This window comes from Pseudomonas sp. TH39(2020) (genome assembly GCF_016650715.1).
Taxonomy (GTDB): Bacteria; Pseudomonadota; Gammaproteobacteria; order Pseudomonadales; family Pseudomonadaceae; genus Aquipseudomonas; species Aquipseudomonas mandelii_C.
Genome location: NZ_JAEKFF010000007.1, coordinates 400,616 through 456,468 on the forward strand (window position 1 = coordinate 400,616; position 55,853 = coordinate 456,468).

General features: G+C 59.1%; 53 protein-coding genes, 1 other RNA gene, 1 pseudogene and 1 riboswitch (2 of these 56 running past the window's edge). Of the genes and pseudogenes, 35 read left to right on the forward strand and 20 right to left on the reverse strand.

The genetic code is table 11. The features are described from left to right. A protein-coding gene (gene dauA, locus JFU47_RS22270) for a C4-dicarboxylic acid transporter DauA (protein WP_201185726.1) crosses the window boundary here: on the reverse strand, positions 1 to 1,036 show its 5' portion. The gene continues 686 nt to the left of window position 1, outside the view; 1,036 of the gene's 1,722 nt are visible here — the first part of the coding sequence; it begins with the start codon at positions 1,034 to 1,036; its stop codon lies off the left edge, out of view. A 151-nt stretch (positions 1,037 to 1,187) separates the two neighbouring features. On the opposite strand from dauA, the gene JFU47_RS22275 reads away from it, so the two are divergent. Both JFU47_RS22275 and JFU47_RS22280 read left to right on the forward strand, forming a co-directional pair. Next, on the forward strand, positions 1,188 to 1,673 hold the full coding sequence (locus JFU47_RS22275; RefSeq protein ID WP_201185728.1) for a hypothetical protein: 486 nt from the start codon (positions 1,188 to 1,190) through the stop codon (positions 1,671 to 1,673). A 63-nt stretch (positions 1,674 to 1,736) separates the two neighbouring features. Beyond that, positions 1,737 to 2,024: a PA4642 family protein gene (locus JFU47_RS22280; protein ID WP_201185730.1), complete on the forward strand. Its 288-nt coding sequence runs from the start codon at positions 1,737 to 1,739 to the stop codon at positions 2,022 to 2,024. A 208-nt stretch (positions 2,025 to 2,232) separates the two neighbouring features. On the opposite strand, the gene mqo is transcribed toward JFU47_RS22280, so the two are convergent. Further along, positions 2,233 to 3,741, reverse strand: a complete 1,509-nt coding sequence (gene mqo / locus JFU47_RS22285) for a malate dehydrogenase (quinone) (RefSeq protein WP_123365652.1) — start codon at positions 3,739 to 3,741, stop codon at positions 2,233 to 2,235. Positions 3,742 to 4,477: 736 nt separating this feature from the next. Beyond that, positions 4,478 to 4,711 carry a hypothetical protein gene (locus JFU47_RS22290; protein ID WP_123365653.1) on the reverse strand — a complete coding sequence of 78 codons (234 nt, stop codon included), beginning with the start codon at positions 4,709 to 4,711 and terminating at the stop codon, positions 4,478 to 4,480. A gap of 205 nt (positions 4,712 to 4,916) precedes the next feature. Between JFU47_RS22290 and JFU47_RS22295 the strand changes: the two genes are divergently transcribed. After that, positions 4,917 to 5,501 carry a YajG family lipoprotein gene (locus JFU47_RS22295; protein ID WP_033061281.1) on the forward strand — a complete coding sequence of 195 codons (585 nt, stop codon included), beginning with the start codon at positions 4,917 to 4,919 and terminating at the stop codon, positions 5,499 to 5,501. A 451-nt stretch (positions 5,502 to 5,952) separates the two neighbouring features. After that, on the forward strand, positions 5,953 to 6,237 hold the full coding sequence (locus JFU47_RS22300; RefSeq protein ID WP_140677880.1) for a hypothetical protein: 285 nt from the start codon (positions 5,953 to 5,955) through the stop codon (positions 6,235 to 6,237). Between the two features lie 64 nt (positions 6,238 to 6,301). Here the strand turns inward: JFU47_RS22300 and JFU47_RS22305 are convergent, their stop codons facing one another. Continuing rightward, positions 6,302 to 7,465: a 1-acyl-sn-glycerol-3-phosphate acyltransferase gene (locus tag JFU47_RS22305; RefSeq protein WP_201185732.1), complete on the reverse strand. Its 1,164-nt coding sequence runs from the start codon at positions 7,463 to 7,465 to the stop codon at positions 6,302 to 6,304. 142 nt (positions 7,466 to 7,607) lie between these two features. On the opposite strand from JFU47_RS22305, the gene JFU47_RS22310 reads away from it, so the two are divergent. Genes JFU47_RS22310 through JFU47_RS22320 form a run of 3 tightly spaced genes read left to right on the forward strand, consistent with a single transcriptional unit; the run spans position 7,608 to position 8,719 of the window. Beyond that, positions 7,608 to 7,790: a CPXCG motif-containing cysteine-rich protein gene (locus tag JFU47_RS22310; protein WP_123365657.1), complete on the forward strand. Its 183-nt coding sequence runs from the start codon at positions 7,608 to 7,610 to the stop codon at positions 7,788 to 7,790. A gap of 9 nt (positions 7,791 to 7,799) precedes the next feature. Further along, positions 7,800 to 8,060 carry a putative signal transducing protein gene (locus tag JFU47_RS22315; RefSeq protein ID WP_140677877.1) on the forward strand — a complete coding sequence of 87 codons (261 nt, stop codon included), beginning with the start codon at positions 7,800 to 7,802 and terminating at the stop codon, positions 8,058 to 8,060. A gap of 35 nt (positions 8,061 to 8,095) precedes the next feature. Next, entirely contained in the window at positions 8,096 to 8,719 is a 624-nt protein-coding gene (locus tag JFU47_RS22320) for an SOS response-associated peptidase (protein WP_201185734.1), read from the forward strand. A gap of 188 nt (positions 8,720 to 8,907) precedes the next feature. Here JFU47_RS22320 and JFU47_RS33670 read toward each other — a convergent pair whose 3' ends face one another. Beyond that, positions 8,908 to 9,750 (reverse strand): methyl-accepting chemotaxis protein, encoded by an 843-nt coding sequence (locus JFU47_RS33670; protein WP_446739647.1) that lies wholly within the window; start codon positions 9,748 to 9,750, stop codon positions 8,908 to 8,910. Between the two features lie 15 nt (positions 9,751 to 9,765). Then, positions 9,766 to 11,166: pseudogene (locus JFU47_RS33675) on the reverse strand (HAMP domain-containing protein); the annotation flags it as partial. A gap of 155 nt (positions 11,167 to 11,321) precedes the next feature. On the opposite strand from JFU47_RS33675, the gene JFU47_RS22330 reads away from it, so the two are divergent. After that, positions 11,322 to 12,140 (forward strand): M48 family metallopeptidase, encoded by an 819-nt coding sequence (locus JFU47_RS22330; protein ID WP_201185736.1) that lies wholly within the window; start codon positions 11,322 to 11,324, stop codon positions 12,138 to 12,140. A gap of 166 nt (positions 12,141 to 12,306) precedes the next feature. Here JFU47_RS22330 and JFU47_RS22335 read toward each other — a convergent pair whose 3' ends face one another. The 3 genes from JFU47_RS22335 to JFU47_RS22345 all read right to left on the reverse strand — a co-directional run bounded on the left by JFU47_RS22335 (position 12,307) and on the right by JFU47_RS22345 (position 15,152). Further along, complete coding sequence (locus JFU47_RS22335; RefSeq protein WP_008155932.1) at positions 12,307 to 12,891, reverse strand: TMEM165/GDT1 family protein; 585 nt, start codon at positions 12,889 to 12,891, stop codon at positions 12,307 to 12,309. 88 nt (positions 12,892 to 12,979) lie between these two features. Continuing rightward, positions 12,980 to 13,104, reverse strand: a riboswitch (yybP-ykoY riboswitch). A gap of 50 nt (positions 13,105 to 13,154) precedes the next feature. Then, entirely contained in the window at positions 13,155 to 14,153 is a 999-nt protein-coding gene (locus JFU47_RS22340; RefSeq protein ID WP_201185738.1) for a class I SAM-dependent methyltransferase, read from the reverse strand. A gap of 33 nt (positions 14,154 to 14,186) precedes the next feature. Beyond that, positions 14,187 to 15,152: a 2-hydroxyacid dehydrogenase gene (locus JFU47_RS22345; RefSeq protein WP_201185740.1), complete on the reverse strand. Its 966-nt coding sequence runs from the start codon at positions 15,150 to 15,152 to the stop codon at positions 14,187 to 14,189. A gap of 91 nt (positions 15,153 to 15,243) precedes the next feature. Between JFU47_RS22345 and JFU47_RS22350 the strand changes: the two genes are divergently transcribed. Then, positions 15,244 to 15,873 (forward strand): LysE family translocator, encoded by a 630-nt coding sequence (locus JFU47_RS22350; protein ID WP_201185742.1) that lies wholly within the window; start codon positions 15,244 to 15,246, stop codon positions 15,871 to 15,873. 15 nt (positions 15,874 to 15,888) lie between these two features. Here the strand turns inward: JFU47_RS22350 and JFU47_RS22355 are convergent, their stop codons facing one another. Continuing rightward, positions 15,889 to 16,782 (reverse strand): glycosyltransferase family 2 protein, encoded by an 894-nt coding sequence (locus JFU47_RS22355; protein ID WP_201185744.1) that lies wholly within the window; start codon positions 16,780 to 16,782, stop codon positions 15,889 to 15,891. Between the two features lie 344 nt (positions 16,783 to 17,126). On the opposite strand from JFU47_RS22355, the gene JFU47_RS22360 reads away from it, so the two are divergent. The 4 genes from JFU47_RS22360 to JFU47_RS22375 all read left to right on the forward strand — a co-directional run bounded on the left by JFU47_RS22360 (position 17,127) and on the right by JFU47_RS22375 (position 25,592). Next, positions 17,127 to 18,809, forward strand: coding sequence for a fatty acid--CoA ligase (locus JFU47_RS22360; RefSeq protein WP_201185746.1), 1,683 nt, complete (start codon positions 17,127 to 17,129; stop codon positions 18,807 to 18,809). A 337-nt stretch (positions 18,810 to 19,146) separates the two neighbouring features. Next, complete coding sequence (locus JFU47_RS22365) at positions 19,147 to 21,084, forward strand: DUF1302 domain-containing protein (RefSeq protein ID WP_056740851.1); 1,938 nt, start codon at positions 19,147 to 19,149, stop codon at positions 21,082 to 21,084. Between the two features lie 28 nt (positions 21,085 to 21,112). Then, positions 21,113 to 22,477 carry a DUF1329 domain-containing protein gene (locus JFU47_RS22370; protein WP_201185748.1) on the forward strand — a complete coding sequence of 455 codons (1,365 nt, stop codon included), beginning with the start codon at positions 21,113 to 21,115 and terminating at the stop codon, positions 22,475 to 22,477. 376 nt (positions 22,478 to 22,853) lie between these two features. Next, positions 22,854 to 25,592 (forward strand): LuxR C-terminal-related transcriptional regulator, encoded by a 2,739-nt coding sequence (locus JFU47_RS22375; protein ID WP_201185751.1) that lies wholly within the window; start codon positions 22,854 to 22,856, stop codon positions 25,590 to 25,592. Between the two features lie 40 nt (positions 25,593 to 25,632). On the opposite strand, the gene JFU47_RS22380 is transcribed toward JFU47_RS22375, so the two are convergent. The 3 genes from JFU47_RS22380 to JFU47_RS22390 are packed head-to-tail and all read right to left on the reverse strand — an operon-like array spanning position 25,633 to position 29,150. Next, positions 25,633 to 26,424: a PP2C family serine/threonine-protein phosphatase gene (locus tag JFU47_RS22380; protein ID WP_201185753.1), complete on the reverse strand. Its 792-nt coding sequence runs from the start codon at positions 26,422 to 26,424 to the stop codon at positions 25,633 to 25,635. Between the two features lie 2 nt (positions 26,425 to 26,426). Next, positions 26,427 to 27,101, reverse strand: a complete 675-nt coding sequence (locus JFU47_RS22385) for a vWA domain-containing protein (protein ID WP_201185755.1) — start codon at positions 27,099 to 27,101, stop codon at positions 26,427 to 26,429. Between the two features lie 24 nt (positions 27,102 to 27,125). Then, entirely contained in the window at positions 27,126 to 29,150 is a 2,025-nt protein-coding gene (locus tag JFU47_RS22390) for a protein kinase domain-containing protein (protein ID WP_201185757.1), read from the reverse strand. Between the two features lie 115 nt (positions 29,151 to 29,265). Between JFU47_RS22390 and JFU47_RS22395 the strand changes: the two genes are divergently transcribed. After that, positions 29,266 to 29,910: an MBL fold metallo-hydrolase gene (locus JFU47_RS22395; RefSeq protein WP_046048274.1), complete on the forward strand. Its 645-nt coding sequence runs from the start codon at positions 29,266 to 29,268 to the stop codon at positions 29,908 to 29,910. A 101-nt stretch (positions 29,911 to 30,011) separates the two neighbouring features. Then, entirely contained in the window at positions 30,012 to 30,731 is a 720-nt protein-coding gene (locus tag JFU47_RS22400; protein WP_140677860.1) for an OmpA family protein, read from the forward strand. Between the two features lie 259 nt (positions 30,732 to 30,990). On the opposite strand, the gene JFU47_RS22405 is transcribed toward JFU47_RS22400, so the two are convergent. Then, the gene (locus JFU47_RS22405; protein WP_123365671.1) at positions 30,991 to 31,425 is read right to left on the reverse strand and encodes a YhcB family protein; all 435 of its coding nucleotides are present in this window, start codon (positions 31,423 to 31,425) and stop codon (positions 30,991 to 30,993) included. Between the two features lie 144 nt (positions 31,426 to 31,569). Here JFU47_RS22405 and JFU47_RS22410 point away from each other — a divergent pair, with 144 nt between their 5' ends. From JFU47_RS22410 to zapE, 3 genes are all read left to right on the forward strand, one after another. Then, positions 31,570 to 32,199 (forward strand): alpha/beta hydrolase, encoded by a 630-nt coding sequence (locus JFU47_RS22410; protein ID WP_201185759.1) that lies wholly within the window; start codon positions 31,570 to 31,572, stop codon positions 32,197 to 32,199. A gap of 24 nt (positions 32,200 to 32,223) precedes the next feature. After that, on the forward strand, positions 32,224 to 33,579 hold the full coding sequence (locus tag JFU47_RS22415; RefSeq protein ID WP_140677856.1) for a tryptophan--tRNA ligase: 1,356 nt from the start codon (positions 32,224 to 32,226) through the stop codon (positions 33,577 to 33,579). A 91-nt stretch (positions 33,580 to 33,670) separates the two neighbouring features. Next, a complete protein-coding gene (gene zapE / locus JFU47_RS22420) occupies positions 33,671 to 34,765 on the forward strand; it encodes a cell division protein ZapE (RefSeq protein ID WP_123365674.1) in 1,095 nt (364 codons plus the stop codon). A 183-nt stretch (positions 34,766 to 34,948) separates the two neighbouring features. Here the strand turns inward: zapE and JFU47_RS22425 are convergent, their stop codons facing one another. Next, positions 34,949 to 35,845 (reverse strand): GlxA family transcriptional regulator, encoded by an 897-nt coding sequence (locus JFU47_RS22425; protein WP_173860460.1) that lies wholly within the window; start codon positions 35,843 to 35,845, stop codon positions 34,949 to 34,951. Between the two features lie 244 nt (positions 35,846 to 36,089). Between JFU47_RS22425 and JFU47_RS22430 the strand changes: the two genes are divergently transcribed. Further along, entirely contained in the window at positions 36,090 to 37,226 is a 1,137-nt protein-coding gene (locus JFU47_RS22430; RefSeq protein ID WP_201185761.1) for an acyl-CoA dehydrogenase family protein, read from the forward strand. 103 nt (positions 37,227 to 37,329) lie between these two features. Here JFU47_RS22430 and JFU47_RS22435 read toward each other — a convergent pair whose 3' ends face one another. Then, a complete protein-coding gene (locus tag JFU47_RS22435) occupies positions 37,330 to 38,370 on the reverse strand; it encodes an NADP(H)-dependent aldo-keto reductase (protein WP_056740897.1) in 1,041 nt (346 codons plus the stop codon). A 245-nt stretch (positions 38,371 to 38,615) separates the two neighbouring features. Here JFU47_RS22435 and rplM point away from each other — a divergent pair, with 245 nt between their 5' ends. The 7 genes from rplM (at position 38,616) to JFU47_RS22470 (ending at position 43,501) form a co-directional block, all read left to right on the forward strand. Then, on the forward strand, positions 38,616 to 39,044 hold the full coding sequence (gene rplM, locus JFU47_RS22440; RefSeq protein WP_007905295.1) for a 50S ribosomal protein L13: 429 nt from the start codon (positions 38,616 to 38,618) through the stop codon (positions 39,042 to 39,044). A gap of 14 nt (positions 39,045 to 39,058) precedes the next feature. Beyond that, a complete protein-coding gene (gene rpsI, locus JFU47_RS22445) occupies positions 39,059 to 39,451 on the forward strand; it encodes a 30S ribosomal protein S9 (protein WP_003216038.1) in 393 nt (130 codons plus the stop codon). Between the two features lie 267 nt (positions 39,452 to 39,718). Beyond that, the gene (gene petA / locus JFU47_RS22450; RefSeq protein WP_123365677.1) at positions 39,719 to 40,312 is read left to right on the forward strand and encodes a ubiquinol-cytochrome c reductase iron-sulfur subunit; all 594 of its coding nucleotides are present in this window, start codon (positions 39,719 to 39,721) and stop codon (positions 40,310 to 40,312) included. Further along, positions 40,312 to 41,523: a cytochrome b gene (locus tag JFU47_RS22455; protein WP_201185763.1), complete on the forward strand. Its 1,212-nt coding sequence runs from the start codon at positions 40,312 to 40,314 to the stop codon at positions 41,521 to 41,523. The genes petA and JFU47_RS22455 overlap by 1 nt, the downstream gene beginning before the upstream one ends. Next, on the forward strand, positions 41,523 to 42,305 hold the full coding sequence (locus tag JFU47_RS22460; protein ID WP_123365678.1) for a cytochrome c1: 783 nt from the start codon (positions 41,523 to 41,525) through the stop codon (positions 42,303 to 42,305). Before JFU47_RS22455 ends, JFU47_RS22460 begins: the two co-directional genes overlap by 1 nt. A gap of 148 nt (positions 42,306 to 42,453) precedes the next feature. After that, positions 42,454 to 43,071, forward strand: a complete 618-nt coding sequence (locus tag JFU47_RS22465; RefSeq protein ID WP_008155978.1) for a glutathione S-transferase N-terminal domain-containing protein — start codon at positions 42,454 to 42,456, stop codon at positions 43,069 to 43,071. A 16-nt stretch (positions 43,072 to 43,087) separates the two neighbouring features. Continuing rightward, on the forward strand, positions 43,088 to 43,501 hold the full coding sequence (locus tag JFU47_RS22470; RefSeq protein ID WP_008155980.1) for a ClpXP protease specificity-enhancing factor: 414 nt from the start codon (positions 43,088 to 43,090) through the stop codon (positions 43,499 to 43,501). Between the two features lie 163 nt (positions 43,502 to 43,664). On the opposite strand, the gene JFU47_RS22475 is transcribed toward JFU47_RS22470, so the two are convergent. From JFU47_RS22475 to JFU47_RS22490, 4 genes are all read right to left on the reverse strand, one after another. Further along, positions 43,665 to 44,243: a BON domain-containing protein gene (locus JFU47_RS22475; protein WP_008147477.1), complete on the reverse strand. Its 579-nt coding sequence runs from the start codon at positions 44,241 to 44,243 to the stop codon at positions 43,665 to 43,667. Further along, positions 44,240 to 44,833 (reverse strand): phosphoheptose isomerase, encoded by a 594-nt coding sequence (locus tag JFU47_RS22480; RefSeq protein ID WP_123365680.1) that lies wholly within the window; start codon positions 44,831 to 44,833, stop codon positions 44,240 to 44,242. Before JFU47_RS22480 ends, JFU47_RS22475 begins: the two co-directional genes overlap by 4 nt. Before the next feature lie 104 nt (positions 44,834 to 44,937). After that, positions 44,938 to 45,300, reverse strand: coding sequence for a YraN family protein (locus JFU47_RS22485; protein WP_201185765.1), 363 nt, complete (start codon positions 45,298 to 45,300; stop codon positions 44,938 to 44,940). Then, positions 45,300 to 47,111: a penicillin-binding protein activator gene (locus tag JFU47_RS22490; RefSeq protein ID WP_201185767.1), complete on the reverse strand. Its 1,812-nt coding sequence runs from the start codon at positions 47,109 to 47,111 to the stop codon at positions 45,300 to 45,302. Before JFU47_RS22490 ends, JFU47_RS22485 begins: the two co-directional genes overlap by 1 nt. 176 nt (positions 47,112 to 47,287) lie before the next feature. Between JFU47_RS22490 and rsmI the strand changes: the two genes are divergently transcribed. From rsmI to mraY, 9 genes are all read left to right on the forward strand, one after another. After that, positions 47,288 to 48,193, forward strand: a complete 906-nt coding sequence (gene rsmI, locus JFU47_RS22495) for a 16S rRNA (cytidine(1402)-2'-O)-methyltransferase (RefSeq protein ID WP_201185769.1) — start codon at positions 47,288 to 47,290, stop codon at positions 48,191 to 48,193. Between the two features lie 75 nt (positions 48,194 to 48,268). Then, an RNA gene (gene rnpB / locus JFU47_RS22500) (RNase P RNA component class A) lies at positions 48,269 to 48,622 on the forward strand. A gap of 356 nt (positions 48,623 to 48,978) precedes the next feature. Next, positions 48,979 to 49,434, forward strand: a complete 456-nt coding sequence (gene mraZ, locus JFU47_RS22505; protein WP_008147486.1) for a division/cell wall cluster transcriptional repressor MraZ — start codon at positions 48,979 to 48,981, stop codon at positions 49,432 to 49,434. Next, complete coding sequence (gene rsmH / locus JFU47_RS22510; protein WP_008147489.1) at positions 49,431 to 50,378, forward strand: 16S rRNA (cytosine(1402)-N(4))-methyltransferase RsmH; 948 nt, start codon at positions 49,431 to 49,433, stop codon at positions 50,376 to 50,378. The genes mraZ and rsmH overlap by 4 nt, the downstream gene beginning before the upstream one ends. Then, entirely contained in the window at positions 50,375 to 50,668 is a 294-nt protein-coding gene (gene ftsL / locus JFU47_RS22515) for a cell division protein FtsL (RefSeq protein WP_033053422.1), read from the forward strand. Before rsmH ends, ftsL begins: the two co-directional genes overlap by 4 nt. Further along, on the forward strand, positions 50,668 to 52,407 hold the full coding sequence (locus tag JFU47_RS22520) for a peptidoglycan D,D-transpeptidase FtsI family protein (RefSeq protein ID WP_185049251.1): 1,740 nt from the start codon (positions 50,668 to 50,670) through the stop codon (positions 52,405 to 52,407). Before ftsL ends, JFU47_RS22520 begins: the two co-directional genes overlap by 1 nt. Continuing rightward, positions 52,407 to 53,870 (forward strand): UDP-N-acetylmuramoyl-L-alanyl-D-glutamate--2,6-diaminopimelate ligase, encoded by a 1,464-nt coding sequence (locus JFU47_RS22525; RefSeq protein WP_201185771.1) that lies wholly within the window; start codon positions 52,407 to 52,409, stop codon positions 53,868 to 53,870. The genes JFU47_RS22520 and JFU47_RS22525 overlap by 1 nt, the downstream gene beginning before the upstream one ends. Then, the gene (locus JFU47_RS22530; RefSeq protein ID WP_140677844.1) at positions 53,863 to 55,230 is read left to right on the forward strand and encodes a UDP-N-acetylmuramoyl-tripeptide--D-alanyl-D-alanine ligase; all 1,368 of its coding nucleotides are present in this window, start codon (positions 53,863 to 53,865) and stop codon (positions 55,228 to 55,230) included. The genes JFU47_RS22525 and JFU47_RS22530 overlap by 8 nt, the downstream gene beginning before the upstream one ends. After that, positions 55,230 to 55,853, forward strand: the 5' portion of a protein-coding gene (gene mraY, locus JFU47_RS22535; RefSeq protein WP_123365686.1) for a phospho-N-acetylmuramoyl-pentapeptide-transferase. 459 nt of this gene lie beyond the right edge of the window; the window shows 624 of its 1,083 coding nt (coding positions 1-624); it begins with the start codon at positions 55,230 to 55,232; its stop codon lies beyond the right edge, outside the window. Before JFU47_RS22530 ends, mraY begins: the two co-directional genes overlap by 1 nt.

Genomic DNA, 55,853 nt, shown 5'->3' on the forward strand with positions numbered 1-55,853 from the left:
AGGCTCCGCTGCGTACGTTGGTGGCACTACGGGCAATCGCCGCCGTGGCGGTAATGCCGCCGAACAACGGTGCGATCAGATTACCCAGGCCTTGGCCCAGCAGTTCTGCGTTGGGGTCGTGTTTGCTGCCGGTCATGCCATCCGCCACCACCGCACACAACAAGGATTCGATGGCGCCTAGCATGGCAATGGCGAACGCCGGCGCCATTAATTGACGGATCAAGTCGTAAGACAGGTGCAGCGGCTGGCCGTCGGGACCGGGTAGATTCCACGGCCAGTCGAAGCTTGGCAGGAACGGCGGAATGCCGGGATGGCTGACGCCCTCGACCATATAGCTGAAACGCTCACCCAATGTCGCCACCGACAGCCCGCCGTGCTCCAGCACCAACCCCAGGAGCGCGCCGATGGTCAGCGCCACCAGATGCCCCGGAATCCTCGGCACCCACTGTGGCCAGACAATCAGAACAGCCAGGCATGTGATGCCGATGATCCCGTCCCCTAGCCGGGCGCTGGGCAGCGCCAGAATCAGTACGCCCAGCTGTTCGATGTAATGTTCTGCCTGGCCGGCGGTGTTCAGGCCCAGCAAATCCTTCAATTGCAGGGTGGCAATGACAATGCCGATCCCGGCGGTAAAGCCCAGGGTGACCGGATACGGAATGTACTGAATCAACCGCCCGGCTCGAATCAGCCCCAGGGCAATGAGGATGGCGCCGGCAAGCATGGTGCAGAGCAGCAGGCCGCCCAGGCCGTATTGTTGGGTGATGGGCAGCAGAATGACCACGAACGCAGCGGTCGGCCCACTGACATTAAAACGCGAACCTCCTGTCAGGGCGATCAGGGGCGCGGCGATCAGTACCGTATACAACCCTTGCTGGGGCGGTACACCCACGGCAATCGCCAGGGCCATGGCCAGCGGGATGGCGATAATCCCTACGGTCACCCCGGCACTGATGTCGCCGCGTAAGCGTCTGAGGGTGTAGCCGGCGCGCCAGGTCTGACGCCAGGCGGCGAACAACGGGGGAACGGAGAACGACATAAGCACTCCACGGTAGACGGCGCACCGTTGAACGACGGCTGAAAGCTCTTCCAGTATGGCCAGCCTGGTACTGCGAAGTATTGACCCATATCGCTAATTCGCGCGGTTGATCCTCATGCTAGAGTGCTCGGCTTCGCCCTGGGAGCCCGTCATGAGCCTTTTGATCCGCAGCTGCGCCGCCCTGTTGCTGACCGTCAGCCTGCCTCTGGCTGCCGCCCCGGCGCCGATGCACGCGCAGTTCCTGCCCCCGGATGACCTGACCCTGCGTGACGCGGAGCCCGAGCAGCAACAGCTGTTGCAGGTCACTGAGTATTCGGTGGTGATCGGCAGCCAGCGCCAGTCCAGCCAGCAGCCAATTCCGGTGACCTCACCGTTGCTGATCCGCCTCAAGGGCAAATCCTTGAACAAGGGCGCGACCATCAACCAGGTGCTGGTCAATTTCGATGGCGAAAGCAAAAGCCTGAAAAAGCCGATCTACGACGACAAAAGCAAAACCCTGACGCTGTTTTACCCGATGGCCCAGTACCGGGTGGTGATCGACTTGTTGCGCAACGACACGGTGTATTGCCAGTTCCTCAGCTACGCCAACGGCCATATCTGGGCTGATCTGCACACGGGCGCTGTTCGTCCGCGTTGAGCCCGGTGGCAAGGGAGGGGTAAACTGCCCGCCCCGTGAAATGTCTGCGAGCTGGAGTCGGCAATGCGTAAAGATAAGAAGCAAGTGATTGGTGACGAGATCGGCGATGAGCAGATCAAGCTGTTCCTCGATTTCGAACCGGTCGACGCCACGTCGCCGTCGCTCCACAAACTGATCAAGGCTTACCGTGGCCTGCGCATCGATGACTTCGGGCGTTTTCTGACGTTCTTCGTCGAAGCCGGTCTGGATCTGGACGGCAAGGATGAGCACGGCAATGACTTCGTCGCCCTGATCAAGGATCAGCGCAACGCGGCCGAGTACATCGAGTTGATCGCCAAGGCGCGCGGTTAACGTCAGGCATACCGGTTGTTGCCCTGACTTGTTTGGTGTTTGTGCTGGCTTCTTCGCGAGCAGGCTCGCTCCCACATAGATCGCTGTCTAATGTGGGAGCGAGCCTGCTCGCGATAGCTGACACCGAAGAACTTAAGGCCATCTGTTTCGCCGGCCAAAAAAAACGCCCCGCTCTCAATGAGAACGGGGCGTTTTTTATGCGGCCGAATCAAGCGTAGCTTTCGGTCTCGTTGCTGGCTTCAACCAGTTCCAGCGCGACGTTGTTCTGCACATTGATCTTGCGATACAGCGCAGCGTCGGTTTCCAGAACCTTTTCCCGAGCCGGGAAGATTTCCGCGAGCTTGGCAGCCCATTCACCAGAAGTTTTGTTCGGGAAGCATTTCTCGATCAGCTCAAGCATGATCGAAACAGTCACCGACGCGCCTGGCGAAGCGCCGAGCAGGGCAGCAAGCGTACCGTCCTTGGACGCGACCAGTTCGGTACCGAACTGCAGAACGCCGCCCTTTTTCGGGTCTTTCTTGATGATCTGCACCCGTTGGCCGGCCACTTCCAGGCGCCAGTCTTCGGCTTTCGCTTCAGGGTAGAAGCGACGCAGGGAGTCCAGGCGCTGCTCCATCGACTGCATCACTTCGCTGACCAGGTATTTGGTCAGGTCCATGTTGTTTTTGGCCACAGCCAGCATCGGGCCGATGTTGCCGGCGCGAACCGACATCGGCAGGTCCATGAAGGAGCCGTGCTTGAGGAACTTGGTGGTGAAACCGGCGTAAGGTCCGAACAGCAGGGACTTCTTGCCATCGACTACGCGGGTGTCCAGGTGCGGCACCGACATCGGCGGCGAACCCACGGCCGCCTGGCTGTAAACCTTGGCCTGGTGGTGTTTGACTACTTCCGGGTTGTCGCAACGCAGCCACTGGCCACTGATCGGGAAGCCGCCGAAGCCTTTGCTTTCTTCGATGCCCGACGCTTGCAGCAGCGGCAGTGCCGCGCCACCGGCGCCGAGGAACACGAATTTCGCGTCGACGTCACGGGAGTTGCCGCTGTTGACGTCCTTGATGCTGACGGTCCAGCCGCTGCCGTTACGCTTGAGGCCAGTCACGCGCTTGCAGTACTTGACCTGGGCATCGGGTGCGCTGGTCAGGTGCTTGAGCAGTTGATTGGTCAGGGCGCCGAAGTTGACGTCGGTGCCGTTCATGACGCGGGTGGCGGCGACGACTTCGTCAGCCGGCCGGCCAGGCATCATCAACGGCATCCACTCGGCCATGGTGGCCTTGTCTTCGGTGTATTCCATGTCCGAGAAGGCGTGGTGCTTGCTCAGCGTCTTGAAGCGTTCCTTGAGGAAGGAAACGCCATCGTCGTTCTGGACGAAGCTCAGGTGCGGCACCGGGCTGATGAACGTCTTGCACGAGCCGAAGGTACTTTTCTTGGTCAGGTAGGACCAGAACTGCTTCGACACCTCGAACTGGGTGTTGATGTGCACGGCTTTCTTGATGTCGACGGTGCCGTCGGCGGCCTGCGGCGTGTAGTTGAGCTCACACAGCCCGGCGTGACCGGTACCGGCGTTGTTCCACGGGTTCGAACTCTCCGCGGCACCGGAATCCATCAGCTCGACGACTTCCAGCTTGATCGCGGGGTCGAGTTCTTTGAGCAGTACAGCGAGGGTGGCACTCATGATGCCGGCCCCAACCAGTACTACGTCGACTGCTTCGTTATGCGCCATTTAACGCGTCTCCAAAATCTGCAGCACCAAATTGTCGGCATGGCTGCCAGGCGTTCAGGGGCGTGTCAGTGATGCCCCAGGTACCCATGGCAGTATCGCCATGTCCGAATCTTCGCAATTTTTCGCAACTTCGACGGACGCTAGCCGGGTCTAAAAGAGTTACATGAACTCATTTCAACGCGCGGCTGGCAATTCGACTTATGGTCGATACATCCGTTTGTGCAACCAAATCCGTAGAGGACAGGCTTCAGGCTCCGGTGTTCGAGGTGTACTCGGTCCTGTGTCGTTGGGCTGTTTCAGACGCTAATGGTGCATATTCAGACGCAAAACTATTCATTTGCTCGCCACACTCTTGTGAAGTTGTGAAAACCCGTTTTTTTCACGCTCTTTTGAAGACGTGAACCTCAAAAAAGGGCTGCCCCAGCCTGGCACCGTGCCCGGATGGATTGCCGCCATGGGATACATGACAGGCAAAACGGGCAAACAGCTCAGTGACCGAGCGTAATGACAGCTCTGCAGATTCGCGAAAAGTGGGGTTTTTGCTCAAGGAACAGCAAGCGCGCCAGCTTCACTCGATCTGTGTGGGCGGCTCTCTGTGGGCGGTGCGGGGTGTCAATACAAGCGCATTGACGATGCTGCGAGGCCCGATCAGGAGACGTCCTTATAATCGGGGGGAGATTGTAGCGAAGAAACGCAGGGAAATGGTCGTGTTTAATGACTTTTATTAGGTGTTCGGTCAGGTGGTCAACAGGTGTTGAGCCCGCGCACGTGGTTGGCGCTGGCTGACACGGGCGCTGGGGGGCAGGGGATGGTGTAACCAGTTGAGACGGATTTCTTCGATTTCGACCCAGCCATCACCCATCGGCTGGAGGCTGCACTGTTTGAATGCCTGGCAGTGGCCGTTGCGGTCGAGCAGGGCGAAGCAGCGATGCAGGGGGCGTGGGTTGAACAGCGAGATGAGATAGCGCATGGCGAAGTACCTTGTGGGGTGACTGCTGTGAAGGTTGTCAGTGAGCCGTGACGAGCAAGTGTATGGGCGGTGACATATCTGTGACAGGAACCGCGGTCTGAAGGGTTTGTCAGAGATTTCAGTATTCACTGTGAGGAGCTAGTTACCCACAGTGGCCCACCGCTATACTGCGGGCCTGTTTGTGCCTGATTCTGGAGAGAAGAGCATGTTGCAACGCCTGTTGTTCGGTTTGATCACTGTGACCAGTTTGACCCTGGTTGGCTGCGCCCACAGCCCGCAACAACTGAATCCGGAACCCAAGCTGACGACTCAGCTGGCACCGGTCGGCCATGGTCAACCGGTGGTGGTGCGTGTGGTAGACGGTCGTCCGTCGCCAACGCTGGGCACCCGTGGTGGCCTGTACCCTGAGACCAGCGCGATCACCGTGCAGGGCGCGCAGATTCTGCCGAAATTGCAGGCTCAGGCCGAAGCGGCCGTGCGGTTGTTGGGCTTCACCCCAACCTCCAATGCGCTGAATGCTCCGCAGTTGACCGTGACGCTGGCCGAGCTGAAGTATCAGTCGCCTAAAGAAGGCATGTATGTAACTGAGGCCACCATTGGCGCGACGTTCCGCTCCGATGTGCAGAATGCCAATCGTCGCTATAGCGGTCGTTATGGTGCGTCCCTGGATCAGCGTTTTGGTATGGCGCCGAATCAGGAAACCAATACCAAGCTGGTCAGCGATGTGTTGAGCGATGCGTTGACGCGTCTGTTCAAGGATCCGACGATTGGTCAGATTCTCGGCGAATAACGGTTCGCTGGATGCAAAAAAAGCCCGGTGCCAGCAATGGTCCCGGGTTTTTTCATGCCTGTCGATTTCCCACTGACATGCACTCAACACCTGTGGGAGCGAGCCTGCTCGCGAAGGCATTCTGACATCCGGCATTAAAGGTGCCTGACACAGCGCTTTCGCGAGCAGGCTCGCTCCCACAAGGGATCTGCGGTGTCAGGCAGCCTGCGAATAAAAATCCAGAACGCTCACGCCCGTCAGCAAATCCGTCTCTGGCAAATCCGCATGCTGATGCCCGCCCAGCGCGCAATACACCAACCAGTGGCGGTCCTGGACGTTGAAGGCGAGGCTGCCGACAAGGTTTTGTTGTTCGTTATTTGTCGGAAAGCAAGGGCAGGTGGCGAGGCTTCCGGTAGAATTCGCGCCGCGGTCGTCGGTTCGGCGCCTGCCACCTGTTTTGCTGAGGTCCGTGATGTCGTTGCATTTGATTTCGCTGTTTACCAACCATCCCGCCAAGTTGATCAACCTGTTGGCCTTGTTGTTTGCCTTTCCGGGCGGCTGGTTGTTGCATGCCACTCGTCGCCGCGAACAGCGCGCGCAGGCCATTCTCGAAGCGCAAAGCCAGAGCCGTCGTATCAATGAGCCGACGTTGATGCTGGATGGGGCTACCTTGCGCATGAACCGGTTTTTCTATCGATTCGGTTTTGCCTGCCTGGGGTTGGCGCTGCTGGTGTCGTGGATCAGCACGCGGGTCTGACAGCAAAATACGCAGCAATGAAAACGGCGCCCGAGGGCGCCGTTGTCGTATCCAGCCAAAAACCTTACAGCGGCAAACCTGCTTTCACACGGTACTGATTGCGCACCGGCGTCGCGTATTGCAGGACCATGAACGGACGATGCTCCTCAGGGCAAGCGTCCAGACGCTGTTGCCATTGCTCCTGAGCCTTGGCCAATTCGTCGGCCGCAAACACCTCAGCGGCTTTCGGCACCTGCAATTGCGGGTCGGTGTCTTTCCACTGGGCGTAGGCCAGGTAGTGCACCGGGAACAGGCGGTAGCCGCCGAGGATCTGCCGGTCTATCTCGACCGCCAATTGCTTGGTGTCGTCGAACAGCTCGGTGATCGGCGAGGCGAAGTTCACATGCACCCGGCCCTTGTAGCCGGTGATGCCCTTGGCGATGCTCACATCGTCCTCGCCCGGCACTTTGGTGTAGCTGCCGGTGGTGGCGCGGATGAACAGTTCGCGAGCCTTGGCTTGATCGCACGGGTCGTATTCATAGCTGATCGACACCGGCGTGAGGTTCAACGACTGAATGACTTCGCCGAACGGCTCGTCCTTGCGGCTCATGTGGAACATCTTGAGGATGGCCGACTCGGTACGGTCATCGCCGTCCTTGGCCCGGCCTTCGGCCTGGGCGATCCAGATCGAGGCGCAATCGTTGCGGATCGAGTGGTTGATGTAGGCCGACAGCAGCTGATACGCCGCCATCTTCTCGCGTCGACCGGTGATCGAACGGTGCACGATAAAGCTCTTGTTCAGGCGCATCAGATCGCTGACGAAGGGCTTTTGCAGCAGGTTGTCGCCGATCGCGATGCGCGGTGTAGGCAGGCCGGCGTGGTACACGGCGTAATTGACGAAGGCCGGGTCCATCACGATGTCGCGGTGGTTGGCGATGAACAGGTAGGCGCTGCCGGACTTGAACTGCTCGACGCCGGTGTACGTCACACCGTCCGTGGCTCGCTCGATGGTGTGGTCGACGTACATCTCGACTTTATCCTGCAACGTGGCCACCGACGTAACATCAGCGAACTCACGGCGCAACCGATGAGCTATAAGAGGTTTGAGCATCCAGCCGAAGGCACCGGCAAAACGCGGGAAGCGGAAATGGATGAGGATATCTAGAAACGCCTTGTCGCCCAGCAGTCGGTCCAGCACCGCCGGGACTTCGCTGTCGTTGTAAGGTCGGATGGCATCGAATTCGCCCATCATGCTCTCTTGTTAGAAACGGCTAGGGTAAGTAAAGGTTTTGATCGAAAACCAACGGGGCACGGTCTGAAAAGTTAGCCAGACAAAAATAGCCCTGCAAATAGACCGGCGATTATACGCACAAGTCACCTGGGAGACCGCGATGCTGGAAACTGCGCTGTACGAATGTCCGTATTGTGGTGAAGAGGTTGAGACGTCTGTGGATCTGTCCGGGGGCGATCAGACCTATATCGAGGACTGTCAGGTGTGCTGTCGACCGATAACGTTTGTGTTGCAGGTTGATGGAGAGGAATGGCATCTCGAAGTGTTCAGCGAAAACGAGTAAGGGGCGTCTATGCAGCGAATCTACGAGCCGGAAAACCTGATGGAAGGTGAGTTGCTGCAAGGCATGCTGGCCAGCGAGGGCATCAAGGCGCATCTGGTGGGGCGCGATTTGCTCGGTGGCAGTGGCGAATTGCCGGTCTTTGGCCTGCTGGGCCTGTCGGTCGATAACGACGAGGCCGAGTACGCCCGGGAGTTGATCACCGCGTACAATGCCGCGCTGCCACTGCCCGGCGATGAACCGGACAGTTTTCCCGGCACGCTGGTCTGTTAGGCTGACGTTCGTTTTATCAAGAGTCGTGTTGCCCCATGTGTGGACGTTATGCCCTGTTTCGCTGGAACCCCGCCTTCGCGGCCCTGCCTGGCTTCCCCGCCGATCAGCAGGCCCAGTGGAATATTTCTCCCAACGATTCGGTGTTGATGCTGCGCGCGGGCGTTGACGGTCAGCGTGAGTTGGCCCGCGCGCGTTGGGGTTTGACGCCGCCATGGTTGACCGATCTGTCTCGCACTCCAGCCCATGCCCGGGCCGAAACCGTTGCCGAACAACCGATGTTTCGCCAGGCCCTGCGCGAACGCCGTTGCCTGCTGCCGGCCAATGGTTTTTACGAATGGCGCGGCACCACACGCAAGCGTCCGTATTGGCTGACTCCAGGGGAGGGCTCGACGCTGTTCTTTGCGGCGATTTGGGAAGCGTATCCGGTGCAGGAGCAGGTGTGGCTGAGCACGGCGGTAATCACGCAAGCGGCGGCGAGTCAGCGCCGGCCGTTGATTCTCGATGCGGCGGGGCAGGAGGCGTGGCTCAATCCAGAGACTCCGTTGCATGCCTTGCAAGCGTTGCTCGCCAGTGAACCCGCGGCGTTGCGCGAGCGGGTGTTGGCGAATCTGGTGAATGATCCGAAGCTGAATGGGCCGGAGTGTCTTACTCCGGGTTGAGATCTTGGTGTTGTTTAAAAGCCACCCCTCACCCCAGCCCTCTCCCCAGAGGGGAGAGGGGGAAAGGGAGCCGATCTTTTTCGCTTTCAAAACTTGAATTCGACTCGATATTTCAGGTCGATGGATAGCGCGATACGCCTCGGTCAGTCCCCTCTCCCTCCGGGAGAGGGTTAGGGTGAGGGGGCTCTTCAGACCTTGAACTGATTGATCAACCGCCGCTGCTGCTCAGCCAACTTGGTCAGATCCGCACTCGCCGCACTCGATTCATCCGCCCCGCCCGCCACTTCATTGGCCACTTGTCCGATGTTGATCACGTTACGGTTGATGTCGTCAGCCACCGCACTCTGTTCCTCAGCCGCACTGGCAATCTGGGTGTTCATGTCGTTGATCACCGACACGGCCTGCGTAATCGTCTCCAGCGCTTCGGCCGCTTTCGCCGCATGCTGCACGCTTTCATCGGTGCGGCTCTGACTGTCCTCCATCACCCGCACCACATCGCGCGTGCCTTGTTGCAGTTGCTGAATCATGGTCTGAATTTCTTCAGTGGCTTTCTGAGTTTTCTGCGCCAGGTTGCGCACTTCATCGGCTACCACCGCAAAACCGCGTCCCTGTTCGCCAGCCCGTGCCGCTTCGATGGCGGCGTTCAAGGCCAGCAGGTTGGTTTGTTCGGCGATCCCGCGAATGGCCGTCAGGATCGCATTGATGTTCTCGCTGTCCTTGGCCAAGGTTTGCACCACGCCGACAGCCTTGCCGATTTCTATCGCCAGCACGCCAATCGAGTTCGACGTATCGCGCACGATTTGCATGCCCTGCGCCGCGGCCTGATCGGCATGGCTGGCGGCTTGCGCAGCCTGGGTCGCGTTGCGCGCCACGTCCTGAGCGGTCGCTGTCATTTCATGCACCGCCGTGGCCACCTGATCAATCTCGGCCATTTGCTTGTGCACGCCGATGTTGGTGCGGATGGCGATGTCGGCGGTGTGTTCCGACGAATCACTGACGCTCTGCACCGAAGTCACCACTTGGGTGATCATCACCTGCAACTTGGCCAGGAAGGTGTTGAAGCCTTTGGCGATCGAGCCCAGTTCGTCGGCGCGGTCGCTGGTCAGGCGTCGAGTCAGGTCACCTTCGCCCTGAGCGATGTCGTCGAGCATGGCAACCATCTGCTTCAGCGGCCGGGCAATGCCGTGGCCCACCAGCCAGATCACCAGCAAACCGATACCGGCAATCAACAAGCCGACCATGGCCATGCCGAAGGTGTCGGACTTGCGCTGGGCGTCCAGATCGCCCTGAAGTTTTTGCAGATCGGCCATCACCGCGTTCAGTGGCAGTTGCAGCATGAGGGTCCAGCGAGCGTCGGTCTGGCCGATGCCGAACGGCAAGTACAACTCGATCCGGCCCTGGGCCTTGTCGACGGTGTAGGTGACTTCGCCGCGCTTGAGATTGGCCATGTTGGCGATCTGCTGGCTGTCGAGGATGTCGCTGACCTTCTCGCCGAATTTGCTCGGGTCCTTGGTGTAGGCAACGATCCGGCTGTTGCCGCCAATCAGGGCCATTTCACCCGCGCCGCTGTACAACTTCTGATTCGCGCCGAGGAGCATTTCCTGGATGAAGTTCACCGAGAGGTCGGCGCCGACGATGCCCTGGAAGGCCCCGTTGAGCATGATCGGTTCTATAAAGGAGGCGAGCATGACGATCTTGTCGCCGACCTTGTAGGGTGCCGGATCGATCACGCAGGATTTTTTGGTTTCTTTCGAGCACAGGTAGTACTCGCTGGCGCGTACGCCGGTGGACAGGGTTTTCTGGTCGTCGACGTCCACCAGTTTGTCCAGGCCCAGACTGCCGTCTTCGTTGCGGAACCACCACGGCAGGAAACGCCCGTTGCTGGCGTCGATGCCAACCACTTTGGTGTCGACGTAGGCCGCATCGTTGTGATCGAGGGCGTTTTTTTCCCAGCCGATGTAGGTGCCGAGAATTTTCGGGTTCTTGGTGACGTTTTCCTTGATCAGGCTGATCAATTGCTCACGGCTCAGGTTCAACTGTGGCTGGCCATCGGCGCCCGGGGTGCCGATCAATGCGTTGACTCGCACCAGTCCGCCGGCAATCAGCAGTGGCGCTTCGAGCTCGCGCTGGATCTGGCTGACCTGGGTTTGCGCCAGTGACGTCAGGCGTTGTTCGATGACTTGCTCGAATTGTGCCTGGGTCCGCTGCTGGACCATGTCTTGTGTCCGTGCGCCGGAAAACAGGGCGTACAGCACCAGGGCTGCCACGACACTGAGAACGATGGCGCCGGCGAGGGCCGCCACGGAAAACTGGATCGACTTGAATTTCATGGGTGCTCCGCATGCAAGAGGACGTCTGCGGTGCTGTATCGGCAGGGGGCTGGATGACCATGAGCGGGCGGTGGCGAATTGGCTGTTTTGAAGCGGTTGATGTCGCAAATGAATCATTACGGGACGGCACCGGCCGTGGCGGGTGAGGTTATGTGAGTTTTTTCCTGCGGCGACGGGAGCTTTGTCCGAAATGTGCGTCTGAATGTCTGATGTATCTGGCGTCGATACAACTCACCGCCTAGGATACGCCGCATGTTTCAGGGAGATTTTTGATGAGCAAGACATTGGTTGTGTGTGCACTGAGCGCAGGTTTGCTGCTCGCCGGTTGTCAGTCGGTCAATACCACCAGCGGTGGCGCGGTGGGCGTTGAGCGCAAGCAGTACATGTTCAGCATGTTGTCGACCGACGAGGTCAACCAGATGTACGCCCAGTCTTATCAAAAGACTGTCGGAGAGGCGAACACCAAAGGCGTGCTGGACAAGACCAGTAACGAGGCCAAACGTGTCCAGGCGATTGCCGACCGGCTGATTGCCCAGGCGCCGGTTTTCCGTCCGGATTCGGCCCAATGGAAATGGGAAGTCAACCTGATCAAGAGCGACGAGCTCAACGCCAACTGCGGGCCTGGCGGCAAGATCATTTTCTACACGGGGCTGATCGACAGCCTGCAACTGACCGACGATGAGATCGCCGCGATCATGGGCCACGAAATCGCCCACGCCCTGCGCGAGCATGGTCGTGAAGCGATGTCCAAGGCTTATGGCATTGAAATGGCCAAACAGGGCGCCGGTGCTTTGTTCGGTCTGGGCCAGGACAGCCTGGCGCTGGCGGATACTGTGGCCAACTACGGCATGACCTTGCCCAACAGTCGCGCCAATGAAAACGAGGCGGACCTGATCGGCCTGGAACTGGCCGCTCGCGCCGGTTACAACCCGAACGCCGCGATCACCCTGTGGAACAAGATGACCAAGGCCTCGGAAGGTTCACCGCCGGAGTTCATGAGTACTCACCCGGCGTCGTCGAGTCGTATTGCTTCTTTGCAGGCGGCGATCCCGAAAGTCATGCCGCTGTACGAGAAAGCCAGGAAATCCTGATAACCATGCGGTGAGGCCGCTGACGCCTTCGTCGGAACGCCGCCCGGAGCAGGCTCGCTCCCACATTTGATCTCCAGTGGACACAAAATTTGCAAACAATGGAGATCCAGTGTGGGAGCGAGCCTGCTCGCGAAGAACGATGACGCGGTGTGACTGACCTACCGAGTTACACCCAACCGCTGCTCTGCATCGCCTTGTACACCGCGACAATGGCGAGGATGAAGAATGCCGACGCCGCCAGGCGACGAATTAACGTCAACGGCAATTTATCCGCGGCAAAGTTACCCGCCAAAACCACCGGCACGTTGGCAATCAACATCCCGGCGGTGGTGCCGATGATCACCAGCCACAGTTCCGGGTATTGCGCAGCGAGCATCACCGTGGCGACTTGAGTCTTGTCACCCATCTCCGCAAGGAAAAACGCGATCAACGTCGTCAGGAACGGTCCGAACTTGCGGGCGGTGCTGGCTTCGTCGTCATCCATCTTGTCCGGTACCAGCGTCCACAGCGCAGTCGCGGTGAAGCTCGCGGCGAGGATCCAGTGCAGCGTCGCATTCGAGAAGAAACTACCGACCCAGGCGCCTACCGCACCGGCTGCTGCGTGGTTGGCCAGGGTTGCAGCGACGATACCGGCGATGATCGGCCAGGGTTTACGAAAGCGAGCGGCGAGAATGAGCGCGAGCAGTTGCGTCTTGTCGCCGATTTCGGCCAAGGCAACGATTGCGGTGGGAACGAGAAGTGAATCCAGCATCAGGGTTTTCCTAAGGGGCGGGTCGACACGGCTATGACACGTACAGCCTTCCCGCCCCGGGTAAGGTGTTCGTGTCATAGGTCTTGTCAAACCCTGCGATCCGTCTGATGCGGACGCTTGGGTCGCATACGCCATGGTCTGTTGACCAAGTATGTTGACGTATGCCGGACGAGCATGGCGCTCGTGGGAGACTACTCCCCTAGGACGGAGCGGATTCTGCCTAGGCAAATCCGATTGGGCAAGCCTCTTTTTTAAAAGAGGTTCTAGCCGCGTTTAGCCCGATAGATTCTGAAACCCTGTCCTTCAGCCTTGATCGCACAGATGCCCAGATGCTCTTCGATCAGTGGCTGGTACTTCAGGAAGCTGTTGGCTACCAAGCGCAGTTCGCCGCCGTTTTTCAGATGTTTGGCCGCTTTTCGCAGCAAGTTCTCGGTAGCGAAGTAGTCGGTGTGAACGCCGACATGGAACGGTGGGTTGCTCAGAATTGCACTCAAGCCCATCGGTGCTGCGTCGATACCGTCACCGGTAATCACGTCAGCTTCCAGACCGTTGGCAGCCAATGTCAGGCGACTACTGGCAGCCGCAAACGCATCCACATCAAGCAAGGTGACCTGGTTGTGTGGATAGCGACGTTTCACGGCTGCTCCCAACACACCGGCACCACAACCGAAGTCCAGCAAATGGCCGCTCGGCAATTTGTCCAGATGCTCCAGCAACAGCGCGCTGCCTCGATCCAGCCGACCGTGGCTGAACACGCCCGGCAGGCTGACGACTTTTAGCGGACCTTCGGCCAGCGGCAACTCATAAGTCTGGGCCAGGCTTTCCAGCGACTTGGCTTGCGGCGCAGTGGCCACGGTAACCTGCCACAGCTGGCAATGCCGCGCGCTGTCGAGCTTGCGCGGTTTGCCGAAGGGGTTCAGTTGCTTGGCTGCGCCTTCGATGCCGCTGCGTTTTTCACCCACCAGATACAGTTCACGACCGGCCAGTCTGGAGGCGAGAGCGTTGAGGATGTAGTCGGTCAGGTCCTTGGACTTGGGCAGAAACACCACCGCGGTGTCGAACGCGCGCTCCGTTACAGTCACACCAAAATGGCTGCGCTCGGCGAAACGGGCGTCCAGCGCTGCTTGATCGCCGGCATGCCAGCACCAGCCATGAGCGTCGGGCAGACGGCCCAGCAGGTCATCGGCGGGCAAACCGGCCAGCAGCACCGAACCCTGGAATAACTCGGCCTGACGAAGCAGTACTTCACTGCGCGGATCCATACTCTGCTCCTGTGAAAAAAGTGCCGCAGTCTATCAACTGACGACCCGCAGCGCTTTACCACTGAAGTATCCCTGAGCGTTTTCGGTCAACTGGCCCACGATTCGCTGGCGTGCCTCGCGACTGCCCCAAGCATTGTGCGGGGTGACAATCAACCGTGGAATGTCAGGGGCCAGCAGCGGATTGCCGGCGGTCGGTGGCTCGACGCTCAACACGTCGGTAGCCGCGCCACCCAGGTGACCGTTGCGCAAGGCATCGGCCAGGGCCTGTTCGTCGATCAGGCCGCCGCGTGCGGTGTTGACCACGAACGCACCGGGTTTCATCGAGGCCAGCTCACGGGCTCCGATGAAGTGGCGGGTGTGTTCGTTGAGCGGACAGTGCAGGGTCAGCGCGTCGATCTGCGGCAGCAGCTCATCCAGTGGCAAACGATCCGGCCGGGCAGGGCGCCCGGGAATCTGACCGAGCAGTACACGCATGCCAAAGGCTTCGGCCAGTCGTGCAACCGCGCCGCCCAGTTCGCCGTGACCGAGCAGGCCGAGGGTTTTGCCTTCCAGTTCGACAATCGGGTAATCCAGCAGGCAGAACTGTTTCGCCTGCTGCCAGCGACCTTCGCCGACAGCCTTTTGATAATCGGCCAGGCGCGTTGCCAGATTGAGCAGCAACATGATCGTGTGCTGCGCCACCGACGGTGTGCCGTAACCCTGGCAGTTGCAGACGGTAATCCCGTGGGCGCGGGCGGCGGCGAGGTCAACGTTGTTGGTGCCGGTGGCGGTGATCAGAATCAGCTTCAGCTCGGGGCTGGCAGCGATGGCGGCGGCGTCGATCAGGATTTTGTTGCTGATGGCAACGGTGGCGCCCTTGAGGCGTTCGATCACTTGGTCCTGCGTGGTCTGGGCGAAAAGCTGTAAGTCGCTGAAACACTCTTGCAGCGGGCTGAGGTCGAGGTCGCCCAGGTCCAGGGACGGGTGGTCGAGGAAAACGGCGCGGTGAGTGTTCGTCATCAACTGTACCTTTTGTGCAATGAACTGAAGGCGTAATCTGCCGAGCCTACCAGATGAAACAAACAGTTACGCTTGGCGAAAAGGATCCCCCATGTACTGGACAGAGTTTTTGACCGTTGCCCTGATTCACTTGCTGGCCGTGGCCAGCCCCGGCCCGGACTTTGCCGTGGTGGTGCGTGAAAGCGTGACCCATGGTCGTCAAGCGGGCACCTGGACGGCGCTGGGCGTCGGCACGGCGATTTTCCTGCACGTCGGCTATTCGTTGTTCGGCATTGGCCTGATCGTGTCCCAATCGATCGTGTTGTTTAATGCCCTGAAATGGGCGGCCGCCGCGTACTTGCTGTACATCGGCTTCAAGGCCTTGCGCGCGCAGCCGGCCCAACCGGCGGCTGACGATCTGCACAAGGAAGCGGGCGAGCGCACCGCTCGTGGCGCCTTCACTTCGGGTTTCGTGACCAACGGTCTGAACCCGAAAGCGACGCTGTTCTTCCTCTCGCTGTTCACCGTGGTGATCAATCCGCAAACGCCGCTGGCGGTACAGGCGGGCTACGGCATCTACCTCGCGGTGGCCACCGCAGTGTGGTTCTGCCTGGTGGCGATGCTGTTCAGCCAGCAGCGCGTACGCGCAGGTTTTGCCCGGATGGGCCACTGGTTCGATCGGACGATGGGCGCCGTGCTGATTGCCATCGGTGTGAAACTCGCGTTTACCGAGATGCACTGAGGCCTTGTGAGGCGGCTAGCGATGTAATACCAGCCGCTTGAAGCGTTTGAAGCTGGTTCGATTGAGGTGTCGCCAGGGGATCGAGCGCAATAGCTGCCAGGCGTCTTGCTTGTCTTCGACCACCGCATATTTGAGGGCCTTGTTCACCAGTTTGGTGCGGGCGCTCTGGTAGCCGGGATGGTTCACGTACGGCGCGATCGCCTCAAGGTCCGCCTGGAGCAGCATCCGGTATTTTCTCGACAGGTTGTTGGCATGGCGGCGATAGCGGGTCATGCAGATCGGCAATTCATGGATCTCATAACCCAGCCGGGCAATCCGCAACGTCATCTGGAAGTCCTGAACCCGCAGCTTCGGCGCGTAGAAGTCGGCACTTCGCATCGCTTTCATGCGATAGAGCGCAACAGGGGCGCCGACCACGACGGCACCTCTGAGGACCTGATCGAAGTTGTAGGTGTGTATCCGGTCGCGTTGTTGCTGCTTGATGGTGTTGCCATCGCTGTCCATGTAGCTGATCAGCGCACCTACGCAGCCGACATTCGGGTGCTTGCCCAGGTATTCGGCGCGAATGCGCACGGACTCCGGCAACATGATGTCATCCAGGTCCGGCGTCGACACATAGACGCCTCTGGCGTATCGCAAGCCGTGGTTGAGTGCCGCGCTCACGCCCCGGTTCGGTTGCGAATACAGCTGGAAGTCATAGGTGTGTTGTAAGCGCTTGAGTATGGCGAGGCTGTCGTCGCTGGAGCCATCGTCCACGATGATGACTTCGAAGTTCGGGTAGTTCTGGGCGAAGATGCTCTTGATGGCGTCTTCCAGAAATCTTTTCATGTTGAAGCAGGACGCCACGATGGAAACCAGGGGCGCTTGTGTCGATGGGGAGTTTTCGGGGGCGGTCAGTTCAATACTCATTGTTGTATGCGATACCGATGGCGTGTGACCAGACAGGTCTAGTGACAAGATCCTTCTCTTGAAGATGAGGTGGAGGGGTGGGCGACCTGGGCAACTGTTTGGCTGCCAACCGATCCGCTCATCGTGTCCGTATCGTACGTAGGGTCACAGACAAGTGTTGCGCGCATGCGTTTCAACATTTTACAGCGCAGATCCCGAATTCCCGATGAAACACGCCAGGTAGTGGCGCAAAGCTAGCATTTGTCCGGCTCTGCAAATCATTCCTTTGGCTGATTTGGCTGGCGTCCAAGGGCACTAAAGTGCTTACTTTCAGCCACGACCGTGCAGTCAGAAAAGGGACTCTTATGTTGCAGACTCGCGTTATTCCTCCAGCCGAAGGCGCTTACCAGTATCCGCTGCTGATTAAACGGCTGCTGATGTCCGGCGCTCGTTATGAAAAAACCCGCGAGATCATTTACCGCGACCAGTTGCGCTACAGCTATCCGACCCTGATCGAACGGGTCGCCAGGCTGGCCAACGTGCTGACGGCGGCCGGCGTCAAGGCCGGGGATACCGTGGCGGTGATGGACTGGGACAGCCATCGTTATCTGGAATGCATGTTCGCCATCCCGATGATTGGCGCGGTGATCCACACCATTAACGTGCGCCTGTCACCGGAACAGATCCTCTACACCATGAACCACGCCGAGGACCGCTTTGTGCTGGTCAACAGCGAGTTCGTCGGGTTGTACCAGGCCATTGCCGGGCACCTGACCACCGTGGAGAAAACCCTGCTGCTGACCGATCTGCCGGAAAAAACCGCCGATTTGCCGAACCTCATCGGCGAGTACGAGCAGTTGCTGGCCGCGGCGAGCACGCAGTACGACTTCCAGGATTTCGACGAAAACTCGGTCGCAACCACGTTCTACACCACCGGCACCACCGGTAATCCCAAAGGCGTGTACTTCACCCATCGGCAACTGGTGCTGCACACCATGGGTGTGTCGACCATCATGGGCGCCATCGACAGCGTGCGGTTGCTGGGCACCAACGACGTGTACATGCCGATCACCCCGATGTTCCATGTGCACGCCTGGGGCCTGCCGTATGTGGCGACCATGCTTGGGCTCAAGCAGGTCTATCCCGGACGCTATGACCCTGAGTACCTGGTGGAGCTGTGGCGCAAGGAGAAGGTCACCTTTTCCCATTGCGTGCCGACCATCCTGCAAATGGTCCTCAATTCCAAAGCGGCGCAAGGCACGGATTTCGGTGGCTGGAAAATCGTCATCGGCGGCAGTGCGCTGAACCGTGCGCTATACGACGCGGCCAAGGCCAAGGGCATTCAACTGACCGCCGCTTACGGCATGTCGGAAACCGGGCCGTTGGTGTCGTGCGCCCACCTCAACGATGAGTTGATGGCCGGCACCGAAGACGAACGCACCACGTACCGGATCAAGGCCGGTGTACCGGGGCCATTGGTGGAGGCGGCGATCGTCGACACCGACGGCAACTTCCTGCCCGCCGATGGCGAGACCCAAGGCGAACTGGTGCTGCGTGCGCCGTGGCTCACCGAGGGCTATTTCAACGAACCGCAAAAGGGCGCCGAGCTCTGGGCCGGGGGCTGGCTGCACACCGGTGACGTAGCGACCCTGGACAGCATGGGTGTGATCGACATTCGCGACCGCATCAAGGATGTGATCAAGACCGGCGGCGAGTGGATCTCCTCCCTGGACCTGGAAGACCTGATCAGTCGCCACGTGGCGGTACGCGAAGTAGCAGTGGTGGGGATTGCCGATCCGCAGTGGGGCGAGCGGCCGTTCGCGCTGCTGGTGGTCCGCGAAGGCCATGTGATCGGGGCTAAAGAACTGAAGGAACACCTCAAGCCATTCGTGGAGCAGGGGCATTTGAGCAAATGGGCCATCCCGAGTCAGATCGCCCTTGTTACTGAAATTCCCAAGACCAGTGTCGGCAAACTCGACAAGAAGCGTATTCGCGTCGACATCACCGAATGGCAAGCCAACAACAGCACCTTCCTCTCGACGCTTTAAGCGTCACCTGGCGTGCCCAAAAGGGCACGCCAGCCCCACCAAGCAAGCGCTTGGCTTGTCAAATCCGAATTTTCAGCCATCCTAGACGGGCCGACGGGCGTCGGCTTGGCAAAGGACTGTTCCAGAGTGGCTGGCAGCTGCAAATCACACTTTAGAGGGATCAAGCAGTACTACCTGCTGGCTATAGTCCGCTCAAGGATTTTTAAGAACGGAGCAAACGCACAAAACCGGGGCGATGCAACTTTGGAATGACTTAGGGACACCTTGGCTCCCAGTCATCCACAGCGTTTTTAGAAGTGCTCACTGCCATAACAATAATGCACATGGAGTAGCGTCGATGACATCAGTAAACCAGTTCTGGCGCCGGGCAAAACTGCCCCTGGCGGTCAGTCTTGCCTCTACGCTCGCCGGGCCAGCATTCGGCGTCAGTTTCAACGTTGGAGAAATCGAAGGTCAGTTCGACTCGTCCCTGTCGGTCGGTGCCAGTTGGTCTACTGAAAATGCCAACAAGAACCTCATCGGCGTCAACAACGGCGGCCGCGGCTTGTCCCAGACTTCCGACGACGGTCACCTGAACTTCAAGAGCGGCGAAACGTTCTCCAAAATCTTCAAGGGCATCCATGACCTTGAATTGAAATATGGCGATACCGGCGTTTTCGTCCGTGGCAAATACTGGTACGACTTTGAACTCAAGGACGAAAGCCGTCCGTTCAAGGACATCAGCGACAGCAACCGCAAGGAAGGCGCCAAGTCCTCCGGCGGCCAGATCCTCGACGCCTTCGTCTACCACAACTACTCCGTTGCCGATCAGCCGGGCTCCGTGCGTCTGGGCAAGCAAGTAGTGAGTTGGGGTGAAAGTACCTTCATCGGCGGCGGTATCAACTCGATCAACCCGATCGACGTGTCCGCGTTCCGTCGTCCCGGTGCCGAGATCAAGGAAGGCCTGATCCCGGTCAACATGTTCTACGTGTCCCAGAGCCTCACCGAGAACCTCTCGACTGAAGCCTTCTACCAGCTCGAATGGGACCAGACCGTTGTCGACAACTGCGGCACCTTTTTCTCGCAACCGGACGTGATTGCGGATGGCTGCGACAACAACCTGGCCGTACTGCGCACCCGTAACGGACTCAACAGCGCATTGACAGCTGCGGGGCTGCCGGCTTCGCTGCGTAATGCCAGCATCAACACCCTGGCTGCCAAAGGCGTTACCTGGGGCAACCCGGATGAAGGTGTAATCGTTCGTCGCGGTCCGGACCGCGATGCCCGTGACAGCGGTCAATTCGGCGTGTCCTTCAAATACATGTTCGATCCGCTGGACACCGAGTTCGGCGCCTACTTTATGAACTACCACAGCCGTGCGCCGATTTTCAGCGGCAAAGGTGCTCCGGCGAGCGCTTACAGCGCGGCGGGCCTGGTGGGTTCACTGAGGGCTGCGGGTGTTCCGGCCGGTGTCGCGGCAGGCCTGGCCCCGACCTTGTTGCCGTTGGTGGTGGCGGGTAACTCCAGCTACTACGTCGAGTACCCTGAAGATATTCGCCTGTATGGCTTGAGCTTCTCCACCACGTTACCTACGGGTACTGCGTGGAGTGGTGAAGTCAGCTACCGGCCGAATGCTCCGGTTCAGCTCAACACCACCGACATTCTCTTTTCTGGTCTGACGCCTCTGAACCCTAACGTTTCCGTGCTCCAGGGGACGCCAGGGCAGGATCAACAAGGTTATCGCCGCAAGGAAGTGACCCAGCTCCAGACGACCCTTACTCACTTCTTCGACCAGGTGATGGGCGCTGAGCGACTGACCCTGGTGGGTGAGGTCGGCTTTACTCACGTTGGCGGTCTGGAAAGCTCTTCCAAAGCGCGTTACGGCCGTGACCCGAGCTACGGCCCTGGTCCATTGCCAAGTGGTCAGTGCGTGGCATTGAACACCTCTACCCTGGCAGGCGGACCGCAAAACAACGTCAGTCGCTATTGCGAAAACGACGGGTTCACCACCGCAAACTCCTGGGGCTACCGTGGTCGTGCCATCTGGGAATACAACGACGTGTTCGCCGGTGTGAACCTCAAGCCGAACGTGGCCTGGTCTCATGACGTGGAAGGCTACTCGCCTGGCCCTGGCGGCAACTTCGAGGAAGGTCGCAAAGCGGTGAGCCTGGGCGTCGATGCCGAGTACCAGAACACCTACACCGCGAGCCTGGCTTACACCAACTTCTTTGATGGCAAGTACACCACCGTCGATGACCGCGATTTCGTTGCGCTCAGCTTCGGCGTGAACTTCTAAGCACTGCATTATCAGGACGAACACACCTATGAAAATAACAAAGAGTCTGTTCCACGTCGGTGTTCTGGGGCTTTCGCTGCTGGCGACCGGTGTCATGGCAGCGGTCCCTGCGGCCGAAGCGGACAAACTGGGCAAGAGCCTGACCCCGATGGGCGCCGAGATGGCGGGCAACGCTGACGGATCGATCCCGGCCTGGAAGCCGATGGCGAAAAACGCCGGCACCGCCGACAGCAAAGGTTTCCTGTCCGACCCGTACGCCAGTGAAAAACCGCTGTTCACCATCACGGCGCAGAACGTCGACCAGTACAAGGACAAACTCGCACCGGGCCAGTACGCGATGTTCAAGCGCTACCCGGAAACCTTCAAGATGCCGGTTTACCCGTCCCATCGCGGCGCCACCGTGCCGGATGCCGTGTTTGCCTCCATCAAGAAAAACGCCACCGCCACTAACCTGGTGTCCGGCGGCAACGGTCTGGAGAACTTCGAAACCGCCGTTCCATTCCCGATTCCGAAGACGGGTGTCGAAGTCATCTGGAACCACATCACCCGCTATCGCGGTGGCAGCGTGACCCGTCTGGTGACCCAGGCCACGCCGCAGCCGAACGGCTCGTACAGCCTGGTGTACTTCCAGGACCAGTTCGTGTTCCGCGACAAGATGAAGGATTACGATCCGGCGAACCCGGGCAACATCCTGTTCTACTTCAAGCAGAAAGTGACCGCGCCGGCACGTCTGGCCGGTGGTGTGCTGCTGGTGCATGAAACCCTCGACCAAGTGAAAGAGCCACGTTCGGCGTGGGTCTACAACGCCGGTCAGCGTCGTGTGCGTCGCGCACCACAAGTGTCCTATGACGGACCGGGTACCGCAGCCGACGGCCTGCGTACCTCCGACAACCTGGACATGTACAACGGTGCACCGGATCGTTACGACTGGAAGCTCGAAGGCAAGAAAGAGATGTACATCGCCTCCGACAGCTACAAACTCGACTCGCCGCAACTCAAGTACGACGACATCATCAAGGCCGGTCACATCAATCAGGACCTGGCTCGTTACGAGCTGCGCCGGGTCTGGCATGTGGTGGCTACCTTGAAGGAAGGTCAGCGTCACATCTATGCCAAGCGTGACTTCTACATCGACGAAGACACCTGGCAAGCGGCCGTGATCGACCACTACGACGGTCGTAATCAACTGTGGCGTGTGGCGGAAGCTCACTCCCAGAACTACTACAACGTTCAAGTGCCGTGGTACACCCTGGAAACCTTGTACGACCTGCAATCGGGCCGCTACCTGGCGCTGGGCATGAAGAACGAAGAGAAGTCGGCGTATGACTTCGGCTTCACCGCCACCACCAGCGACTTCACTCCGGCCGCTCTGCGCCAGGAGGGTGTTCGCTAAGTTGTCCTGAACAGAGGCCGCATCCTCGAAAAACGCCCCGACTGGTTCGGGGCGTTTTTTTTGAATTTCAAAACGATCGTTGTAGCAGCTGTCGAGCTTGCGAGGCTGCGTTCGGCTGCGCAGCAGTCGTGAAGTCAAACGCTGCGGTGCTTCAGGACAACCTTGCATTCAGGTTTTACGACTGCTGCGCAGTCGAACGCAGCCTCGCAAGCTCGACAGCTACTACGAGGGCGATGTGATTGTCGGGTTTGCTCGACACTTCGGGTTGTATTCTTTTTGTAGCCATTTGTAGCAATAACCTTCATTCCCTCTTCGTTTACCGCTAGTCTGCGGACATCTGCAACGCCGCCAACCGCCATTCAAACAAGAGCCGGCCATGACTGATCTGTCCCCACACCCGGGCCCTGCAAGCGTTGCCGTCGCGGCACTGGACGGGCGTTTTTTTCGGCCTCCGTTGCCCGACGGCCATGTGCTGCGGCCTCGTCTGTGCGAGCGCCTGAGTGCGGGCCTCGGTGGCAGGTTGCTGCTGGTCAGCGCACCGGCGGGGTTTGGCAAGAGTTCGTTGGCGGTGGAGTTCTGTCAGGGCTTGCCGGCTCACTGGCAAAGTCTGTGGCTGGGGTTGAGTCCGCGAGACAGCGATCCCGGACGTTTTCTTGAGCGGTTGCTCGAGGGCCTCCAGGACTTTTTTCCGCAACTGGGCAGCCAGTCCCTCGGCCTGCTGAAAATGCGGCAGCGGCATCAACCGTTTGCTTTTGAAGAATGGCTGGACGGTTTGCTCGATGAGTTGGCCGTGCACCTGTCTGCGAGTACGCCTCTGCTGTTGGTGCTTGATGACTACCATCTGGCGCAGGGCCCGGTTCTCGATCGCTGCCTGCAATTTTTCCTCAATCACCTGCCTGACGGTTTGCTGGTCATGGTCACCAGTCGGCAGCGGCCGGACTGGCATCTGGCGCGCCTGCGGCTGTCGCGGCAACTGCTCGAGTTGAATGAACAGGACTTGCGCCTGACTCACGATGAAGCCTTGACCCTGCTTGATCGGCACAGCAGCTCATTGCGCGGCGAAGCGCTGGAGAGCCTCATCCAGCGCAGCGAAGGTTGGGTTGCCGGGCTGCGTTTCTGGCTGCTGGCGGCGTCTGAAGCGGGCTCCCAGGGTGCTTTGCCGCAGGCCTTGCATGGCGGGGAAGGGCTCATCCGCGATTATCTGCTGGAAGAAGTCATCGATTGTCTGCCCGCCGAGGTGCAGTCATTCCTTTACGACACAGCCCCTCAGGAACGCTTTTGCAGCGAACTGTGCGACGCCGTTCGCGAAGCCCATGACAGTGCCGAGATCCTGCGTTTTCTGCTGGCCCACCAGGTGTTTCTGGTGCCACTGGATGAAAACGGACACTGGTATCGCTACCACCATTTGTTTTCCGACCTGTTGCGCACCCGGCCTACGGCTCAGGCGATGGTGCCGGCGGCCAGCCTGCACCTGCGCGCCTGTCGCTGGTTCAATGCCCAGGGGCTGCTCGATGAAGCGGTGGAGCAAGCATTGCGCGCCGGGCACCTGGACGTCGCGGCGAACCTGGTGCAGAACCTGTCCGAAGAACAACTGCTGGCCGAACAGAACGTCGGCATGTTGCTGCGCTGGAAAATGGACTTGCCCGACAGCCTGCTGATCAGCACACCACGGCTGATCGTGCTGTACAGCTGGGCATTGGGGCTCGCCTGTCAGCTGGACGCTGCCGAGGAGCTGGCCAGTCATTTGAGCCGCTTCCTGCCGGCCCCGTCGGCCACTGCGCAGAAATCCATGCTGGCGCAATGGCTGGCCCTGAGCGGGATCATCGCCCGCGGGCGCGGCAATCGCGAGCTGACGCTGCTCTATTGCACCGAAGCGCAGGAGAGCCTGCCCGCCAAACGCTACGGGCAGCGCCTGATGTGCCTCTCGACCCTGTCCAACCTGGCCATTGCCGACGGCGATTTGTGGCGTGCCCGCGGGTTGAACCGTGAATCTCTGGAGTTGGCGCAACGGGTCGGCAACCCGCTGTTCGAAGCGCTGGCCCACTACGACCGCGCTCGCGTGCTGCAAGCGCGAGGGGAAATCCTGCGTTCGCTGGATGAAGTGCGCCAGGGGCTGCAACGCCTGCAACGGTTATCCCCGCAACGGCTCTATGCAGTGCGCGCTCGACTGATTTTGTACGAAGGCTTTTTGCTAGCCCTGCGCTTGCAGCCCCAAGCCGCGCGGGCACGCTTGCAAGCCGGCTTGAATGAAGCACGCGCCTGTCGTGATATCAGCGTATTGATCGGTCACTGCGTGATCGCGCGGCTTGAGGGCAGCAGCGGCGAATTCGCCAAAGCCTTCGCCGAACTCGCCGAAGCCGAGCGTCTGATGCACATCTGGGACGTGCCACCGATCTACTACCTGGCAATGATCACCCTGGTCAAATGCGAACTTTGGCTGGCTCAGGGGCGTACCGACCTGGCCGAAGCCTGGCTCGCTCGATTGGGCCAGACCTACAACGGCGAACACGCGGCAGCCCCTCCGGAGTTCCATCCGCAACTGCCGCTGCATATCGAGTTGCAGCAGGCCTTGCTGGAGGTCATTCAGGGGCAGCCGATGCGGGCCGAAGGACGATTGAATGCGTTGCTAGAGCGTGGGCAGCAAACTGGCAGGCAGCTGCTCAGCGTGATGGCATTGACGCAGAAAGTGACGTTATTGCTGGGGTGCGGACGCGAACCCGAAGCCCGCAAGGCCCTGAGTCAGGCACTCGAAGCAGCGGCCGGTGGAGTGTTGCAACCGTTTGACAGGTTGTTGGCTGAACATTCGGACTGGCTGCGCGGACAACTTCAGCTCGCTGCGTCGAGCGCTGTTGCGCAAACCCTCATCGAGCATTTGCCTGCCGCCGTCGCGCGTCCCGCCGTGGAATTATCCCCAGGCGCGGACAACCTCAGCGCCCGTGAACTGGCGGTCCTGAGCCTGATCGCCCGAGGCTGTTCCAATCAGGAAATCAGCGATCAGCTGTTTATTTCCCTGCACACGGTGAAAACCCACGCCAGCCATATCAACAGCAAACTCGGCGTGGAGCGGCGCACGCAAGCGGTGGCGCGGGCGAAAGAGTTGGGCGTGTTGCAGTAAATTCCCCCGACACCCGCAAATCCGCGTCAGAGGCTTTCACTCATGCGGTTTCGGTTGAGGCATCACCCGGCAAAATCGACAGTAAACCGATCGAGCAATCGTCGCCGGTTTTGAGGGCAATGGACTGTTGCAGGTTGTCGGCCAATACGACCTTCATTTTTTTGCGCGGTAGCGTCGCATTCCACTCCAGCAATCTCTGCACGGCTGAGGCGGGCAGACCAGTGGATTTGTGATAAAGGCTCTCTGCGCTGCCGTCGCTCATGATCGCGAAGCCGGTTTGCGCTTCGATTGGCCCACGGTAAAGCCTCAACTTTGACACCGCTTTCGGGTCGGTCAGGAACAGTGTGGTGTTGGCGAATTCACCATTTTCAGGCGCGGAAAGCGTCTGCAATTGACCCTCGACATCCACACTGGCAATGATTCCGTCACCCAAATGCCCGGCCAGATAACGGCCGCGTGAATAGGCAACAAACGACAAGGTGCAGGCTAGTTCGCTCATATCGCAGCCGAGCTTCGTCGATTTGCGCCGAAAAGCATCGAGGCAGCGATTGGTCAGGCGCTGGGCGGCTTTCGCGTTGTGCTTGTCCATGTGTTGCCAGAGGGTTTCGAAGTTCTTGCAGACAAAACCCAGGGTCGCAGTCACCGCGACCTGGGCGCCGACATCGGATCGGGCCCTGGAACCGGCACCGTCGGCCAATGCGATGCACGTCACGTCGTTCGACTGCCGCGCCGCGACGTAATCCTGACAAGGCGTCTGAGTTTTGAGGTGCGAGCGTCCGACGACGAAGGCGCAGGACGTTTTACCGCTGAAGTTCATCGGGAGTTCAGGCATGGTCAGATCGTTGCCCAGGCTTCGATGCCCTTGACGTCCAGCTTGATCTCGTCGCCTGGTGTCGACGCCGAGGCTTGGGAAACACTGCGGCTCAACCAGTCAAAGAACTCATTGAAGCGCAGGCCTTGCAGGCGTAACGGCGGGAGTTTTGGCGAGAACCGCGCCAGTGACTGCACATTCGCCGCTTCACCGATTGCAATCGGGAACACCGTCAGTTTGCGTTGATTGATCAGGTTGCTGACGCGGGTGGCCACTTCTTCGATATCGTCGGTCGGTTCGCCGTCGGTCATCAGCACCATCCACGGCTGAAAGTAATCGACGCCGGCACGTTGATAATCGGCCTTGCGTGCTTCCAGCAGATCCAGTGCGATGCCCACCGCATGGCCCATCGGCGTCATGCCCGAAGCGACCAGCGGCGGAACGTCCTGGCGACCGATCGAGCTGAAATCGAGGACTTTTTGCGCCGTCCCGCCGAAGGTCACGATGCAGATCTCCGCAGCGTATTGCGCCACTTCATCGTCACGGATAGCGTCAAAAAACATCTTCACGCCGGCCTGTAGTTCGGCAATCGGCGCGCCGTCCATGGAACCGCTGACATCCAGCACCAGGCACACAGGCACGCGGGTGGTAGGGTTTTCGGCGAGATCTTCCTGGCGAAGGAGGTAATCGTCTTGCATGGCAATGTCCTTTTCAGTTGAGCGTTACAAGAAACGCTTCAAGAGTCGTTTGAGCCAGCGTAGCGCAATGCTTTCCTGGCGGGGCGCGCGTATTGGCGCGGATTGGTGAGGTTGTGCCCGAGGCGCCGTCGGCTGTCGCTGCGGCTGCGGCGCCGGTCGTGGCGGGGCGGGTCGCGCCGGGGGCGGCATCGGCGCAGCCACCGGTTTGGGCACAGGCTTGGGCGCAGGTGCTGGCGCTGGAATATTGCGTACTGGCGCCGGCGTCGGTCGCGGCGCGGGAGCGGGCGGTGGCGCTGGGCGCTGGACTGCCTGCTCGGTGTCCTTTCGGCTTTCTTCGGCGAGTTTTTTCAGTTTTGCGGCTTTCTGGCAGTCTGCACAGCGCGTTGATCGGCTGGCAGATTTCATTTTATCCAGCCACTTTTTTGATTCGGTGTAGGTTTTCTTGCAGCCGCCGCAGACGGCCTCGGCCGGATCGGCAATATGAAACGCCTGCGGAAACAATTCGTCGGAATGCTTGCCGCCCTTGCAAAGATCTTTGCCGTACTGCTCCAGTAGCGCCAGCCAATCACTGATGGGCCGGCGCTGATTGTCTTCGAACGTGTTGCTGAACGCCTGTTTCAGCGGGTAAGGCAAATGGCTCCAGATGTTCTGCCACATGCCCACCGGCGTCACGCTGACCTTGCCCTTGCCGCTGTCCTTTTTGAACCGGTAAGGGAAGTTCATATTGCGGATGTTGTCCGCCGCCGTGCCGCCACCCTGCTGCGAATACGGTGGTTTGCCGGGCAGCAGGATCATGAACAGCATTGTCGCGACGGCAAATAATTCGTGATTTTTGCTGCGTAAATAGTTGCCATATTTTTCGCCCTGAATCTCCGGCGCGGTGAACGGCACGGTACCGACTTCGCAGGGGAAATGCCCGATCTGGAAGCTGTCGGTATCGACAATCCACACCTGGTTGCTGTCGGGCGTCACCAGCAGGTTCATCGGGTTGATGTCACCGATGATGATGTTCAGCGAATGCAGGTACTGCACTTGTTTGAGAAACGCGATCGCGACGTTCACCAGATCCCGGCGCGTCCACGTCGGGAAGTTTTTCATCAGCAACGGTTTCAAAAACACTGAGGTTGTCAGGGTTTTGCCCTGCGCCCGTGGCATGACGTAGCCGACAAATTCTTCTTTGGCGTTGAACACCAGCTCGGTTGGCCAACAGATGCCGGGCGCGTCGATGCGGCGCGTGACCATCAGTTCGATCTTCTCGCGGCGGCGCGTCGTGAGGTTGTCGGGGTGATAGATCTTGCATACTTCGCGGGTGCCCGCCACGGCGTAAATCGTCCCTTCGCCACCGGCGCTGATGAAGGTGTCGAGGGTCAACTGGCGGCCCAAAGCGGTCGAGACGACCGAGCCTTGCTTGACCGTGGCGCCGGTGTTGTGGATTTTGCGGTCGGGGCTGTTCAGCGGTTTTGCGGGCAAATCGAATGGCTTGATTGGCACGCTTGGCGCCTTCGCAGCAGCTTTCGGAAGAGACGCTGCTTTCGCAGCAGGCGCTGATTTTGGTGAAGCCGGTGCTTTTTGCGCTGCTGCTTTTTGCACTGCAGCTGCTTTCGTCGAGGGACCGGTCCAGCGTATGGCTCGGGCCTGGGCAGCTTCGCACTGTTGCAGTTGTGCTTCATCGCACGTCAGCAGCAGCAGGTCGTAATCAAGGCACAAGTCGACGGCGTCAACCGTTGAGCCGACGGCCACCGTGGTGCGCTTGAGCGCGAATATCGGCTGGCCATCGAACGCACATTCGGCGAGCAGATCGTTGTCATGCAGCGCTGTGCCTTTCGGCAGCGCACGGTGTGGGCGCGACGGCTGGGCGACGAACGAGCGGAAAAAACGGCGAGCATTCTGGTGAATCTGCCCATTGCCCTTGGTCAGGGACCGCAGTTCCAGCAGCGCGTTATGAGCGACAAACGGCAGGCCGTTCTTGCCGCGAATGCGGTTGATAATGTCTGGGTCCTTGAAAAGGACGCTTTGATCGACGAGCACGTGTTCCATAGAGGGGGGCATTGGCTTCCTGCCGTCTTGTTTCAAAATAGGCGGGCGCGAGGATACCCTATCAATTTTGCGGATCACAACCGCAGCACCGCGCTCAGGCACCAGGATCAAAACCATGCAGACCCCCATGCAAACCCCGAATACCGCGCTTATCCGCGAAACCTTCCCCGTCGGCCCGTTGCAGTGCAACTGCACGATCATCGGCGACCCGATCACCAAGAAGGCCATCGTGGTCGATCCGGGCGGTAATCACGAACTGATCCTCGCGCGGCTCGACGCACTGGGCCTGAAAGTGGTCAGCATCATTCACACCCACGCGCACCTCGATCACTTCCTGGCTTCCGGTCAGTTGAAGGAAAAAACCGGTGCAACCCTGCACCTGCATAAAGAAGATCAATTTCTGTGGGACAACCTGGAGATGCAGTGCCAGATGTTCGGCGTCCCTTACACGCCGGTGCCGCCGCCGGATCGCTGGTTGGCCGATGATGAAGAGCTGGCCTGCGGCTGCGGCGTGGCGTTGCACACACCGGGTCATACGCCGGGTTCCATGAGCTTTTGGTTTTCAGAGGCTAAGCTGCTGATTGCCGGCGATACGCTGTTCCGTCGCGGAGTAGGGCGCACGGATTTGTGGGGTGGCGATCAGGCGACCATCGTGCGGTCGATCAAGCAGCGGCTGTACACCCTCGACGAAGAGGCGACGGTGGTGACCGGGCATGGTCCGGACACACGTCTGGGCGATGAAATGCGCGAGAACCCTTTTGTGCGGGCTTAATTGTTACAGACGGAATTTTTGTCCGCCGAAACGATCCAACGCCCGCAAAGGCTGATGCCTTGTCCGTTGCACCACAGAATGCAAAAAAGTAGGAGCTCTTCATGTTCACCAAGCAGCGTTTGATTATTGTCGCTACGGCTGTGGCCTTGCTGTCTGGCTGCGCCTCGCCTAACCCTTACGACAATCAGGGCCAGGCCGACGGTGGTTCCACGGGCATGAGTAAAACCGCTAAATACGGTGGCCTCGGCGCTCTGGCCGGTGCTTTGGCCGGTGCCGCCATCAGTCACGATAACCGTGGCAAGGGCGCGCTGATTGGCGCTGCGGTGGTGGGTGCTTCCGCTGCCGGTTACGGTTATTACGCCGACCAGCAAGAGAAAAAACTGCGGGCCAGCATGGCCAACACCGGGGTGGAAGTGCAGCGCCAGGGTGATCAGATCAAACTGATCATGCCGGGTAACATCACCTTCGCCACCGATTCGGCGAACATCGCGTCGGGTTTCTATCAGCCGTTGAACAATCTGGCGGGCTCGCTCAAGGAGTTCAGCCAGAACCAGATCGAGATCGTCGGCTACACCGACAGCACCGGCAGCCGCCAGCACAACATGGACCTGTCCCAGCGTCGGGCCCAGAGCGTGGCGACTTACCTGACTTCACAAGGTGTGAGCGGCACCAACTTGAGCGCCCGTGGCGCTGGGCCGGATAACCCGATTGCCAGCAACGGTGACGTCAATGGTCGGGCGCAGAACCGTCGGGTCGAGGTCAACCTGAAGGCGATTCCGGGTCAGCAGTATGGTGGCCAGCAGCCAGGCGAGGTTCAGTAGTATCCATAATCGTCTGACTGAACCCCAGGCGTAAAAAAGCCCGCCAGATTCTGAACAGATCGGCGGGCTTTTTTTTGTGTCGCCAGTTGTGGCCCCTTCGCGAGCAGGCTCGCTCCCACAGGGGGGGGCGCATTTCAACCGTGGGAGCGGGCTTGCTCGCGAAGAGGTCAGGACAGACACCGAAGATATTGGGTCAGCAACAAAAAAGCCCTCGAACAATCACTTGTCCGAGGGCTTTTTCATGTTGCGCGAAACCTGATTACTTCTTCAGGCCGTAATGCTCATCAAGCATGCCCGGCGCGTTCGGGGCTTTGGGGGCGTAGTCACGTGGCGGCTCCTGATTGCGCGGCGGCGTCAGGCGTTCCCGTGGGGCGGCTGCTGCATCGGCGTGCAGCGAGGCCAGCAAGCGTTGACGAGTCTGCTCGTCCAGGGCCAGGCGGTTGGCACCCTCGGCGAGATGATCCTGCACTTCCTGATAGCTCTGAGTCAGTTTCTTGACCAGTGTTGCAGTGCTGTTGAAGTGGGTGACCACCTCGTTCTGATAACTGTCAAAACGTTCCTGAACGTCATCCAGCTGACGTTGTGTGCTGCTAGGCGCGGCATTCGGCACCAGGCGAGCGATCAGGAAACCAATGGCGACACCCACAACCAGGGCAAGAGTCGGCAACAACCAAACTAAGAGCGAGTGTTCCACGAGTCCTTCCTCTATAAACGGCTTTGCTTTACGTTAACGGCTCGAACCTGCGCTGTATACCGCGATTCACTCGCAATAGATTGGCACAGACAATTTGCTAGACGAGTCGACCCGATTCGAGGTCACGGAGTTCCTTCCTTGCTTATGCGCGAAACCCCTGTAGTGATTGATGGCCCGGTCGGCCAACTGGAAGCCCTCTACCTGGACAATGAGCAGCCACGCGGCATTGCGCTGATCTGCCATCCGAACCCGGTGCAGGGCGGCACCATGCTCAACAAAGTCGTCTCGACGTTGCAGCGTACTGCTCGCGATGCCGGTTTGATTACCTTGCGTTTCAATTACCGTGGCGTCGGTGCCAGCGAAGGCTCCCACGATATGGGCACGGGCGAAGTCGACGATGCTCAAGCGGTCGCCGAATGGCTGCGGGCCAAACATCCGGATTTGCCGCTGACCCTGTTCGGTTTCTCCTTTGGCGGTTTTGTTGCAGCCAGTCTCGGCGGACGCCTGGAAGCCAAGGGCGAACAACTGAAGCATTTGTTCATGGTCGCGCCTGCGGTCATGCGTCTCGGTGATCAGGACCAACTGCCGCAACACGGCGAGCTGACCCTGATCCAGCCGGAAACCGACGAAGTCATCGATCCGCAACTTGTCTACGACTGGTCCGAAAAACTCCAGCGTCCCCATGAGCTGCTGAAAGTGGCAGAATGCGGACACTTTTTTCATGGCAAGCTGACCGATCTCAAGGATCTGATCCTGCCGCGTCTTTCGAATTGATTGCAGTCTGACAAGCGATTACCCATGACGACTCGTACCCGTATTCTCACCGGCATCACCACCACCGGCACGCCGCACCTGGGCAACTACGCCGGCGCCATCCGCCCGGCGATCATCGCCAGCCGTGACAGCAATGCCGATTCGTTCTACTTCCTGGCTGACTACCACGCCCTGATCAAATGCGATGACCCGCTGCGCATCCAGCGCTCGCGTCTGGAAATCGCCGCGACCTGGCTGGCCGGTGGCCTGGATGTGGACCGCGTAACGTTCTATCGCCAGTCCGACATCCCGGAAATCCCAGAGCTGACCTGGCTGCTGACCTGCGTTGCTGCCAAGGGCCTGCTCAACCGCGCCCACGCCTACAAGGCCTCGGTGGACAAGAATGTCGAAACCGGCGAAGACCCGGACGCCGGCATCACCATGGGCTTGTACAGCTACCCGGTGCTGATGGCCGCAGACATTCTGATGTTCAACGCCCACAAGGTGCCGGTCGGTCGTGACCAGATCCAGCACGTGGAAATGGCCCGTGACATCGGCCAGCGCTTCAACCATCTGTTCGGTCAGGGCAAAGAATTCTTCACCATGCCCGAGGCGCTGATCGAAGAAAGCGTCGCCACGCTGCCAGGCCTCGACGGTCGCAAGATGTCGAAGAGCTACGACAACACCATTCCGTTGTTCAGCAGCGCCAAGGAAATGAAGGACGCGATTTCGCGGATCGTCACCGACTCCCGCGCCCCGGGTGAAGCCAAGGATCCGGACAATTCGCACCTGTTCACTTTGTTCCAGGCCTTCGCCACCCCGGCGCAGTCCGACGAGTTCCGCAGCGAACTGTTGCAGGGCCTGGGTTGGGGCGAGGCGAAGAATCGTCTGTTCCAGCTGCTGGACAACGAGTTGGGAGAGTCCCGCGAGCGCTATCACCAGCTGATCGAACGCCCGGCGGACCTGGAAGACATGCTGCAGCTCGGCGCCAAAAAGGCCCGTTCGGTGGCGACACCGTTCCTTCATGAACTGCGTGAAGCGGTTGGCCTGCGTTCTTTCGTCGCTCAGACCCAGGTCGCGACCACCACCAAGAAGAAAGCCGCGAAAGCCGCGCGTTTTGTCAGTTTCCGCGAAGAAGACAGCAGCTTCCGTTTCCGTCTGCTGGCGGCCGATGGCGAGCAGCTACTGTTGTCGCGCAACTTCGCCGACGGCAAAACCGCAGGTCAAGTGACCAAACAGTTGCAATCGGGGCAGCCGTTGGATGTGCGTAGTGAAGACCGGAGTTTCAGTGTCTGGCTGGAAGGCGAGTGCGTGGCCGACAGCCCGACTTTTGCTGACAACGCCGCTCGCGACGTCGCCATCGACACCTTGCGGGTTGCTCTGACGCCGGTTCAGGAATAAATCAGCGGCTCGGCCCGACCAAGGGCCGATTGCCATTCCGACGGGCCGTCGCTACAGTGACGGCCCGTTTTTGTTGCCTTGCTAACGAATTATGACGCCCCTAGAACGATATCAAGCTGATCTGAAACGCCCGGAATTCTTCCATGACGCCGCGCAGGAAACTGCAGTGCGCCACTTGCAGCGCCTGTACGACGATCTGGTCGCGGCCTCGCACAGCAAACCGGGTCTGTTCGGCAAACTGTTTGGCAAGAAAGACGCGGCACCGGTCAAGGGTCTGTATTTCTGGGGTGGCGTCGGTCGCGGCAAGACCTATTTGGTCGACACCTTCTTCGAAGCGCTGCCATTCAAGGAAAAGGTCCGCACTCACTTCCACCGTTTCATGAAGCGCGTGCACGAAGAGATGAAGACCCTCGGCGGCGAGAAAAACCCGCTGACCATCATCGCCAAGCGCTTCTCCGACGAAGCCCGGGTGATTTGTTTCGATGAGTTCTTCGTGTCCGACATCACCGACGCGATGATCCTCGGCACGCTGATGGAAGAGCTGTTCAAGAACGGCGTGACTCTTGTCGCGACCTCGAACATCGTGCCGGACGGTCTGTACAAGGACGGCCTGCAACGTGCGCGCTTCCTGCCAGCGATTGCGCTGATCAAGCAGAACACCGAGATCGTCAACGTCGACAGCGGCGTCGATTATCGTCTGCGTCACCTCGAACAAGCTGAACTGTTCCACTTCCCGCTTGACGCAGAGTCCCACGAAAGCCTGCGCAAGAGCTTCCGCGCGCTGACGCCGGAATGCACGGCAGCCATCGAGAACGATGTGCTGATGATCGAGAACCGCGAAATCCGTGCCTTGCGCACCTGTGATGACGTGGCCTGGTTCGACTTCCGCGAACTCTGCGACGGCCCGCGCAGCCAGAACGACTACATCGAACTGGGCAAAATCTTCCACGCCGTGTTGCTCAGCGGTGTCGAGCAAATGAGCGTCACCACCGACGACATCGCTCGACGCTTTATCAACATGGTCGACGAGTTCTACGACCGCAACGTGAAGCTGATCATTTCCGCTGAAGTCGAGCTCAAAGACCTCTACACCGGCGGTCGCCTGAACTTCGAGTTCCAGCGCACCCTGAGTCGTCTGCTGGAAATGCAGTCTCACGAATTCCTGTCCCGGGCGCATAAGCCGTAGGACATTTCGGAAAATAAAAAAAGGCCTGCATTGCAGGCCTTTTTTGTGCGCGCTGTTAGGCTCACCACAACTCCTGTGGGAGCGAGCCTGCTCGCGAAAGCGGTAGTTCAGTCAACTTCAATGTTGAATGTCAGTCCCCGTTCGCGAGCAGGCTCGCTCCCACATTGGATTCGTGTCTAGCCCTTAAGCTGCCTGCTGGAACTGCTGCCGATACTGGTTCGGCGACAACTCGGTGTGCTGGCGGAACAACCGAGCGAAGAAACTCGCATCGTCGTAACCGACTTCGTAGCTGATGGTCTTGATGCTCTTGCGGCTGCCGGATAGCAGGCCCTTGGCGGTTTCGATGCGCAGTCGTTGCAGGTAATGCAGCGGTTTGTCGCCGGTGGCGGTCTGGAAACGCCGCATGAAATTGCGGATGCTCATGCCGTGTTCACGAGCCACGTCTTCGAAGCGGAATTTGTCGGCGAAGTGTTCTTCGAGCCAGTGCTGGATCTGCAGGATGATCACATCCTGGTGCAGCTTCTGACCGCCGAAACCGATTCGTCCTGGCGAGTAGCTGCGCTGCACTTCATAAAGAATGTCCCGCGCCACGGCCTGGGACACGTTGGCGCCGCAGAAGCGTTCGATCAGGTAAATGTAAAGGTCGCAGGCCGAGGTGGTGCCGCCAGCGCAGTACAGGTTGTCGGCGTCGGTCAGGTGCTTGTCCTGATTGAGCTGAACCCGTGGGAAGCGTTCGGCAAACGCATTGAAGAAGCGCCAGTAAGTGGTCGCTTCCTTGCCGTCGAGCAGCCCGGCCTCGGCCAGCCAGAACACCCCGGTGGCTTCGCCGCAGAGCACTGCGCCGCGAGCATGTTGCTGACGCAGCCAGGGCAGGACCTGTGGGTAACGTTGGCAAAGGGTGTCGAAATCGTCCCAGAAGGCTGGAAGGACAATGATGTCGGCGTTTTCCAGGCCGCCATCCACCGGCATGATCACATCGCTGAAGCTGTTCACCGGTTTGCCGTCGGGGCTGACCAGGCGGGTTTCGAACGCTGGCGTCAGGCCTTGGCCCAGTTGTTTGCCGTAACGCAGGCTGGCCAGGTGGAAGAAATCTTTGGCTTGCATGAGGGTAGAAGCGAAAACCCGGTCGATGGCCAGGATGCTGACGCGCCGCAAGGGCGTGGAGACTTGGTTAGACATAATTCAACTTTATTCTTATAGGGGAAAGTGGTCACCAGACGGCTGGATCGTCTTATTTTTTGTCTGATGTGTCCAGTGTCCTGTGTCGGATGCGAGGCATAGTCTCTGAGGGTCAATTCCGGCTAACAATAACGACAGGTGCCGCATGATCCCCAGAACCTTGTTCAGTTCCGAGCACGAACTTTTTCGCGACAGCGTGCGAACGTTCCTCGAAAAAGAGGCCGTGCCGCTCCATGGGCAATGGGAAAAACAAGGCTATATCGACCGCAAACTCTGGAACAAGGCAGGGGAGGCGGGGATGCTGTGTTCGCATCTGCCGGAAGAGTACGGCGGCCTGGGGGCGGACTTTCTCTACAGCGCGGTGGTGATCGAAGAGATCGGTCGTCTCGGTCTGACCGGTATCGGTTTTTCCCTGCATTCGGACATCGTCGCGCCTTACATCCTGCATTACGGTAGTGAAGCGCTGAAACACAAATACCTGCCGAAACTGGTGTCTGGCGAGATGGTCACGGCGATTGCCATGACCGAGCCGGGTGCCGGTTCCGACCTGCAAGGGGTGAAAACCACCGCGGTGCTCGATGGCGACGAGTATGTGATCAACGGTTCGAAGACGTTCATTACCAACGGCTTTCTCGCTGACCTGGTGATTGTCGTGGCCAAGACCGATCCGAAGGCTGGCGCGAAAGGCACCAGCCTGTTTCTGGTGGAAGCCAGCACCCCAGGCTTCGCCAAGGGCAAGCGCCTGGAAAAAGTCGGCATGAAGGCTCAGGACACCTCGGAACTGTTCTTTCAGGACGTTCGGGTGCCCAAGGAAAACCTGTTGGGGCAGGCCGGGATGGGCTTCGCGTACCTGATGCAGGAATTGCCTCAAGAGCGTCTTACCGTTGCCATCGGCGGGCTTGCTTCGGCTGAAGCTGCGTTGCAATGGACGCTGGAGTACACCCGCGAGCGCAAGGCATTCGGCAAGGCGATCGCCGACTTCCAGAACACCCGCTTCAAACTGGCGGAGATGGCGACCGAGATTCAGATCGGTCGGGTCTTCGTCGATCGCTGTCTGGAACTGCACCTGCAAGGCAAGCTCGACGTGCCGACCGCGGCGATGGCCAAGTACTGGGGCACTGACCTGCAATGCAAGGTGCTCGACGAGTGCGTGCAGTTGCATGGCGGTTACGGTTTCATGTGGGAATACCCGATCGCCCGGGCGTGGGCGGATGCGCGGGTGCAGCGGATTTATGCGGGGACCAATGAAATCATGAAGGAGATCATTGCGCGGTCGCTGTAATGCCGTGTGATTGTTAGACCGCCTTCGCGAGCAGGCTCGCTCCCACAGGTAACAGTGATCTCCTGTGGGAGCGAGCCTGCTCGCGAATAGATCTAAAGATTGATCAAGGTGCCGGGTTCGGATGATCCTTGTGGATCGCCTCAATCCCTTCCAGCACTTCATCCGACAACTTCAATTCGAAGCTCGCTAAATTGCTTTCAAGCTGCTCCATAGTGGTCGCGCCAATGATGTTGCTGGTCACAAATGGCTGCTGAGTGACAAATGCCAACGCCATTTGCGCCGGATCCAGGCCGTGTTCACGCGCCAGAGCCACATAACGACTGCACGCTGCTTCCGACTGCGGGTTGAAATAGCGGCTGAAGCGGCTGTAGAGGCTCAGGCGACCTTTAGGCGGACGCGCGCCACCTTCGTACTTGCCCGACAGGAAACCGAACGCCAGCGGCGAATAGGCGAGCAACCCGCACTGTTCGCGGATAGCGATTTCCGCCAGACCGACTTCGAAGCTGCGATTGAGCAGGTTGTACGGGTTCTGGATCGACACGGCGCGAGGCCAGCCACGGGCTTCGGCCAGGGCGAGGAAGCGCATGGTGCCCCATGGCGTTTCATTGGACAGGCCGATGTGGCGAATCTTGCCGGCCTTTACCTGCTCGTCCAGGGCTTCGAGGGTGTCCTCCAGTGGCGTGAGGTTGGCTTCGGTCTGGTGTTTGTAACCGAGCTGGCCGAAGAAGTTGGTGCTGCGCTCCGGCCAATGCAGCTGGTAGAGGTCGATGTAGTCGGTCTGCAAGCGCTTGAGGCTGGCGTCCACGGCTTCGGTGATGTGTTGGCGGTTGTGCCGCAGGTTTTTATCGCGGATGTAGTCGATGGTGTTGCCGGGGCCGGCGATCTTGCTGGCCAGGATCCAGTCGGTGCGATCACCGCGGCTTTTGAAGTAATTGCCGATGTAGCGCTCGGTGGTGGCGTAGGTTTCGGCCTTGGGCGGCACCGGGTACATCTCGGCAGTATCGATGAAATTGATCCCGGCGCTCTTGGCCCGTTCAATTTGGGCGAAGGCTTCAGCCTCGCTGTTTTGCTCGCCCCAGGTCATGGTGCCGAGGCAGATTGCACTCACGTTCAGATTGGTTCGGCCTAACTGGCGATAGTCCATCGGGTGCTCCTTGGGCAAAACAATCATAAAAGCAGGTTGAATTATTTTTCGCAATCTGCATAATTGCGCACCTCTTTCTGCAGTGGAAGTGATGCGCCGCCGCCGAAGAATCTTGCCGTTGAACGGACGCGCCGACCCGAGCCCCCGAAAGCGTCTGTATCCGGCTGCCTTTGACTTGTCAAAGTACGCACTATTCAGTAAGATCCGCCGTCTAATTTACAGGGCGGCCCCTGAGGCTATAAAGAATGAAAACTTTTACTGCTAAACCGGAAACAGTACAGCGCGACTGGTTTGTCGTCGACGCTGCAGGTCAGACCCTGGGTCGTCTGGCCACCGAAATCGCGAGCCGTCTGCGTGGCAAGCATAAAGCTGAGTACACTCCTCACGTTGACACCGGCGATTACATCGTCGTTATCAATGCCGAGCAGATTCGTGTAACCGGTGCTAAAACCACCGACAAAATCTACTACTCCCACTCCGGTTTCCCGGGCGGCATCAAGTCGATCAACTTCGAAAAGTTGATCGCTAAAGCCCCTGAGCGCGTGATCGAGACCGCGGTCAAAGGCATGCTGCCTAAGAACCCACTGGGTCGCGACATGTATCGTAAGCTGAAAGTCTATGCGGGCGCTGTACACCCTCATACTGCTCAGCAGCCCCAAGAACTGAAGTTTTAACGGAATAGTTCATTATGTCGGCGACTCAAAATTACGGCACTGGCCGTCGCAAGACCGCAACCGCACGCGTTTTCCTGCGTCCGGGTACTGGTAACATCTCCATCAACAACCGCACCCTGGAAAATTTCTTCGGCCGCGAAACTGCCCGCATGGTAGTTCGTCAGCCGCTGGAACTGACTGAGACTGTCGAGAAATTCGACATCTACGTCACCGTGATCGGTGGTGGTGTAAGTGGTCAAGCTGGCGCAATCCGCCACGGTATCACTCGCGCACTGATGCAGTATGACGAAACCCTGCGTGGCGCTCTGCGCAAAGCTGGCTTCGTTACTCGCGATGCACGTGAAGTTGAACGTAAGAAAGTTGGTCTGCGTAAAGCGCGTAAGCGTCCGCAGTACTCGAAGCGTTAATTCGCTTTTACGTTCAAAAAGAACGCCCAGTTTCCTCGCGAAGCTGGGCGTTTTTTTATGGGCGCGATTTATCAAAGAATTGCGCTGTGACAACTTGCCACAGCCGTAGAAGCCCTATACTGCAAGGCTTGGCAGTGGAGCCCCTCGGTAATTACCTTGTCAGAATTGGGGCTTTTCATTACCATTCGGCAAAATTTTTATAAGTTCAGATTTTTACTTAGTAGACGCCTGATTTAACAGGCCACAAAGCTGATGGGAGAGGACTGAATGAGCAATGACGGCGTGAATGCAGGCCGGCGTCGCTTCTTGGTAGCAGCCACATCCGTGGTGGGTGCTGCAGGAGCGGTGGGGGCTGCGGTCCCGTTCGTGGGGTCATGGTTTCCCAGTGCCAAGGCGAAAGCCGCAGGTGCACCGGTGAAGGTGAATGTCAGCAAAATCGAGCCAGGCCAGCAGATGATTGCTGAGTGGCGCGGCCAGCCAGTATTCATTGTTCGCCGAACCGCGGAAATCCTGGGGAATCTGAAAAAGATCGAGGGCCAGTTGTCTGACCCGACCTCCAAGAACTCGACACAACCGACCTACGTCGATCCAGAAACGCGTTCGATCAAGCCAGAGGTCCTGCTGCTGATCGGTATCTGCACGCACCTGGGTTGCTCGCCGACCTTCCGCCCCGAAGTGGCACCTGCTGATCTGGGCAAGGACTGGGTAGGTGGTTATTTCTGCCCTTGCCACGGTTCCCACTACGATCTGGCTGGCCGCGTCTACAAGTCGCAACCTGCGCCTTTGAACCTGCCAGTTCCCCCGCATTCCTATGAGACCGATGACATCATTGTCGTTGGCGTCGATACGGAGAAAGCGTGATGAGCAAGTTCATGGATTGGGTTGATGCGCGCTTTCCCGCGACCAAAATGTGGGAAGACCATCTCAGCAAGTACTACGCCCCGAAGAACTTCAACTTCTTCTATTTCTTTGGTTCCCTCGCACTGCTCGTTCTGGTCAACCAGATCGTTACCGGTGTCTGGCTGACCATGAGCTACACCCCGTCGGCGGAAGAGGCGTTTGCTTCCGTCGAATACATCATGCGCGACGTCGAGTACGGCTCGATCCTGCGTCTGCTGCACTCCACCGGCGCCTCGGCGTTCTTCATCGTGGTCTATCTGCACATGTTCCGTGGCTTGCTCTACGGTTCGTACCAGAAGCCGCGTGAGCTGGTGTGGGTCTTCGGCATGCTGATCTATCTGGCGCTGATGGCTGAAGCCTTCATGGGTTACCTGCTGCCGTGGGGTCAGATGTCCTACTGGGGTGCCCAGGTGATCATCTCGCTGTTCGGTGCGATCCCGGTCATCGGCAACGACCTGACTCAGTGGATCCGTGGTGACTACCTGATTTCCGGTATCACCCTGAACCGCTTCTTCGCCCTGCACGTTGTTGCCTTGCCGATCGTGATCCTCGGTCTGGTGGTGCTGCACGTTCTGGCGCTGCACGAAGTCGGTTCGAACAACCCGGACGGCGTGGACATCAAGAAATTCAAAGACGAAAACGGCGTACCGCTGGACGGCATTGCCTTCCACCCGTACTACACCGTGAAAGATATCGTCGGCGTGGTGGTGTTCCTGTTCATCTTCTGTTCGATCGTGTTCTTCTTCCCGGAAATGGGTGGTTATTTCCTCGAGAAGCCGAACTTTGAAGTGGCGAACGCCTTCAAGACGCCAGAACACATTGCTCCGGTCTGGTACTTCACGCCGTTCTACGCAATTCTGCGGGCGATTCCAGACAAACTCCTGGGCGTTATCGCCATGGGTGCGGCCATCGCTGTGCTGTTCGTCCTGCCATGGCTCGATCGTAGTCCGGTCAAGTCGATGCGCTACAAAGGATGGCTGAGCAAGATCTGGCTCTGGGTGTTCTGCATCTCATTCGTGATCCTGGGCGTGCTGGGCGTACTGGCCCCAACCCCTGAGCGGACGTTGCTGTCGCAGATATGTACCTTCCTGTACTTCGCCTACTTCATTCTGATGCCGTTCTACACCAGGCTCGAGAAGACCAAACCGGTTCCGGAAAGGGTGACTGGCTGATGAAAAAGCTATTTGCTGTACTGATTCTTGCTGCTTTGCCTGTGCTGTCCTTCGCGGCCGAACATGGTGGTCCTGAGCTCGAAAAGGTCAACATCGACGTTTCCGACAAGGCTGCCATGCAGGATGGCGCGCGTACATTCGCCAACTACTGCATGGGCTGTCACAGCGCCAAGTTCCAGCGTTACGAGCGTGTTGCCGATGACTTGGGCATTCCGCACGACCTGATGCTCTCGAAGCTGATGTTCACCGGCGCCAAGATCGGCGACCACATGAGCATCGGCATGCAGCCGGCTGACGCCAAGACCTGGTTCGGTGCGGCGCCGCCCGACCTGACCCTGGTCGCCCGCGTTCGTGGCACTGACTGGCTCTACGGTTACCTGAAATCTTTCTACGAAGACCCGTCGCGTCCTTGGGGCGTGAACAACAAGGTATTCCCGAACGTCGGGATGCCTAACGTTCTGGTCGGCCTGCAGGGTCGTCAGGTGGTAGGCTGTAAACAAGTTCAAATCGTCGAAGACGGCAAGAAGCAATACGATCCGCTGACCGGCACGGCTTTGACGCATGAAGCCTGCGACCAGCTGACCATACTGCCGAAAACCGGCACGCTGAACGAAGAGCAGTTCGACGAGAAGGTCAAGAATCTGGTGACCTTCCTGGCCTACTCGGCCAACCCGGTGAAGCTGCAGCATCAGCGCATCGGTACCTATGTGTTGCTGTACCTGGCGTTCTTCTTCGTATTCGCATACTTGCTCAAACGTGAATACTGGAAAGACGTCCATTGATAATGCTGTAAAATTGCTGTCAATCGCGCGCGCCCAAGGGCGTCTCTGAAGGTGTAACGAGCCTGGTGATCCAGGCGTTACGGGAGGCGCCCTCTGGGCGCGTGCGTTTTTCCGTTTCCGATAATTTCAACAAGCGAGGAGGACCGCCATGGGCGTGACCAATCGGTTGGCCTGTTACTCCGACCCCGCCGACCACTATTCCCACCGAGTGCGTATCGTACTTGCAGAGAAGGGTGTCAGCGCCGAGATCATTTACGTGGAAGCTGGTCGCCAGCCGCCTAAACTGATTGAGGTGAACCCTTACGGAAGTCTGCCCACCCTGGTCGATCGTGACCTCGCGTTGTGGGAGTCGACCGTGGTGATGGAATATCTGGATGAGCGTTATCCGCACCCGCCTCTACTGCCGGTTTATCCAGTGGCGCGTGCCAACAGCCGTCTGCTGATTCATCGTATTCAGCGTGACTGGTGTGGCCTGGTGGATCTGATTCTGGATTCCCGGTCCAAGGAAGCAGCCCGTGTCGTGGCTCGTAAGGAGCTGCGCGAAAGCCTGACTGGCGTGTCGCCGTTGTTCGCCGACAAGCCGTTTTTCCTCAGTGAGGAACAAAGTCTGGTGGATTGCTGCCTATTGCCAATACTCTGGCGATTGCCGATTTTGGGTATTGAACTGCCGCGGCCTGCCAAGCCGCTGCTTGATTACATGGAGCGCTCGTTTGCGCGTGAGGCTTTCCAGGCGAGTCTGTCTGGTGTCGAACGCGATATGCGCTAAGGCTTAAGGAGCCGCTATGAACTCCAGTCGACCTTATCTGGTCCGCGCGCTCTACGAGTGGATTGTGGACAACGATTGCACCCCGCACATGCTGGTCAACTCCGAGTATCCGTCGGTGCAGGTGCCTCAGGGTTTTGCCAGTGACGGACAGATTGTCCTGAACGTATCGCCGGCAGCTGTGCGTCATCTGCACATGGACAACGAAGCGGTCAGCTTCGAAGGGCGCTTCGGTGGCGTGCCGCACACCCTGTACGTGCCTATCGCATCGATCCTGGGCATTTACGCCCGGGAGAACGGTCAGGGCATGGTGTTCGATCTGGAATCGCCTATGGAAGACGAGGAAGAGATCGAGCCGGATGACGATATTCCGCCACCCGACAGTGAGCCGCCGCGTCCCAGCGGTCGACCCAGTTTGAAAGTGGTGAAGTAATAAAAAAGGCGATCCGGATGGATCGCCTTTTTTATTGCGTAGGAGCTGCCGAAGGCTGCGATCTTTTGATGGTGCTTTTAAAGATCAAAAGATCGCAGCCTCGTTTCACTCGGCAGCTCCTACAGGTCGATGGCGATCCAAGGATGCCACCAGTAAGCAAGTATCAGTCGATGTACTCAAACAGCTTCACGATTTTCTGCACCCCGGAAACGCCCTGCACCAAATTGGTGGCTTGGGCAGCTTCCTGCTTGGTCAGCAGGCCCAGGAGGTAGACGATACCGTTCTCGGTGACAACCTTGATGCGCGAGCCCGGAATGTTCGGGTCGGTGAGCATCTGGGTCTTGATCTTGGAGGTCAGCCAGGTGTCGTTCTGGCGGGCAAGGAAGCCGGAAGGTGGCAGGACTTGCAGTTCATTGTGGACTGTCTTCACGCGCTGAACAGCCGCAGCAGCCTGTTCGGCCTTGGCCTTGAGGTCTGCGCGCGGGGTTTGCCCGGCAAGCAGCACGACGCCATTGAAGCTGGTGACGACGATGTGCGAGTCGTTATCCAGGGCTGGATCGGCCTTGGCAATGTTCACGCCGACCTTGGTGTCGATCAGAGAGTCGTCGATCTTACTGCCGAAGGTGCGGGTGCCGCGGTCATCTTCAATCGGTGCTTCACGGCTGGCGTTAACCACCGAGGTGCAGCCGCTGATGCCGAGGCACAGGGTCAAGGCCAGAAGGCCTAGGCGATTAGGGGTCATTCTTCACTCCCGAACAGTTGGCTGTCGATCAAATCGCAAAGGCAATGGATCGTCAGCAGGTGGACTTCCTGAATACGTGCGGTGACGTTGGCCGGTACGCGAATCTCGACGTCCTCGGGCAATAGCAACGACGCCATGCCGCCGCCATCGCGACCGGTCAATGCTACGACAATCATTTCGCGATCATGTGCGGCCTGGATCGCTTGAATAATGTTCGCCGAGTTGCCGCTGGTGGAAATCGCCAGCAATACGTCACCCGGCTGGCCGAGGGCGCGAATCTGTTTGGAGAAGATTTCGTTGTAGCTGTAGTCGTTGGCGATCGAGGTGATCGTCGAGCTGTCGGTGGTCAGCGCAATCGCTGGCAGACTAGGACGCTCGCGCTCGAAGCGGTTGAGCAGCTCGGACGAGAAGTGCTGGGCATCACCGGCAGAGCCGCCGTTGCCGCAGGACAACATTTTACCTTCGTTGAGCAGGGCGTTGACCATCACCTGGCTGGCTTGCTCGATGTGCGGTGCAAGTACGTCCATCGCCATTTGCTTGGTATCGATACTGGCCTGAAAAAGCTGGCGAATTCGGGATTGCATGTCCATCTGTGTGACCTTAATTAGCGCGGCTACTCGGCACATGAATGTGCAGCCCGCAAAGCAAAGAGCAAAAGTGTTGGGTGAAAGTGTCCGGTTCGGGGCGCACGCAATCAGCTGTCGAAGGCATTCTGCAACCAGTTCAACTGATCGAGGTTGCTGTCGATGGCAACCACGTCGAAACGGCAAGGGGAATTGGCCCAACGCGACTCGCGCTGAAGAAAATACTGCGCGGCAACTATCAGTTTCTGCCGTTTGCGCTCATCGATGCTACCGAGCGCGCCACCCCATTGAGTGTTTTTTCTGTAGCGGACTTCAACGAATACTACTGTATCGCCATCAAGCATGACCAGATCAAGCTCGCCGCGTTTACACAACCAGTTCTGCGCCAGCAGGCGCAGACCCTGTTGTTGAAGATGCTCGAGCGCATGGCGCTCGGCATCTTTACCGCTTTGCTGGCGTGATCCGTCGGGCATCAGCGCGGGGTGTCCGGCAGGCGTTGAACCTGACCGCTGACGAACTGTGCCCACGGCAACTGGCGGACCACACGTTGGTTCTGAGTCATGCCCAGGCTGCCCGATTGACCTTCGATGCGGCTGTCCGGCAGAGCCTTGAGTTGCCCCAGGCGTGGTGCCAGGCGATAGGCATCAACACCCATCGCGTACAGACGGCCCAGGCTGCCAGCAGCTTGTGGCCATTGAGCGGTAACCTGTTTGCGCAGTGGATCGTTGGCCTCCAGCAACCATGGGGTTTCGCAGAAGCGAATGCCGTTCATGTCGTTGTACTGGTTCACATCGCCGCTGGCGCTGAACACGTGGGAGGTGGCATAAACAGGCACGTCGCCGGCGTACTGGAAGTTCAGGGTCGGCTTGATCTGCTGGGCTTGCTGAGGCGTTGCAGCCAGGAAGATGAACTCGATGTCCTGACGACGCGAAGGCTGGGCGGCTACCTGTCCGCCAACGGTGCTTTGCAGGCTCTTGGCGCGACCTTCACTCTGACGCAACTGGAACATGTCGGCAATCTGCTGGGCCAGTTGAACCGGTTGGTCGACGCGTTCGGTGGCGACGATGCTGCCACCGTTAGCCTGCCAATCCTGGCTGAATGCTCTCAAGACGCGATCGCCCCATTCGCCTTTCGGCACCATGATGGCTGCGCGATGCAGGCCATCGGCGCGAGCACGGCGGGACACTTCGCGGGCTTCGTCTTCAGCGGCAAGGCCGAACTGGAACAGTTGGGCCGGACCTTGTTCGCCTTCGCTGTAATTCAGCGCCAGGGTGGTGATCGGCAGTTGCGGGCGAGCACTGAGCTGTTTGACCAGCGGTTTTTCCAGCGGACCAACCACCAGTTGCACGCCATCGGCCTGCGCCTTGCGGTAGAACTCGTCCATCGAGGTCAGTTTCGAGCTGTCATAGAACTCGATGGCTGGCGGCTTCTGCCCGGCTTGTTGGGCCTGGTAGTGAGCAGCCATGAAACCTTCGCGCAGTGCTTTTCCGACCGACGCCAGCGGGCCGTCTTGTGGCAGCAGCAGGGCGATTTTGCTCAGGGGCTGGCTGGCCAGTTCCTTGAGTTTGGTCAGTGGCAGCGGCAATTGAATGGCTGCCGGGTGCTTTGGATTCTGTGCGCGCCAGTTGTCGATCGCGGCTTGCTGCTGTTCCAGGGTGCCGGCAGTTTTCACCGCCTGTGCCAGGCCCATCCAGCCGCCGAGGTCATCGGTGGTGTTTGGCTGCAATTGGTCGGTCGGCAGCGAGGCGATCAGGGTCCAGATCGCTTCGTGGTTTTTGCTCGCGGCTTCACCTTCAAGCATTGGCGCGACGAAGATACGCTCCCGTGCGGCGGCCAGCGTCTGGCCATCGGCTTCAAGGGCGCGGGCATGCACAGTGCCGGTGCGAACCTGTTGCTCAACCGGCAGTTCACTCAGGCGTTGCAGGCTCGGATGGCTCAAGGCTGTCAGCGCCGCTTTGGGCTGATTGCGAACCATGGCCAGCTCAGCCGCCAGGGTACTGGCGAAAACCTGTTGGCCAGGCTTGAGTGTTTCGACGGGGACTTGTTGCAGGATTTGCGCGGACTGGCCGGCATTCCCCTGACGATAGGCCAGGTCTGCCGCGCTCAGGCGCAACAGGGAGGCTTTTTCCGGGTCTTTGCTTTGAGCGGCCTGCGCGAGCAGTTGCTCGATACTGGCATCCGGGGTCCGTGGAAGTTCGCCAAGGCTGGAGGAGGGCGAGCTGGCGCAAGCCGCCAGCAAGGCAGCAAGGCAGAGGGCAGTGAACAGCCGCAGGCAAGCGATCATGTAGTGTTCCTGATACTCGATCAAATTAGCGTGGAATTGTACCCAAGCACTGGCCGGGGCGCGATGTTACTGGTGTGAATCGATCAATTTAGCTCGTGCAAATGTTGCGGCACTGCACAAAAGGCTGCAAAACCGAGGGTTGCTTGCGCGTATCGCGAACGTCACGACGCGCTACAATGACGGCTTTTACCGATCATGAGGTGTGCGCTTTGACTGCTCCAGGTGCTTTGAATTCCGCTGCTGGCTCGCTTTATGTGGTGGCGACGCCCATCGGCAACCTGGACGACATCAGTGCGCGTGCGCTGAAGATCCTGCGCGAGGTCGCCCTGATCGCCGCCGAAGATACCCGTCACTCCCAGCGATTGATGCAGCATTTCGGCATTCCTACGCCGCTGGCGGCCTGCCATGAACACAATGAGCGGGATGAAGGTAGCCGCTTTATCACTCGTTTGCTTGCCGGCGACGATGTGGCGCTGATCTCCGATGCCGGCACACCGTTGATTTCCGATCCGGGTTATCACCTCGTGCGTCAGGCTCGTGCTGCGGGTATCAATGTGGTGCCGGTTCCGGGCGCCTGCGCGTTGATCGCAGCGTTGTCGGCGGCGGGGTTGCCGTCGGACCGTTTTATCTTCGAAGGTTTTTTGCCGGCCAAGGCTGTCGGTCGACGCGCCCGTCTGGAACTCGTTAAGGAAGAACCGCGCACGCTGATTTTCTATGAAGCACCGCACCGCATCCTCGAATGCCTGCAAGACATGGAGCTGGTATTCGGTGCCGAGCGTCCGGCGTTGCTGGCGCGCGAGCTGACCAAGACTTTCGAAACCCTTAAAGGCTTGCCACTGGCTGAGTTGCGCGAGTTCGTCGAGTCAGACAGTAATCAGCAGCGCGGCGAGTGCGTGGTGTTGGTGGCAGGTTGGTCTGCCCCCGAGACCGAGGACGCCGTCAGCAGTGAAGCGATGCGCATTCTGAATCTGTTGCTTGAAGAAATGCCGCTCAAGCGAGCCGCAGCGTTGGCGGCGCAAATTACCGGCGAGCGCAAGAATGTGCTCTATCAGGTCGCGCTGGATAAACAGAAGGGCGAGTAAAAACCGACGTGCAGGCGTAGCCCAAGGCGTTTAGCGCTTGTCCTTCGGCCACTCTGCCGTTAATCTTCGCGGCGGAGAGTCGATCGGACAGTCGCTGCCCTCTATGAAAATTAGGGGGGGGAGGAAAGTCCGGGCTCCATAGGGCGAAGTGCCAGGTAATGCCTGGGAGGCGTGAGCCTACGGAAAGTGCCACAGAAAATAACCGCCTAAGCGCTTCGGCGCCGGTAAGGGTGAAAAGGTGCGGTAAGAGCGCACCGCACGTCTGGCAACAGTTCGTGGCTAGGTAAACCCCACTTGGAGCAAGACCAAATAGGGTCCCAAGGCGTGGCCCGCGCTGGGACCGGGTAGGTTGCTAAAGATGTCCAGTGATGGCCATCGTAGACGAATGACTGTTCAAGACAGAACCCGGCTTACAGATCGACTCTCCACCTTTTTCCCCTTCCCTGCTTTAATCATTGAGCAGGGCGCCTGTAGTAGCCATTTCCCTCCTTACCGAATCAACAGCAGAAGCCCTTTCCTAATACCGAAAAAATCTTACTCTTAACAAATTACTTTAACTTTCGAACGCAGCCTTCAGTGCTGATTCAAGTTATTGGGCAGGATGACACGTCAGATTCTCGCTACCCCTCCTTTTGCACTCCTAAATCTCAGTTCTGTAAGGCTTTTCCTTTAATCCGCGCCTTGACGGTGCGGTGGCCGCATTCCTATAGTGTGCGCAAGTGGCGGAAAGTGGCATGAAGTGGGTTTTTTGAGCTCAAAACGCTAATATTTGGAGAAACGCTGACGTGTTTCGCGGAGCTAACGCTATCAGTCTCGACGCAAAGGGCCGTCTCGCGATGCCGAGCCGGTACCGTGACGAGCTCGTTTCGCGTAGTTCCGGTCAGTTAATCGTCACAATTGATGCCGTTGATCCATGTTTGTGTGTTTACCCCCTCGATGAGTGGGAAATTATTGAAACCAAACTGCGCGCACTGCCTTCGCTTCGCGAAGAGAACCGCCGCCTGCAACGTTTACTGATTGGTAATGCCGTCGACCTCGAGCTCGATGGCAGTGGTCGTTTTCTGGTTCCGCCGCGTCTTCGTGAATATGCCAAGTTGGATAAGCGCGCGATGTTGGTAGGCCAACTGAACAAGTTCCAATTATGGGACGAGGATGCCTGGGATGCGGTTTCTGCCGCTGACCTGGCTGCTATTCAACAACCGGGCGCGATGCCTGATGAACTGCGTGATTTGATCCTGTGACTATTGATAGCGGCTTTAACCACATCACCGTACTGCTTGACGAAGCCGTAGAGGCTCTCGCCGTACGTCCTGATGGCTGCTATCTGGACGGTACGTTCGGGCGCGGCGGGCACAGTCGGTTGATCTTGAGCCAGCTAGGCCCGGATGGTCGGGTGCTCGGATTCGATAAAGATCCTCAAGCGATTGCCACCGGGCAAACGCTAGCGGCCGAAGACGGCCGCTTTGTCGTTGTACAGCGCAGCTTTGCCGAGCTCGGTTCGGAAGTCGCCGAACGTGGTCTGGCCGGCAAGGTCAGCGGTGTTTTGCTCGACTTGGGCGTGTCTTCGCCGCAGCTCGACGACCCTGAACGCGGCTTCAGTTTCCTCAATGATGGCCCGCTGGACATGCGCATGGACCCGTCTCGCGGGATCAGTGCTGCCGAATTCGTCAACACCGCCCCGGTGGAAGAAATCGCCCGGGTGTTCAAGCAATACGGCGAAGAACGTTTCTCCGGCCGGATGGCCCGTGCCGTGGCCGAGCGTCGCGACATCAAGCCGTTCGAGCGCACTGCCGATCTGGCTGAAGTCCTGAAAGTCGCCAACCCTGCATGGGAAAAGGGCAAAAACCCGGCGACCCGTGCGTTCCAGGGCTTGCGAATTCACGTCAACAACGAACTGGGTGATCTGGAAGCCGGCCTCGAAGCCGCACTGGAATGCCTGGAAGTCGGTGGCCGCCTGGTGGTCATCAGCTTCCACTCGCTGGAAGACCGCATCGTCAAACTGTTCATGCGCAAACTGGTGAAAGGCGAAGCCGACAACTTGCCGCGCAACCTGCCGGTACGTCACGTCGCCTTCGAACCAATAATCAAAATCCATGGCAAAGCACAGTCCGCCTCCGAGGCCGAACTAAAAGCCAACCCACGTTCCCGTAGCGCCGTCATGCGCGTCGCGGAGAAGCTGCGGTGAGCAAGCTTTTCGCCAAGCCACTTCCCGGCGGAAGCTTTTTCATGTTTCTGCTGTTTATTGGCGTGCTCGTGTCGGCTATCGGCGTTTCCTACAGCGCCCACTGGAACCGTCAACTGCTGAACTCCCTGTACAACGAGTTGAGCGTGCGCGACAAGGCGCAAGCGGAGTGGGGCCGTTTGATTCTCGAACAGAGCACCTGGACCGCCCACAGCCGTATCGAAGTCCTGGCGACCGAGCAACTGAAGATGCGCATTCCTGGCGCAGCTGAAGTGCAGATGGTGGCGCCATGATGAAACTCGAGGGCGCACTCTTTCCATGGCGGTTCCGCCTGGTGCTGGGTTTGCTCGGCGTCATGGTCGTGGCTATTTGCTGGCGCATCATCGACCTGCAAGTCGTCGACCGTGCCTTTCTTAAAGGTCAGGGCGATGCGCGCAGCGTTCGTCATATCCCGATTCCGGCTCACCGTGGTCTGATCACCGACCGTAACGGCGAGCCTTTGGCCGTGAGTACCCCAGTCACCACCCTTTGGGCCAATGCCAAGGAAATGCAAACGGCGAAAGAGAAGTGGCCTGCACTGGCGGCTGCCTTGGGGCAGGACCCGAAAGCCCTGGCCGAACGTCTCGAGGCTCAAGCCAATAAAGAATTCATCTACCTGGTGCGTGGGCTGACCCCCGAGCAGGGCCAGTCCGTGCTCGATCTGAAAGTGCCGGGCGTTTATGGCATCGAAGAATTTCGGCGTTTCTACCCGGCCGGTGAAGTCACTGCCCATATGGTCGGTTTTACCGACATCGATGACCACGGTCGTGAAGGCGTCGAGCTGGCCTACGACGAATGGCTGGCCGGGGTCCCCGGCAAGCGACAGGTGATCAAGGATCGGCGTGGCCGACTTATCAAGGATGTTCAGGTCACCAAAAACGCCAAGGCCGGAAAGCCCTTGGCGTTGTCCATTGACCTGCGTCTGCAATACCTGGCCAACCGTGAGCTGCGTAACGCGATCATCGAGAACGGCGCCAAGGCCGGCAGCCTGGTGATCATGGACGTGAAGAGCGGCGAGATCCTCGCCATGGTCAACCAGCCGACCTACAACCCGAACAACCGTCGCAACCTGCAACCGGCGATGATGCGTAACCGCGCGATGATCGATGTGTTCGAGCCTGGCTCGACGATGAAAGCGATCTCGATGAGCGCTGCGATTGAAACCGGACGCTGGAAGCCGAGCGATACCGTCGAGGTATACCCGGGTACCTTGCAGATTGGTAAATACACGATCAAGGACGTCTCCAAGTCTGAGGGGCCGGTGCTCGACCTGACCGGCATTCTGATCAACTCCAGTAACGTCGGCATGAGTAAGGTCGCTTTCGATATCGGCGGCGAAACGATTTTCCGTCTGGCACAGAAAGTCGGCCTCGGCCAGGACACCGGCCTGGGCTTCCCGGGCGAGCGCGTCGGCAACCTGCCGAATTACCGCGAATGGCGCAAGGCTGAAACCGCAACGCTGTCCTACGGCTACGGTATTTCCGTGACTGCGATCCAGTTGGTCCACGCCTTCTCGGCCCTGGCCAACAACGGTCGCCTCGCGCCGCTGACCTTGATCAAAACCGACAAGCCAGCGCAAACCACACAGGTATTGCCGGAAGCGGTCGCGAAAACCATGCAAGGCATGCTCACACAAGTGATCGAAGCCCCACGCGGTGTATTCCGCGCGCAGGTGCCGGCGTATCACGTGGCAGGCAAGTCGGGTACGGCGCGCAAGACGTCGGTGGGCGCCAAAGGTTACGCCGAGAATTCCTACCGCTCGCTGTTCGCCGGCTTCGGCCCGATGAACGATCCGCGCTACGCAATCGTGGTGGTGATCGATGAGCCGACCAAAGCCGGTTACTTCGGCGGTCTGGTTTCGGCCCCGGTGTTCAGCAAAGTGATGTCCGGGACCTTGCGCCTGATGAACATCACCCCGGACAACCTGCCACCTACTCAACAAGCGAACGCAGCACCGGTCGTTCCGCTGAAAGCCAATGGAGGGCGCGGCTGATGTCTCTGAGTCTGAACAAGATTTTCGCCCACGCCGGCCGCGATCTGTTGATCCGCGAACTGACCCTGGACAGCCGCAACGTGCGGGCTGGCGATCTGTTTCTCGCCGTCCCTGGCGGCAAGTTCGACGGCCGCGCGCACATTGCCGACGCTCTGCAACGCGGCGCTGCTGCTGTGGCGTATGAAGTCGAAGGCGCGACCGTATTGCCGATTACCGATGTTCCGCTGATTCCAGTCAAAGGCCTGGCGGCGCAGCTGTCGGACATCGCCGGGCGTTTTTACGGTGACCCTAGTCGTCACTTGAACCTGATCGGCGTGACCGGCACCAACGGCAAAACCAGCGTGACGCAGTTGGTTGCGCAAGCCTTGGATTTGCTCGGCCAGCACTGCGGCATCGTCGGCACGTTGGGCACCGGTTTTTACGGCGCGCTCGAAAGCGGCTTGCACACCACGCCGAACCCGATTGCCGTGCAAGCAACCCTCGCCGACCTGAAAAAGGCGGGCGCCAAAGCCGTCGCCATGGAAGTTTCTTCCCACGGTCTGGATCAGGGCCGCGTGACCGCATTGGCGTTCGATGTGGCGGTGATGACCAACCTGTCCCGCGATCACCTGGATTACCACGGCACCATGCAAGCCTACGGTGAAGCCAAGGCCAAGCTGTTTGCCTGGAACGATTTGAAGTGCCGGGTGATTAACCTCGACGACGAATTCGGCCGCGAACTGGCAGCCGATAAACGCGAGTCGCGCTTGATCACCTACAGCCTGGAAGACTCCAGTGCCTACCTTTATTGCCGTGAAGCGCAGTTCGATGACGAAGGCGTGCGCGCCACGTTAGTCACGCCGCAGGGTGAGCATCACTTGCGCAGCACCTTGCTCGGTCGTTTCAACCTGAGCAACGTGCTGGCCGCAGTCGGCGCCTTGCTCGGTCTGGACTACGCGCTGGACGAAATTCTCAAGGTCTTGCCGAAACTCGAAGGTCCGGCCGGACGCATGCAGCGACTCGGCGGCGGTACTCAGCCGCTGGTGGTGGTCGATTACGCCCACACACCGGATGCGCTGGAAAAAGTCTTGATGGCCCTGCGTCCTCACGCCAAAGGCCGTTTGCTGTGCCTGTTCGGTTGTGGTGGTGATCGCGATCGCGGCAAGCGTCCGCTCATGGCTGAGGTGGTCGAGCGTCTGGCTGACGGCGTGCTGGTGACCGATGACAACCCGCGCACCGAAGACCCGGCAGTGATCTTCGACGACATCCGCACCGGTTTTACCGCTGTGGATAAAGTCACCTTCGTCGCTGGCCGTGGCCAGGCGATTGCCCAATTGATCGCCAGCGCTTCGGCGGATGACGTGATTGTCCTGGCCGGTAAAGGTCACGAGGACTATCAGGAAATCAACGGCCAGCGTCACGCCTTCTCCGATCTGGTCGAGGCCGATCACGCCTTGACCGCGTGGGAGGTGGCCCATGCTTAAAGCCCTGAAACTGAGCGAACTGACCGGCGCGCTGAATGCCCGCTTGGTCACTGCCGATGCCAGCTTCGACGGCGTCAGCATCGACAGTCGCGCGATCAAACCAGGCCAACTCTTTATCGCCCTGACCGGCCCGCGTTTCGATGGTCACGACTATCTCAATGACGTAGCGGCAAAAGGCGCCGTAGCGGCGTTGGTCGAGCGCGAAGTCGCCGACAGCACACTGCCGCAGTTGCTGGTGAAAGATACTCGTCAGGCGCTGGGGCAACTCGGCGCGTTGAACCGTGCGGCTTACACCCATCCCGTTGCGGCCATCACCGGTTCCAGCGGCAAGACCACGGTCAAGGAAATGCTCGCCAGCATCCTGCGCACGCGCGGTCCGGTGCTGGCGACCCGTGGCAACCTGAACAATGACCTCGGCGTTCCGCTGACCCTGCTCGAGCTCGCACCGGAACATACCGCAGCGGTGATCGAACTGGGTGCTTCGCGTCTCGGCGAAATTGCCTACACCGTCGACATGACCAAGCCTCATGTGGCCGTGCTCAACAACGCCGGGACCGCCCACGTCGGCGAGTTCGGCGGACCGGAAAAAATCGTTGAAGCCAAGGGCGAGATTATTGAAGGGCTAGATGCCGATGGCGTCGCCGTTCTCAATCTGGACGACAAGGCGTTCGATATCTGGAAGACCCGCGCTGCCGGTCGCAAAGTGCTGACCTTCGCCTTGAGCAATGTCAGTGCCGATTTCTACGCCAGCGATCTGGACCGTGACGCTCGCGGTTGCCCGGCGTTCAACCTGCACAGTCCTGAAGGTGTGGAGCGCGTTCAACTGAACCTGCTCGGCACCCATAACGTTGCCAATGCCATGGCCGCCGCCGCCGCCGCCCATGCGCTGGGCGTGTCGCTGTTCGGCATCGCCACCGGTCTGGGCGCGGTGCAACCGGTCAAGGGCCGCACCGTCGCACAACTGGCCAGCAATGGCATGCGCGTGATCGATGACACGTACAACGCGAACCCCACCTCCATGTGCGCCGCCGTTGATATACTCGCCGGCTTTTCCGGCCGCACCGTTCTGGTGCTCGGAGATATCGGCGAGTTGGGCGATTGGGCGGAGCAGGGGCACCGCGATGTGGGCGAGTACGCCCGCGGCAAGGTTTCCGCGCTTTACGCTGTCGGGCCAATGATGGCTCACGCCGTAAACGCTTTCGGTCCACAGGCCTTTCACTTCAGCACTCAGGCTGAACTGATCAAGGCCCTGGGCGCCGAGCAAGACACAAACACCACCATTTTGATCAAGGGCTCACGCAGCGCTGCGATGGAAAACATCGTCGCCGCTTTGTGCGGGACCAGCCTGGAGAAACATTAATGCTGCTGCTGCTAGCGGAGTATCTGCAACAGTTCTACAAAGGCTTCGCGGTCTTTCAGTACCTGACCCTGCGCGGGATTCTCGGTGTGCTGACCGCGTTGGTTTTGTCGCTGTGCTATGGCCCGTGGATGATCCGCACTTTACAGAACCGTCAGATCGGTCAATCCGTTCGCAACGACGGTCCACAATCGCACCTGTCCAAGTCCGGCACCCCGACCATGGGCGGCGCGCTGATTCTGTCGTCCATCGGCGTCAGCACGTTGCTTTGGGCTGACCTGACCAACCGTTACGTGTGGACCGTGCTGCTGGTGACTTTGCTGTTCGGCGCGATCGGCTGGGTCGACGATTACCGCAAAGTGATCGAGAAGAACTCCCGTGGCTTGCCGAGTCGCTGGAAATACTTCTGGCAATCGGTGTTCGGCCTCGGTGCAGCGATCTTCCTTTATAAGACCGCAGCGACGCCGGTGGAAACCACCCTGATCCTGCCGATGCTTAAGGACCACAGCATTGCGCTGGGTGCAGGTTTCATCGTCCTGACTTACTTCGTGATCGTCGGTTCGAGCAACGCGGTCAACCTGACCGACGGCCTCGACGGTCTGGCGATCATGCCCACCGTAATGGTT

Coding starts and splice junctions, on each gene's coding strand:
- JFU47_RS22275 (WP_201185728.1), top strand. CDS start 1,188: ATGAGCCTTTTGATCCGCAGCTGCGCCGCCCTGTTGCTGACCGTCAGC.
- JFU47_RS22280 (WP_201185730.1), top strand. CDS start 1,737: ATGCGTAAAGATAAGAAGCAAGTGATTGGTGACGAGATCGGCGATGAG.
- mqo (WP_123365652.1), bottom strand. CDS start 3,741: ATGGCGCATAACGAAGCAGTCGACGTAGTACTGGTTGGGGCCGGCATC.
- JFU47_RS22290 (WP_123365653.1), bottom strand. CDS start 4,711: ATGCGCTATCTCATCTCGCTGTTCAACCCACGCCCCCTGCATCGCTGC.
- JFU47_RS22295 (WP_033061281.1), top strand. CDS start 4,917: ATGTTGCAACGCCTGTTGTTCGGTTTGATCACTGTGACCAGTTTGACC.
- JFU47_RS22300 (WP_140677880.1), top strand. CDS start 5,953: ATGTCGTTGCATTTGATTTCGCTGTTTACCAACCATCCCGCCAAGTTG.
- JFU47_RS22305 (WP_201185732.1), bottom strand. CDS start 7,465: ATGGGCGAATTCGATGCCATCCGACCTTACAACGACAGCGAAGTCCCG.
- JFU47_RS22310 (WP_123365657.1), top strand. CDS start 7,608: ATGCTGGAAACTGCGCTGTACGAATGTCCGTATTGTGGTGAAGAGGTT.
- JFU47_RS22315 (WP_140677877.1), top strand. CDS start 7,800: ATGCAGCGAATCTACGAGCCGGAAAACCTGATGGAAGGTGAGTTGCTG.
- JFU47_RS22320 (WP_201185734.1), top strand. CDS start 8,096: ATGTGTGGACGTTATGCCCTGTTTCGCTGGAACCCCGCCTTCGCGGCC.
- JFU47_RS33670 (WP_446739647.1), bottom strand. CDS start 9,750: ATGATCACCCAAGTGGTGACTTCGGTGCAGAGCGTCAGTGATTCGTCG.
- JFU47_RS22330 (WP_201185736.1), top strand. CDS start 11,322: ATGAGCAAGACATTGGTTGTGTGTGCACTGAGCGCAGGTTTGCTGCTC.
- JFU47_RS22335 (WP_008155932.1), bottom strand. CDS start 12,891: ATGCTGGATTCACTTCTCGTTCCCACCGCAATCGTTGCCTTGGCCGAA.
- JFU47_RS22340 (WP_201185738.1), bottom strand. CDS start 14,153: ATGGATCCGCGCAGTGAAGTACTGCTTCGTCAGGCCGAGTTATTCCAG.
- JFU47_RS22345 (WP_201185740.1), bottom strand. CDS start 15,152: ATGACGAACACTCACCGCGCCGTTTTCCTCGACCACCCGTCCCTGGAC.
- JFU47_RS22350 (WP_201185742.1), top strand. CDS start 15,244: ATGTACTGGACAGAGTTTTTGACCGTTGCCCTGATTCACTTGCTGGCC.
- JFU47_RS22355 (WP_201185744.1), bottom strand. CDS start 16,782: ATGAGTATTGAACTGACCGCCCCCGAAAACTCCCCATCGACACAAGCG.
- JFU47_RS22360 (WP_201185746.1), top strand. CDS start 17,127: ATGTTGCAGACTCGCGTTATTCCTCCAGCCGAAGGCGCTTACCAGTAT.
- JFU47_RS22365 (WP_056740851.1), top strand. CDS start 19,147: ATGACATCAGTAAACCAGTTCTGGCGCCGGGCAAAACTGCCCCTGGCG.
- JFU47_RS22370 (WP_201185748.1), top strand. CDS start 21,113: ATGAAAATAACAAAGAGTCTGTTCCACGTCGGTGTTCTGGGGCTTTCG.
- JFU47_RS22375 (WP_201185751.1), top strand. CDS start 22,854: ATGACTGATCTGTCCCCACACCCGGGCCCTGCAAGCGTTGCCGTCGCG.
- JFU47_RS22380 (WP_201185753.1), bottom strand. CDS start 26,424: ATGCCTGAACTCCCGATGAACTTCAGCGGTAAAACGTCCTGCGCCTTC.
- JFU47_RS22385 (WP_201185755.1), bottom strand. CDS start 27,101: ATGCAAGACGATTACCTCCTTCGCCAGGAAGATCTCGCCGAAAACCCT.
- JFU47_RS22390 (WP_201185757.1), bottom strand. CDS start 29,150: ATGCCCCCCTCTATGGAACACGTGCTCGTCGATCAAAGCGTCCTTTTC.
- JFU47_RS22395 (WP_046048274.1), top strand. CDS start 29,266: ATGCAAACCCCGAATACCGCGCTTATCCGCGAAACCTTCCCCGTCGGC.
- JFU47_RS22400 (WP_140677860.1), top strand. CDS start 30,012: ATGTTCACCAAGCAGCGTTTGATTATTGTCGCTACGGCTGTGGCCTTG.
- JFU47_RS22410 (WP_201185759.1), top strand. CDS start 31,570: ATGCGCGAAACCCCTGTAGTGATTGATGGCCCGGTCGGCCAACTGGAA.
- JFU47_RS22415 (WP_140677856.1), top strand. CDS start 32,224: ATGACGACTCGTACCCGTATTCTCACCGGCATCACCACCACCGGCACG.
- zapE (WP_123365674.1), top strand. CDS start 33,671: ATGACGCCCCTAGAACGATATCAAGCTGATCTGAAACGCCCGGAATTC.
- JFU47_RS22430 (WP_201185761.1), top strand. CDS start 36,090: ATGATCCCCAGAACCTTGTTCAGTTCCGAGCACGAACTTTTTCGCGAC.
- JFU47_RS22435 (WP_056740897.1), bottom strand. CDS start 38,370: ATGGACTATCGCCAGTTAGGCCGAACCAATCTGAACGTGAGTGCAATC.
- rplM (WP_007905295.1), top strand. CDS start 38,616: ATGAAAACTTTTACTGCTAAACCGGAAACAGTACAGCGCGACTGGTTT.
- rpsI (WP_003216038.1), top strand. CDS start 39,059: ATGTCGGCGACTCAAAATTACGGCACTGGCCGTCGCAAGACCGCAACC.
- petA (WP_123365677.1), top strand. CDS start 39,719: ATGAGCAATGACGGCGTGAATGCAGGCCGGCGTCGCTTCTTGGTAGCA.
- JFU47_RS22455 (WP_201185763.1), top strand. CDS start 40,312: ATGAGCAAGTTCATGGATTGGGTTGATGCGCGCTTTCCCGCGACCAAA.
- JFU47_RS22460 (WP_123365678.1), top strand. CDS start 41,523: ATGAAAAAGCTATTTGCTGTACTGATTCTTGCTGCTTTGCCTGTGCTG.
- JFU47_RS22465 (WP_008155978.1), top strand. CDS start 42,454: ATGGGCGTGACCAATCGGTTGGCCTGTTACTCCGACCCCGCCGACCAC.
- JFU47_RS22470 (WP_008155980.1), top strand. CDS start 43,088: ATGAACTCCAGTCGACCTTATCTGGTCCGCGCGCTCTACGAGTGGATT.
- JFU47_RS22475 (WP_008147477.1), bottom strand. CDS start 44,243: ATGACCCCTAATCGCCTAGGCCTTCTGGCCTTGACCCTGTGCCTCGGC.
- JFU47_RS22480 (WP_123365680.1), bottom strand. CDS start 44,833: ATGGACATGCAATCCCGAATTCGCCAGCTTTTTCAGGCCAGTATCGAT.
- JFU47_RS22485 (WP_201185765.1), bottom strand. CDS start 45,300: ATGCCCGACGGATCACGCCAGCAAAGCGGTAAAGATGCCGAGCGCCAT.
- JFU47_RS22490 (WP_201185767.1), bottom strand. CDS start 47,111: ATGATCGCTTGCCTGCGGCTGTTCACTGCCCTCTGCCTTGCTGCCTTG.
- rsmI (WP_201185769.1), top strand. CDS start 47,288: ATGACGGCTTTTACCGATCATGAGGTGTGCGCTTTGACTGCTCCAGGT.
- JFU47_RS22520 (WP_185049251.1), top strand. CDS start 50,668: ATGAAACTCGAGGGCGCACTCTTTCCATGGCGGTTCCGCCTGGTGCTG.
- JFU47_RS22525 (WP_201185771.1), top strand. CDS start 52,407: ATGTCTCTGAGTCTGAACAAGATTTTCGCCCACGCCGGCCGCGATCTG.
- JFU47_RS22530 (WP_140677844.1), top strand. CDS start 53,863: ATGCTTAAAGCCCTGAAACTGAGCGAACTGACCGGCGCGCTGAATGCC.